The sequence below is a fragment of the Candidatus Nanosynbacter featherlites genome (assembly GCF_037013405.1).
Taxonomy (GTDB): domain Bacteria; phylum Patescibacteriota; class Saccharimonadia; order Saccharimonadales; family Saccharimonadaceae; genus Nanosynbacter; species Nanosynbacter featherlites_B.
Genome location: NZ_CP146064.1, coordinates 1 through 57,671, shown reverse-complemented (window position 1 = coordinate 57,671; position 57,671 = coordinate 1). Strand labels below are relative to the sequence as shown.

Sequence of the window (57,671 nt, the reverse complement as noted above, 5' to 3'; positions counted from 1 at the left end):
CGCCGTCTTAGTGTGAATATCCACGTCGCTATTAAAATCGTTAATCAGCTGCTCATCGCCCGCCAGCACCGCCGCCAGTCGCAGCTCAAATTGTGAATAATCGGCACCAACAAACACCTTGCCCTGGCTCGGCACAAACGCCTGGCGAATTTTCCGGCCCAGTTCTGTGCGCACCGGGATATTCTGCAGGTTAGGATTTGTGCTACTCAGCCGCCCAGTGCTGGTGACGTCTTGATTAAATGTGGTGTGAATCCGCCCGTCCTCGGCCACCAACTTCGGCAGCGCTTCAATGTAGGTGCTGATCAATTTAGTCAGCTCCCGGTACCGCTCAATCAGCTCGATGATCGGGTGCTGTCCGCGCAGTTTATCTAGCTCCTTCTGTCCTGTCGAATAGCCGGTTTTACCTTTTTTGATACCAGTCGTCGGCAGCTGCAACTTGGTGAATAGCACCTCAGACAGCTGCACCGGACTAGCAGCATTGAACTCGCGCCCAGCCATCGCATACATTTGTTGTTCAAGCTGACTAACCTCCGACCTCAGCTCCTCACCCATCTGTTCAAGTAGCGCCGTATCCAGTTTCATGCCGCGCTTTTCCATCTGAAACAGCGGCCAAATCACTGGAAAATCAAACTCACGGAGCACCCGAGCAACTTGCTGATGCGCCGCCATATAGTCCTGTTGCTGGTGGTATATTTGGCGTAGTCGCGCCAGCTGCCGTGCTGGGAAATTATCCTCAGAAAAATCACCCGCCAGTGCCGCTAAACTGCGGTCGCGCCTCAGTGGATCGATCAAAAACGCCGCCTGACCAACATCCCAGACCTCATGAAACCGCACCGTCACACCGTGAGCATCCACCGCGTGATACAACCCCTTGATGTCCGCCGCAATCACCACGCCCTGTGCCAACAGCTGCCAAACCGACCAGCCAATTTCACTAATCTTCGCTCGCCACGCCACACCAGGCTTGGAATTAATATAGACCGTGTCCGGCTCTGATGGATCAATATAGATAATGTTTTCTGTTTCAAACAGCGGCTCAGCCGGCAAATTGTCAACACGCGGTAAATCCAGCTCCGCCGTCTCCACTGCCTCATCCACCGCCTGCATCGTCTTTGGCAGCCGCCCAATCAGCGAATGAAACTCCAGTTTCCGCAAAATCTCCGCCACTCTAGCAAAATCGCAGTCATTAACATCAGCCACCCCCCAGTCCAGTTCCACTGGCGCGTCCGTCCAAATCTCCGCCACTTGCTTGGTCAAATACGCCGACTCGCGGCCCGCTTCAAGCTTTATCCGTAGAGCGCCTGTTTGCTCATCCACATGCGCATACACGCCGTCCAGTGTGTCATATGCTTGCAATAATTTCACCGCCGTCTTTTCACCAACACCTGGCACGCCTGGCAAATTGTCGCTCGAATCACCCTTCAGCGCCTTCAAATCCAAAAACTGGTCCGTCCGAATACCATATTTTTGTTCAAAATACTCCGCCGTAAATTCCTCGATGTTCCTCAGGCCGTTTTTCATGGCGTAGACTTTGGTCAGCGGTGACACCAATTGCAGCGCATCCAAATCCGACGTCAGCAGACAGGTCTGCACGCCGCGCGCTTCCGCTTGCCTAGCAAACGCACCCATGATATCGTCCGCCTCATAATCATCCAGTTCATACAGCGGCCAGCCAAACGCGTCCAGCAGTTCCATCAAAATCGGAATTTGCTGATAAAAATCATCAGGCGCTGGCTTGCGACCTGCCTTGTATTCTGAGTATAATTCCCGCCTCTTACGGATATTGGTGCCGCGCTTGTCCCACGCCACCGCCACATAATCCGGCTCCAATTTCTTGATCAGCTCAATCGCCAAGCTCACAAATCCATACACCCCGCCCGTCGGCGTACCATCCGCCGTGCTCAGCCCCGGCATAGCATAATACCCTCGATAAAACACTGATTTTCCGTCGATAACTGCCAAACGTTTCATATACTCAGTATATCAAATTTGCTATACTAACAACATGATACAACCACACGCAAAAATCATCGCCCTGGTCGGTCTGGCTGGTAGCGGTAAAAGTTCGGCGGTCGAATATTTCACCAAAAAGGGCATTCCAAAAATTTACTTTGGTGGCGTCATCTACAAAGCCATGGAAGAGGCCGGCATTGAACCGACTTGGAATAATCAGCAAAAATTCCGTGAGGAAATTCGCTGGCGCGAAGGCAAAGATTTCGTGGTCAAGCGAGTCGTCAAATCCGCGCATGACTTGATTGACGCTGGCCAAAAGCTCATTGTCCTGGACGGTTTGTACACCTGGAGCGAATACAAAATCCTCAAGCACGAATTCCCTGGCCAAATGTCTGTCATCGCCGTTGTCACGCCAAAACACCTGCGCTATCAACGTATGGCCAAACGCCCCGAACGACCGATGCAGCCGCGCGAAGTTGACCAACGTGATTGGTCGGAAATTGAAAACTTAGAAAAAGGCGGACCAATTGCCATTGCCGACTATTTTGTGATGAACGACCGCGGGCTGGACGAGCTATACGCGCAGCTAGAGGCCGTCACTCACCACGAACATTTTTGCAAGGCGCCTGAGCAGTGCTAGATCACAACGCATCAAAAAAGCCAGACGAACATCCGCCTGGCTTTTTTCTTTTTTATTATCGCTTGCTCATTTAGCTCAAATATTCATACAATTTTTTAGCATCTTTGTGCTTCCTCAGCTTCGCCAAAGCCTTCGCTTCAATCTGGCGAATTCGTTCACGTGTCACAGCGAACTCTTGACCAACTTCTTCCAACGTGTGGCTTTTACCATTGTCCAACCCAAAGCGCATACGGACAATTTTCTGCTCACGATCACTCAAGCTCGACAGTACATCATTGACCTGCTCTTTGAGCAATTGATTGGTCGCTGACTCTTCTGGTGATACCGTATCTTCATCTTCGATGAAATCGCCCAACACCGAATCTTCTTCATCACCATCACGACCGACACCCGCGTCCAAGCTTGAAATGTCTTGCTTGATTTTCATCACATATTCAATCTTTTCTGGCTCCATATCCAGCTCTTTAGACAGCTCTTCAATAGTCGGTTCACGGTTCAACTCTTGCGTCATCCGTCGCTGAGTGCGCAACAATTTGTTGATGGTTTCCACCATGTGCACCGGGATACGAATGGTTCGTGCCTGGTCAGCAATCGCTCGAGTAATCGCCTGGCGAATCCACCAGGTGGCATAGGTTGAGAACTTAAAGCCTTTGTCTGGATCGAACTTCTCAACCGCGCGAAGCAGGCCAGTATTACCTTCCTGAATCAAGTCTAGAAAATCCAACCCACGGCCCGAATACCGCTTGGCAATTGACACCACCAACCGCATGTTCGCCTCAGCCATCTTATCTTTAGCCCTTTTATCACCCTGAATCACACGGTGTGCCAATTCCATCTCTTCTTCAGCATTGAGCAGCGGAATTTTACCAATCTCACGCAAATACAACCTGACCGAGTCATCAGAGATATCATCCAGGTATTGCCCAGCATTCAGAGCGTCAAGGTCTTCGGTTTCCTCGTCATCATCAACATCATCGATGGTCGGCTCATCGAATTCCGTCTCATCAGTTGCTAATGGCCTGTTTTTTATTGGATCGTCGGTCACGCTTTCTCCTTAATTAGTGCGTTCAGCTGATGTCGCAGATCGTGAGCCAACGACTCATTGTTTGCAGTTTCAGCATCACGCAAATTACTCATTAATTGTTGTATTTTGTTTTCACGGTGTTTGGATATTACATGTTTGACCAATCGTGCCATCTCACCTGGTAAATCGTCTTTATCCCAGTCGGCATAACGAGTGTCGAATTTCAACTGTACTATCTTTACATACTCTTCAATATTTTTCAAGGTTTCGGGCATCGGATCCAGTGCTGCATTGGGGTTTTGGGTGAGATACTTCAACAGTTCTCGAGTATTTACATTGTCCGTAATTTCTTCTGGCACCGACGCCAGCCAACGCCTCACTCCCGGCTCTTGCACTGCAAGCCCTAGTAGCATATCGAGCGTCTCATCTGATGGTTTTTGTGGTGCTGTTTTCTTAACTTTTGGGTGGCGGAGAACCGTTTTGTTTGTTGTGATGCCAGACATCTTTGCTGTAAGAGCCTCTATACTTGCCCCTGTTTTCTCAGCCACCATCTGCAAATAATGCTCTTGTTCTACTGGATCATGCAAGCTGCGAATCAAGTTCAGCGATGCAGTTGAAAAGCGTCGTTTTCCCTCAGCAATCCTGACATTTTCTCGCTGCGAGTATTGTTGTATCACCCACGCTACGGCAGGTACAGCGTTAGTGATAGCCAGTTCCCATTGCTTCACGCCATGTAGTTTGATCAATTCATCCGGATCCTTACTACCCTCTGGTAAGCTAACAACTTCCAGCTCCACACCAATGGTTTGTGATAGTTTGATAGCCCGTTCAGTCGCATTTAAACCCGCTCTATCACCATCAAACGCTAATTTAATTCTACTAGCCAGCCTACTCAAGGCCTTGAGGTGCTGTTCAGTGATAGCTGTTCCAGCCGTGGCGACAACCTGCCGCACCCCTGCCTGATGACTACTCACTACATCCAAATTACCCTCAACGATTACCACTTCGTCTGATTTTCGAATCGCCTCTTTAGCCTGAGACAAACCAAAGATGTGCCGTGATTTATCAAACAGAAGTGTTTGCGGCGTGTTCAAATATTTTGGGGCATTTGCCTCATCATGAATGATCCGGCCAGTAAACCCAACTACTCTGCCAGTCGCATCCATAAGTGCCACCACCATCCGACCACGGTACAAATCACCACCAAATCTATTCGTTAAACCAGCATCGGCTAATTCTTGTTTTGAAAAGCCCCGCTTGGTGAGTGCCGTTACCAACGATGAACCGTCATCTGGCGCAAACCCAACCATAAAATCCTGAATCGTTTGTCGAGTCAGACCACGTTTTTTGACGACGTACTCCAGGGCTTTGGGTGTACGCAGTAGTGATTGTTGGAAGAATTTTGCCGCTAGCTCCAATGCTTCAGCCGCTCGTGCTCGCCGCTTGGCAGTTCTCCCATCACCGCGAGAGAACAAACTCAAATCCACACCCGCCTTACGCGCCAAATGTTCCAACGCCTGGCGAAAATCCATCCCCTCCACCAGCATCACAAATGAAAATACATCACCGCCCTTGCCTGACGAAAAATCATGCCAAATCTGCTTTTCTGGACTAACCATAAAACTTGGCGTTCGCTCGTCGGTAAACGGACTAAGTCCCTTCATGTTACGACCTGCCCGCTTCAGCTGAACATACTCACCAATCACGTCCTCAATATTCAGTCGTGCCCGCACTTCTTCTTTGGCATCTTGCATGTCTTTATTATATCACCCTTTACCTCTGTTCGTGTTTATGCTTAAATAGTACTATGTATCCAAATGATCCATATTCTCAACCACCAACACCATCTGGTATTGATTATCTCAATCAAATCGCTGCTCCACCAGAGCCAGCTGGATTTGATAAGAAAACCAAAATCATCATTATCATCATTGCACTGGTTGGTGTGCTCAGTCTTGGCTTCATTTGGGCGGCCAGTCAGTCAGGTTCTGGTCCAACGGTTTCTAACGCCATCATGAGGGTTGCCCGCCTACAAACAGTCACTGAACTACAGAAAAAGCGTCTAAAAAATAGCACGGTCACTGACATTAACAGCTCCCTTGATGCAATATTAACCACCGCCGTCAATAAGGCAACACCAATCGCTCAGTCAGAAAAACTGGATATTAACAAAGCTCTCAAGGTGCCGGACTTTGAGGTAAAGCTCAATGAAAAGCTAGATGATGCCTTTTTAAACGACCAGCTCGATGCTGTCTACACCAGGGAGATGGCCTATCAACTTGAGCTGCTTAGTTCAGAATTATCCAGCTTGTCAAAAAAAGCCAAAAAATCTGACGTCAAAGAATTCTTAGAAAAAACACAGTCAGACATCACTTCCATCAAGAAGCGTCTCGAGAGCTCTCCGGTGTAATACCGCTAACCAACTGCCAGCTCAGCCGCGCCAAATCAAAAATTTCTTCATCACTCAACTGCCCCGAACAGATGATGGTGTTCCAGTGCTTTTTGTTCAAATGATAGCCCGGTAGTACCGTTTCGTATTTTTCCCGCAAATTCTGCGCCAGCAATGGGTCACATTTCAAACTCACCCTGAGTGGCTTTGAGCCTTCCGCCACCAATGCCACCATTTTCCCTGCACCATCATTACTCTTGCCAAATTTATATACCGCGATATCCTCACCAAACGGATAGTCCAGCCACACACCTGGCAAACTCAGGATAAACTCTTCAAATTGTTTATGGGTCATGGTTTCACCTTCTTTAAATAATACTTAAGTTCCATGATACTGCCGCGAATATCCTCCAGCGCCCGATGATCCTCTGGCTTGGCAAATTTCTTACCATATTTACCCTCAAACACCACTTTCCAAGCGCTGACATCCAACATCCGATAATGTAGTCTTTTTGACAACATTGACCACCACTGATCAATAAACCGCCGATCCTGGTGGATTGAATTACCACCAAGCAAAATCCGTGGCTCATCTGCAAAATGCTCATCGCAAAATGCCAACAACTCACGCTCCACCTCGGCTAGCGGCTTACCAGACATATTTTGCTCCTCCAAACCGCGCCGCGCTGCTGGATGCTGGTCCCAAAAGCTAGCATTTCGGTCCAGTAGCTTACCCAACTTCTCCGGATCATGTCGCACCACACCCTCATAGGTCGCAATTTCCGTAAAATCCCAATCCGTAGCGATTGCCGCCACTTCCAAAATCTCATCACGCACTGGATCTAGTCCAGTCATCTCCAGGTCAATCCATAAAATTTTTTTTGGCTTAAAAGTTACTTTCATATCTTTATTATACTACTTTTTTAGAGTCGTAATAGTCACGAGAAAACTGCTCTGGCACCTGCTGCAGCAACCGTTCAACAGCGTCATTAAATTTTGCTACACTACCAAGCTCCAGACGATTTTCTCTTTCAGTCAGAAAAACACCAGATGCGTTGCCGTCAGAGGGAACAAAATTTGTCCGATTGACTAACTCATAGTATAATTCAGCAGCGCTCATGTCTTCACAACCATATGGCAGCATCCGGTAGGACCTCAGATTTTCTACATAGCGTTCAGCTAATTCGTCGCTGACCTCTAAAGCCTTATCTAGTTGCAACGTTTGCATGAAATAATCGTCTCTTGGATCGCCATAAGTATCATCTGGCAGCTGAACGCTTTTAATACTTACATCGTCAATTCCTTGAACTTGCATATCTGAAAGAAGGCGCACAGCCTTGAGGGCTAATTTGTTACCAATACGATAGCTATTATCAGGATCGTGCTCAAATACCGTTGGCCTGATAACGTGCTCGGCAGTATCCAACACTGCTTGAGTACTGGCCAACAGCCTCCAAGTGTCACCGTCCTTGTGTATAAGCACTTGATTGATTGTAAAATCATGCTGCCTCATAAACTCAGCGGTAGAATGCACAGGCTCCGCACCATAGCCATTCATTGCATCACGCGGCGAAAAGCGCATTGAAAGATTGCTCGCTACCGCCCAAATCTCATCTGGATCATAATCGCCGCTAGCAATAACTTCTTCTAAAATTACCAAATCGACATCGCGAGGAGGTGGTAACTGACGGTCACTGTGTACTAATGCCTCCAAAACCTGGCGAGCCGCCCCGCCCTTTACACCAATAAATGACGGTAGTTCATCTAAATCAAAACCCAAATTAGCCCGCTCAATAGCATCGGCAGGCAACTCATATTCATATATTTCATTGCAGCGAGCTTCCGGGTTACCGAGTTGCTCACAATCACAGTCTTTTAATTGAAGGCTCTCCCCTCCTAAATCCGCATAATGTTCACCACTATCAAGCATTTGCAGAACACGAGGCTGATGCATCTTAGCCTCTATATCGCTCGGGTTCGGGCTTACTTTTTCCACGTACAATATTTTAGCATAAATCATTTAAAAAGTCAAATAAATACGATCGGCGCCACTTCCAAAATCTCATCACGCACTGGATCTAGTCCAGTCATCTCCAGGTCGATCCATAATATTTTTTGTCTTACTCATACTACCTATTATACACTCGTTATCTATTTACCTGACCATAAAAAGCTTCTTGCTGTTCGCTCGTTAATACCTCTTGCACCACAGCCCAAACCTTAGCCTCCGCTTCATGGACATTGTGACTATTTACCGCAGACCCGTCTAGGACCTGACGCAATTGACCCTTAGTAATAACTCGCTGATGTTGTAAATCAAACAATACTCTTACTTGTTTATTGGCCCTGTTTTTCATCGTGTCCACTATCAGCGCGATTTGTTTATCTGTCGTAGCGGGGATTTTTTGCTGCTGTTCTGGACCGATCACTAGTGAGCCAACTTTCGGCTGCGCCACATGAACCAAATCGCCATTCGGAGCCACCCGGTCACCAAGGAACTCAGGCACGGCACTGTCGCTCAGGGCTTGCGTGATTTGATCCTTCGTCACCGGCAAAATTGTATTGAGCGTATGTCGACGACCATCATGCGCGTCATACCACCACGGAAAGGCTACTACCAACTTCAGCGCCTCCATCCCCATACGCCGCGCTAAACTATACGAACTAATTTCGTACTCAGAAATACCACGTTCGCCAGTATGAACATTTCTGTATTGGTTAACTGTTGTTCGACCAATACGTCGACTACCAACCTTGGCATACAACAACTCTTGAAATCCCCGCAGCAGGGCCACTGATATATTATGTTTTTCTTCACTGTTCAGTTCACCCATATCGACGTCATATGGATTAACCTCCAGACGCCGACATATTTTGTTAAATTGATAGTGAATATTATCTGCCTTATTTGGGTCAATACCATTTGCCAGATAAGCACGACCATCAGTGTGATGACCGTTGTAGATCTCTCTGGTTTTCAAAAAAGCATCGTATTCGGCAAAAAAGTCATCTGTTGTATCGGGGCTGACAAATTCCTGGAATAGTTCCTTTGGTTGGTGCCAGGCAGCAAAGCCACCACCAGAGATAGAAGCCGCCATCGCTGACAGCGCCAACACTTCACGCAAGCTTCCTCCACGTTTAATCATTTCTGCTAATGCTCGAGATAATTCTGGTGACAATGGTAGATTATCCATAAATTCACCAATTTTTGTAATCTGCCCTTCTTCATCAATCGCCTCCAATGTTTCCAACAAATCGTACGACTCTTGAATAACTTTTTTACTAGCAACAGGATGCATCAAGTACCGGTTCAAGTCTTCAAAATCACCGTTCAAATTGATAGCCGACAAGACGTTACGCACGATATTGGTGTGATATATCTCCGGTGGGATGTGCTGTTCACGGGACTTGATGTCGTAAAATCCTTTCAGCTCCTCTGGTAGATAAATCTTGCCGTAAGAAATTGGCCGCGCCAGCACAAACTTTGCACCGTCAATATCACGGCCACCACGCCCCGCCTGTTGCATCAACTCTGCCTGGGTACACAATCGAGGTGGCAATCCTTCCGCACCCTCTTCGCCGATTTCTTTACTCTTCGTCAGTCCATTTGACAACACCAAATCGACCTCAGGGATGGTGATGCCAGACTGTCCAGCCGAGGTCGAAACGATGACAAACGACTCGTCTTCTGCTGGTTTGGCAGTAAAAATCTCTCGGCGCGCAGCCTCTGATATGCCAGAGTGTAATTTAAAAAATCGTATCCTCTTAGGTTGATGGCGGGTGTGACGTTTGATTGACGCAATAGTTTCCTCAATACTTCTCACCCCTTCAACAAAGACCAGTGCTTTTTTCGAGTCCTTACCATATTCAAGATACGCTTCAGATACGGTCCCCACGTTATCTTCTGTAATGTCGATATCATACGGCCGACCCTCGATGGTTACGACTGGCAATGCTGATCCATTAATATCTTCGTACATCGCCTGAGAAACTTCCGTGTCAGGCGTCGCACTGGAAAAAGCCATATGCCATTTGTCGGTATTCTCTATCGATTTTGCCGCCAGGGCCGTAGCAAATTCCATCTCCAAATTGGCTTCATGTATTTCATCAACCAACACCAGCGTTTTCTCACCATGCCAATCACGAGAAAATTGTTCCAATTTCTTTGTAAACGTTGCTGCCGTCATGAAACAAAGTCTAGTATCTGGCATTGCTTCCGTGGCGCGTCCATGAATTTTTCCTACCAAATGATCAGGATATTGTTTGCCCAGCTGTTCACGTAAATTCTGCTCGACATATTCAGTAACATTATCAACAATCACCCGTCGCGGCATCAACACCACAACACGATCAAACCGCTCCAGTGCATACTGAGCGGTTTGTGTCGTTTTACCACTACCCGTCGGTCCACATAACCAAGATATTTTGTTCTCTGAGAGTGTATCTAATATCTCTGCTTTGTGCTTATACGCAGGCAATGTTTTGTCACCAAGATCGTAGTTAGCAAAAGGAGTTTCCGGTAACTTCCCGTGCTGTTTTCGCAATTCTTCGAGGCGCTGTCTTCTCTGCTCGGGAGACTCGCCATAGTTATATGGCGACCGTCGAGGACCTTCAATATTCTGACTTAACAAATGGCTACTACTCGGTTCTTTCGACCTATGTAAATAACCCGCCCTCCGGACTCCATCTTTCACACTACACTCTCCTTTATACTCACATTGTAGATAGGAGAGCGCAAAATGGCAAACGTAAGCGTTTTAGTCTTTTTTCTTGTCTAATTTATCAAGTTTCAAAAAATGGACAATTGCATAGACTACAAAGGCAACCGCCAGCAAGGTGATCAATGAGCTGATAAATGCTCCGTACAAAAATTCACCCCGACGTCCAGCGATCTCAACAGTAAATGATGCTGCCTGGAGACCTTGTTGCGAACCAACGATCAACTGTACAAGCGGGTCGATGAATGCTGTCACCAACTTTTTCACGGTATCACCAGCCGCAGTACCGATCGCCAAACCGACAGCTAGACCAACGACACCCTGCTCACGAATAAACATCATAAAGCCGCCGCCATGGCTTTTTACCACGCCTGCTTTTTCTTTTAACGCCGCTACGCTTGGTTTTTTAATAATTGACTTCTTGGTCGTCGTTTTTTTGACTGCCGCTTTCTTGGCTACTTTTTTCTCCGCCATAAAACTCCTTTACGTTAAGTAACACCTTGATTGTACCATATTTAATGTAGAGCGACTTATAGCCTCTCTGGCGCTACAATACCCAAAACAGTCAACCCTGCTTTCAAGATATCAGCGTACACCGCCACCAGACCAACGCGGTGCGCTTCTTTGTCGCTGCCGACGACTTGGTTTTTCTCGTAGTAACGATTGAACTCCTGCGCCAGCTCAAACAGGTAGGCACAAACATGATGCGGTTCCAGACTTTCAGTAGCTCGGTTAACCGCCTCCGCGTATTCGCTCATTTTCCTGACCAGCAGCCGATCTTCATCAAACAATTCTGTCGGGAAAGCAACTGTCTGCTCAGACTTTGCCAAAATACCCCGCGCCCGAGCGTGCGCGTATTGCAGATAACTACCGGTGTTACCTGTTAGACTCACCGCATCATTGATATCAAACACCACGTCGCTACCAATTTTCACTTTCAGGAATTGATAGCGCAGCGCACCTGCCACCACCGCGTCGGTTGGTTCGCCGCCAGCTTGGGTGATAGCTTTCTTGAACTCGTTGAATAACCAATCGATAGTAATGACGTCACCAGTACGCGAGCTCATCTTGCCGGTTGTTAGCTTGACGAGGCCAGTCGCATAATTAAACAATTTACCCTTCAATTCTGGAATTGCGAGTTCGCTAGCGGCAATCACCCCGCGGAAATACGCCGCCTGCTCTTCGCCATTGACCGTAATTGACAAGTCCAAGTTTGGATAATCTTGATGCTTCAGCTGAATCAACCCCATATCGTGCGCGCCGTACAACCCGTTGCCGTGCGAACCGATAAATACATTATCAAACGCACCATACTGACTACCTTTGAAGATATACGCACCATCGGACTTGGTAAAGAACTCTGGGGTTTTTGCTTTGATCAAGGTCTTACCTGGCACTTCAGTCTCGCTCTCAACATAACGCCGCTCAATCGGCACATTGCCCAGCCGCGCCACATTGACATCAATTTCATCAAAGCTCCAGGCTTTACAAATCTCGTACACTTGCTTGTACAGCGGATCATCCAGCACAAATGACTGCTTGGCTAGCTCATCAATCTCTACTCGTGCCTCTGGTGATTCTTTAGCTGCCCGTGCGCCTTCAACATACATACGGCTCATAAATTCATTGCGCTTGTCAGCTGGAATAGCCTCTAATTTACCGACATCGCCGTCAATTTCGCGAAGAATCGCCCACATACTCTTACCGACATGCGTGCCGACGTCGCCGTGGTAACTCACCCGATGTACCGCCGCGCCGTCCACCGCCAGCAAATTTGCCATAGTGTCCGCCAAAATCGCATTCAAAGCGTGACCAATATGCATAGCTTTGAATGGATTTGGACAATTAGTTTCAATAACGACCGTTTGGCCTGAACGATTGGTGGCCGGTCGCACTTTCAATGACTCCAGCACTGCTTGGTCGCTTAACGTCACGTTGATAAAGCCTGGTCCAGCCACGCTCACCTCGCCCAACTCCTCATGACCACGCAACTCTTCTGCGATCGCCTCGGCAATCTCACGTGGATTTTTACCCAAGGGCTTCGCTAGCTGCAGCGCCACATTCGTCGCAAAGTCACCAAACTTTGGATCAGGACGCGTCAACTGCACCGTCGTTTCAATATTAAATAGCTTTGCAATAACTTCTTGAATTGTGTGTTCCATCACCACCAGTATACCACCAGATCAACTAGTCTTCCACTATGTCCAAGTCCAACGCCGTGGCGGAGATTAAACTCGATCCCCGGACATGACGCAAAATATACGACAACGTTGATAAATCATCCTGTGTAGGCAACGCTTGTGGTTGCTGTGATAACGCTTGCTCTTCAGCTATTAATTTCCTTTTTTGTTTCATTCTTTATATGTTATGATAGTATCATATTATTTTTAATTTGTCAATGAGATGTGTTCGGTAAGTTAATTTATTCTTTAGGCAAGTGACGATCACCCTTACTGACTATTCCCTTAAATACACTACCCTTCGCCAAAATCTTCTTCAGCTTATTCCGCATAGCCTTTCTCGTCTCTGGACTAGCCTCTGCATAAGAATGTTGAATTGTACTAAGCCAGTTGTCCCTACTATCACCAATATTAATTTTTAGTCCATGATCCTTTAATACAGCCGCAGATGGTCCACCAGAAAAATCCTCCGCCTTATCGCTTGAGATAGATATCGGTAGAATCTCAACACCGGCCTCTAGGGCAATATGTGCCGCCGCAGAACCAAGCTTACGATGCTCCACTGATTCGTGGTCTGAAAACCCTGCCATAACTAATATCTCACCATCTTTAACTCGCTCAACAGCCTCCTTATAATCATCTTCAGAAAAAGGGGCTGGTTTTTTATTTTTCCTATCCATCCATGTATACGGTACAGGGATAAAGTTTTCTCTTCCCGTTAAAACATATTGTATAGGCTCCGGATTAAATCCACCCACACCTTCTTTTATCCAATCACCGTTGGTTGAAGCTATCCCGATACTAGTCTTACCCACCAAAGAGGCTAAATAGCTAGCAGTAGGCACATCAAGCCCAGACTCATGTGATGTAATCACCACAAGTCCCCTGTTCTTCTCCTTAGCTCTTTCTACTGCTTCAATTAGATTATCTTCACCAGATATATCAACATTGCCGCGACCATGCATTACACCCATCAAAGCCCTCAGACCCAAAGACAAACGAATATCCGCTTTTGGCAATCCTAACTCTTCACTAGCGGCTTTCATTTTTTTCACTGCAGGGTGCCTAGATAAAAACGTTTTTTCAGATGGTTCCATACTTTTATTATATCATATAAAACCCTATAATGTCAATAGGTAAGTGTTTAAGCTTATCTTGAAACCCGTCCGCTAATACTACTTGGCTCTATCTGGAAGCAGCTGCTCTAATGAGTCCATCAAAGAGCGGGTGTGGCCGAAATGGACGAGATTTAAACTCTGGGTGAGCTTGTGTAGCAACGAAATAGTTGCAGTGCGGCGATTCCACAAATTCAACCAATCTACCATCTGGCGAGGTGCCCGAAACAACCAAACCACCTTGTTCAATCGCCTGAACAAAATCCTGATTCACCTCATATCGGTGGCGGTGTCGCTCTGTCACCTCTGTCGTACCATACGTCTTTGCCACGAGTGAGCCTTCTTTCAGCACTGCCGGATAATCACCAAGGCGCATCGTGCCACCAGTCGACTCTTTACCTGCCTGCCCATCCATTAGATAAATCACGTTCGTGCCCTGACCTGCACCAAATTCTTCACTGTTAGCACTGTCCACGCCACCTCGACGCGCCGCGGCAATCACCGCTGTTTGCATACCCAAACAAATACCCAAATATGGTTTATTGTGCTCCAGACAATACGTCGCCGCTGCAATTTTTCCTTCAACACCGCGTGAGCCAAATCCGCCCGGCACCAACACAGCATCAACCTCAGCAAAATCGTCATCACTGGCAGTCTCTGAATTTATCCACCGTATATTGACTTCACAATTCTCCGCCCAGGCTGCCGATTTGAGCGCTTCAGTCACCGACAAATACGTATCGGTATTGTCAATATATTTTGCCACCAGACCAACGGTTACTTCACGAGCGTAATCAGTCGTGTCACGCGTGGCGAGATTTTCCCAGCGAGTCAAATCAGGCTCCATTGTTACTCCAGTAAATTCACTCAACATTGGTCCCAAGTCACGCGCAACCGTCAACGGCACTTCATACACAGTATTGACATTTGGCATCATGATGATACCTTCAGGACGTACGCCAGATGAGATAGCGATTTTTTCGCCAACACTACGCGGCGGTTTATCATGACCCTCGGTCCGCACCGCCACGACGTCTGGCATGATCCCAAAGCTACGAAGCTCCGCCATGGCATTTTGTGCAGGCTTTGTTTTGTACTCCTGACTCGCTTCCAAAAACGGCACATACACCACATGAACAAAGAGGCAATTATTCCTGCCTACTTCTTGTGAAAAATCACGAATTGCTTCAATAAAGCTCAGACCTTCGTAGTCCCCGACCGTACCGCCAATTTCCACAATGTGAACATCGCCCTCAGCTGCTTCGTGAATAGATTTTTTAATAGCATTGGTCAAATGTGGCACTAGCTGCACTGTTTGCCCACCAAATTTACCAGCTCGTTCATCAGCGATGAGATCACGCAATAGTCGACCTGACAGGGTAGTATTTTTCTGCGTCAACTCCAAATCCAAAAAGCGTTCATAGTGTCCTAGGTCCAAATCAGTCTCGGCACCATCTTTGGTTACAAAGCATTCACCGTGTTCTTTCGGATTTAATAATCCAGCGTCAACATTCAAGTATGGATCACACTTTTGTACGGACACTGACAAGCCTTTGGCTTGCAACACCGCACCAATACTTGCCGCCGTGATTCCCTTACCAACACCAGACAGCACTCCACCAGTTACAAAAATATACTTCTTCGTCATCACTTCTCCAACCTATCAAAAGAGGCGCCGAATCGACACCTCTGTTGTTTTATTCACAACCGTCACACACTGTCAAACTTGCGGGATCGAGCGGTGCTGCAATGCCACCAGATTTTTTTGCCTGGTCGTCGGCTGCCTGCTGGACTGCTTTCATCGCTGCGTCGATAGCACTTAATTTTTCTTCCAATGTCATGTCGTCAGAAATAATTTGACTTGCGTTCATGTTCCTGTCTTTCTATATATTTAGTATCTGCTTATGCTTATAATACGCTATATGTAGCGGCTATGCAATATAGTGCAGCCAATTTCCTGTTGTAGTTTTTTCATCAAGATTGCCGATTGGCATGATGTAAATTTGCCTATGTTCGACGCGTGGCATAAAGTCACCCAGCTTGTTAGCATAAGCCTCCAAGGCCGCTGCTTCCTCTTCCTCCGGTAGCTCTTGTACTATTGTCGTCAAAAATACAGCACTCTTTTGATCGTTCCAAACCACAAATTCGACAACACCACTGCGGTAAGCATTGACGGCGTGACGAGATTGTCGGTCAGAAATCCAAATAATGTTGTCATTTTTATAACGTACAAAGTGGAGCGGCGTCACTAGCGGTGTTCTGTCACGATTAACGGTAGCCAAAGCGCCAACTTCCACGGTGTCTAAAATGTCTGTTGTAATTTTGTCCATAGTAGTTATTTCGTGGTATTTACTTCATAGCTAGTGTTAGTGCTCTCAAAGAAATTGACGAGTTCCAGGGTATCGTTTGCGGTAGCCATCCACTTGGCTGGGTTGGCCACGTTGTATTCAGGCTCAAAGCCAAGCTCGACCAAGCGGCGGTCGGTCATGTGCATGACGTATTGATTGACATAATCAGCGTTCAAGCCAAGGATTCCCTTTGGCAACATGTCCTTGTTGTACTCTTTTTCTAGCTCAACCGCCTGCAGGATGAGGTTGCGAATTTCCTCGGCAAATTCCTGTGTTTGCAGTTCTGGGTTTTCGTCCAAAATGGTGAGTAGCAAGTTGATACCAAAGGTCAAGTGCAGATTCTCATCCTTGGTGATCCAGTCCAGTAGCGTACCGACATTACGCAGCAAGTTGCGCTGACGGAAGCTCATACCAACCATAAAGCCCGAGTAGAACCAAATACCTTCCAGTACGATGTTATACGCCACCAGTGAGCGAACAAAGTTTTTCTTACCCTCCAAGGTATAGATGTCGAGATTTGGATCAAGCATGACATCCAGGTGCTTGTTCTGGAAGTTCGCCTTGTCAGCCAGCGATTTTTTGCCAAAGCCCGCCGCGTAAATCTCCTCGCGATCAAACGGAAAGGTCTCGATGATGTATTCAAAGGTCATAAAGTGATTGGCCTCTTCCCACATCTGCTTTGACAGATACAGTTGCGCTTCAGCAGCATTAACATATGGGTAAATGCCAAAGGCTAACGACTTGTTGATCAATAGCTCGTTCGGATTGAGGTAGCTAATGACGGTTTTGAGCGCGTGCTTTTCTTCGTCACTAAGTTTTTCAAAATCCATCAAGTCTTGTGCTAGCTGAACTTCATTAGGAAACCAAGTGTTAGCCACCGCTTGGTTGTATAGATCGTATGCCCATGGGTAACGAATTGGGTGTAAACTCAGTCCGTCGCGCAGCCCCGAGCCTAAAATTCCACCTTTTGGATGTGTATAGTCTGACATGATAACCCCCTTTATTTATTAATTTTCGCAAAGCCAAAGCCACGCGCCTTGCCTGCACCTGTTCTAATCTTTTGCTCAGCAATTTTTTCCACCGAAACCGTGGTTTGTTCTGATTGGTGACGTGGTTTAACGTGTAGATAGTAGGTCGTTTTCAAACCACGACGCCACGCTTCAGAATAAATTTCCACATATTCATCAATATCGCGCGTTTCCAAGTACATATTGCGGCTAATCGCCTGATCGACCCATTTTTGTGCTCGTGCCGCCACTTCAATGAACGCATATGGGCTTAATTGGAAACTGGTTTTATAGACATCTTTTAGCTTCTGCGGAATAGCATCAATGTGTTGAATGTCACCTTGGTTAGCAAATACCTCTTCCTTGATGTCATCCCACAAATTGAGCGCCTTAAGGTCGCGCACCAGGTTATTATTTACCTCCAAAAACTTACCATTCAACGTTGAGCGGCTAAAAATTTGTGCAAACTGCGGATCGATGCCTGGCGTGGTACCGGCAATGTGGCCAATGTTCGCCGTCGGCGCGATAGCCATCAGTGTCGCATTGCGCATACCCTTTTTCACTTTCACTCGCAGTGAATCCCAATCAAGGCTCGATTTGTGGTCAATCTTCACCTTTACCTTGCGGTCGGTAGACAGCGTCTCCAGGGTGTCAATCGGCAAAATACCCTTACTCCAACCGCTGCCCTTGTAGGTAGGATAGCTGCCCAGCTCCTGTGCCAAGTCTGCTGATTGGTCGATGGCGTGATAGCTGATGAACTCGGTCAGTGTATCAATCAAGCTATACGACTCCTTAGACTCATAGCAGTAACCAAGTTTTTCGAGCACATCAGTAAAGCCCATTATCCCCAAACCAATTGCCCGCGTTTGGTTGTTTGAGTGCATAGCTTCCGGAATCGGCGTCTGGGTGATATCTACCAAGTTGTCCAGTTGGCGTACCGCTGCTCGCGATGCTTCTTTGAGTCGATCCCAATCCCACGTCTTATCTTTGTTCAAAAAGGCTGATAAGTTGATACTCACCAGGTTACAGGTAGCAATGTTGTCTTTGTCCTGCGGTAAGGTAATTTCCGTACAGAGGTTAGACAGGTGAATCGTACCCGTGTTATTGTTCAATGCTCGCACATTGATAGTGTCTTTCCAGGTGAGCCATGGGTGGCTGGTAGCCTGTAGACTGGTCAAAATCTGTTTGAATTGCTGGCGAGCTGATGTCTTTTCAAAGACGCGCATTTTACCAGCCTCGGCTAGTTTAATGTACTCTTTGTAGCGCGCGGAAAATCCTTCACCGTACAGTTCTGGTAGATCTGGCGTATCTGCTGGGTCAAACAAGTACCAATCTTGGTCTTTTTGTACCCGCTTCATAAATTCGTCAGAGATAAACACCGCAGTGTTAGCAAAACGCGTTCGCATGTATGGGTCACCGGAGTTAGAACGCAGGTCGATAAACTCCCTAAAATCAATATGCCAGTTTTCCATATATACTGCCGCTGCACCCATCTTTTTACCCTTACGGGAGACGGCAAATAGCGCCGTATCGATCATCTTGATAAATGGAATTGGTCCAGTACTTACCGTATTGGTTGTCTTGACTGGACTGCCAGATGCCCGCAATTTAGTAAAGCCGATACCGATACCACCAGTACCCTTGGCGATCCACATCGTGTCACGCACCGCCTTGGCGATTGATTCCATATCATCATCAACGTTCAGCAAGAAACAGTTACTGAGCTGCGGGAATGAACCACCGGCATTGACGCGGGTTGAACCACCTGGCACATACTCCAGGCTACTCATGTGATTGTAAAAATCGATTGCTGCAGCCGTCGGATCTTTTTCATTGTAGCTCAGTCCCATAGCGATACGCATGTGAGTAAATTGTGGTGGTTCAATTGGCTCACTACCATGTTTACGCAGGGCGTAGCGGTTACGGTTAGTGATGACACCGAGGTACTTACTGAGGTCGTCTTTAGCAGGATCAAGCGCTTCACCAAGCTTTTTCAAATCAAACCTACCGTCAGTCATCCGCTGGTCCAGTAGCCCAACCTTTACTGCATCCTTCACGAACTGAGGAAATTTCTTTGCGTGCAATTTCTTTAGCTCATCAGCGGTTTCATAATCATCTAGGGTGTTTTTATAAATATTTTTTAACAACAGCCGTGCCGCGATCTTGTCATAATCTGGATCGTCTTTAACATTCTGCAAGGTTGTCTGGATGACCGCTTGGTCGAGCTGCTCAGTCGTAATGCCGTCAAACAATGTCAGCTGCAGTTCAGTAGCCACCTGCACGACCTTGGATACTTGATCAGGCAACCCCTCTGCCGCCTTCAGCAACGCTATGTTGATTTTATTTGCATCAAACGGCTCTTTCGTCCCGTCTCGTTTGACGACATGAATGACACTCATTATACCTCCCTTAAACTATATTTGTCATAGAGACACAAGAAAAATACCAACAGCACCTCCCCTGTGGTATCAGCTTTTCTCACCTCTTGGTTTTTGTTTATCTACCCGCTATAGATATAGCGTATATACACCATGATAAACACTAAATGTAGGGTTTGCAATAGGTTTTGTTAATTTTACAATGACGATCGAAGATAACCCTATTTGCACTTGGCGGAAGGACGGGGATTCGAACCCCGGAGACCCCGTAAAGAGTCTACACACTTTCCAGGCGTGTCAGTTCAACCACTCCTGCATCCTTCCGTCTTGATTTAGTATACAAAACTTTACGGGAAATAACCAACTACCGCAGTAACAATATAAAAATGGGCTGATGATGTACATTTTACATAACTATTATGGTTGCATATCCTCCCGTACTGCATATAATAAATATAGTATGGATACACCAGTTGCACCGTGTATAAGACTCACAAACATTACAAAGTGTTTTGGTATCGGCGATGCGGAACACTATGCTCTTGACGACGTGAATTTGACCGTCGAGAAGGGCGAATTTATCGCCATCATGGGGCCAAGTGGTTGTGGTAAGACCACTCTCTTAAACATCATCGGATTGCTAGATCAAGCAACAGATGGTGAATATTTCCTCAACGGCGATTCAGTGGACAATCTCGGCTCAAAACGATTAGCCCGAATCCGTTCAGATGACATCGGTTTTGTGTTTCAGAATTTTAATCTGATTCCTCGCTTGAGCGTCCTAGAAAACGTGTCTCTCCCGCTAACATACAAAGGCATGAGTAAGATTAAACGCTTACAGGAAGCCAGCCGAATCTTAAAGAACTTTCACTTAGGCGAACGCGAATATTACATGCCACACCAATTGTCAGGTGGACAGGTTCAGCGTGTAGCGATTGCTCGTGCGCTCGTTAACAGCCCGTCAATCATCCTGGCGGACGAGCCGACTGGTAACCTAGACAGTAAGGCCAGCCATATCATCATGGAAGAGTTGGCCGACATTCACCGCCGTGGCAATACCATCATCATGGTAACCCACAACCCTGAGTTGACCTCGTACGCCAGCCGCGTCATCACCATGCTTGACGGCAGGATCGATACAGATGAACAGCTACAGAAATCAGCACCATTTAGGAAAAACCTGGAAATTATTGACGAAGAAAAAGAAGCAAAACCATCAGATAAGCCCAAGAAATCTGAGAAAAAAGCTACTGAACCTACCGAAAAGCCTAACAAAGAGGAAGTAAAGCCAGCCAAACATCCTGAAAAAGAAGAGGCTAAGCTTGCCGAGAAACCAAAAAAAGAAGATGATAAACCCGCTGAAAAGTCTGACAAAAAATCTTCAACCAAATCCACAAAGAAGACACAAACTTCCAAAAAGGAGACGACCAAGTGAGGTTTTTATTTAAAAATCACATAGAAAACGCCATGCAATCCCTCCGTGCCAGCCGCGGTCGGACAACATTGACGGTTACCGGCATTACTATTGGTATCATGGGCATCACTATGATCATGTCCCTGTCTGTTAGTGTCAATAAATTGATCAACCAACAGTTTTCAACCACCAAAGACAGTGTGGCATTGATACGGTCTGGTCTGGGTGGTAATATCGAGCGGTCGTTGTCTCAAGCGCAAAATATCACACCTCTCCCGACCCTGACCGAATACGATGTACAGGACGTTGCTCGCATCACTCCAAACAGCGCTCCGATGTCAGTTATTCACAACTCCATCACTACTGCCAACTCACGCATCGATGCGCACAAAACCGCCATCATTGGTACCACTGAAAAAATCAAAGATCTGGCAGAGTTAGAACTACGCGATGGTCAATTTGTTGGGCAAGCCAACGGTGTGGTTATTGGTCATCAATTGTCAATTGATCTGTTTGGTACCGAATATTCACTTGGTAATGTCCTGCGTATTCAGGATAAGCCGTTTACGGTCATGGGCGTTTTAAAACCAGTCAAACAACCTCTCACCTATCTAGGCGTTAACTTCAACAACTCAGCCATCGTTTCACTTGATGTCAGCAAGAAGCTGACACAAAATATCGCACAAATTCAGCAAATTGCCATCAAAACTGACGGCGACTCATCTCTTGAGAAAGCAATTTCTGACATCACAGCAAAGCTCAATCAAAATCACCACGATGCTAATGACTACCATATCATCACAGGTAAAGATATTACTGCAACTAGTGACGCTATGTTGTTGTCACTGTCCGCAATCATGATCGCTGTGTCAATCATCTCCCTGTTTGTCGGCGGAATCAGCATCATGAATATCATGTTAGTAAATGTTGCCGAACGACAGCGTGAAGTTGGTATCCGTAAAGCAATTGGTGCAACCAACCGACACATCATCCATCAATTCTTGATCGAATCAGTCATCATTGGTTTAGCTGGTGGTGTTATGGGGTATATCTTTGGCTTAATCGGTGCGTATACCGTCAGCACCTTCCTACCAGTTTCACCAATCTTGAGCTGGCAGCCTGCTGTCGTCAGTATTGGCGCTGCCATGCTGGTCGGTGTCGTCTTTGGTATTTATCCAGCCGTACGCGCTGCCAACCGCAACACTATTGAAGCGATGCGTAACTAAGTAACTCGGACTTGATTTAGCTTAATTCTTTCTTCAGACGTTCTACCAGTTTTACTGGTGCTGGATCAACACCGTTCAGGATTGCTGTATAAATACTTGCGGCGTCACCAAGCGCCAAGCCCCACAATAGTTGTTTAAGCAAGGTCTCGCCTTGCAGTTCCACCGACACAGCGTGTGGACGCATACCACTCAACAGTCGATCGCTCAGTTCCATGCGCTCACGAATACGCGGATGTTCCAAATGACTCATCAAATCAAAAATCACAAATGGCTTTTCGACCGGATGAGATGACCAGCCGATAAACTCATTGTGGTTAAATTCAGGGTATTGATTACAAAAAGCTATATTTTTTGCCGATTCATTCCAGCTGATTTTCCACTTATATGCCAACGGCCATGTTAATTCACCAGCATAAATCACCGGGGTTTTGCCAGCCGACTTGAGTGCCAACTGTTTAGCAATGTTTTGCTCGGTTGGCACTTCTGGTGCCCAAGCTTTTACCTGACCAGATAACCATTCGCCGCTTTCTTCCAATTTTTGATACAAATCACTATCGATAATCAAAAAATGTTGTAATATCTTCAACAATCCTCGCAGATGGTAGACTGTTGACATACGTGGTTGCGCACCAGCTGGTATTTTTATCCTCTTTATGCCATCAACCACTGCCTTTTCAAACAGGGATCCACCTGTGGTAATTGCCGCCAGCTGACAATTGTTGGCACGCGCTTGATCATAGCAACTGAGGGTCTCTTCTGTATTACCGGAATGACTGATAGCGATAACTAGGGTATTATCATTCACAAAACCTGGTAGATCATAGCCTTTTGTTACCACCAGAGGAATATGTAGCCAGCCCCTCGTTAACGCAATTACCATTTCTGCTGCCAGCGCCGAACCACCCATACCAGCAATCACCACCGTATTGATACTTCCCGGGACATAATCATTCCCTTCGATAACTACTTCAAACGAAGTCTGTGTTGATAACTGCAACAAACCAGACAGGGTGTCGGCTGGATCTTTTCGCCGAATCATCATAGGATCATCAAGCATCTTGTCATACCACCTTTCTTCATGCTAAAGTATAACATATATAAGCATAATCATTAATAATACGGGGTGGGGACATGCAAAACCAATCAGTTACCGATGATCAAGAGCTTGCCAAGGTTTTGGCAGGTGTAACACAACAAACAGATGATAATTTGAGCTTTGAAGAGACGGGGACAACTCCGCAGTCAGACGACGCTCAGGTAGTCGCGCCGCCGCCAGATAATTCAATTCCAGTGGCAACAGATGATCTGATGGTCGCGCCGCCGCCAGCAGTGCCTATTTCCGTCGATACTACGACCCCTGTAGCCCCGGTAAGTGACTCAAACCTAGACTCCATCAAGCAACAAGCACTACTAGAGCTTCGTCCCCTGGTTGATAAGTTAAACATCTCCCCGGAAGAAAAGTTTGACACTTATTTGTTGTTGCTACGCTCAACAGATGACAGCGCCTTGATCGCTCCAGCACATGCAGCAGCTGGTGCCATCGCCGACGAATCCCGCCGCGCTCAAGCCCTACTGGATGTGATCAAAGAGATAGATTATCTGTCAAATCCACAAAAATAGTCATTCCAATTCATTAAAATAGGGCCTACTACCGGCCCTATTTTGTTTGATGTAACCTACTACATCATCCCCATACCTGGCATACCGCCAGGCGCAGCTGGAGCTTCTGGCTCTGGCACGTCGACGACCAGTGCGCCCATGGTTGCTGCAGTTGAAGCGATAGATACCGCGTTCTGCACTGCTTCTTTGGTGACGCGTGCTGGGTCGATGACGCCAGCTTTTTTGACATCCACCAATTCATTCTCAGGCTTCATGACGTTAACGCCAAATCCGGCCTTGCCCGCTTCGACCTGCGCCAGGAGTGCGTCGGCGTTCAAGCCAGCGTTACGCATAATCTGCAGGAACGGCTGCTTCAAGGCGTCTTTCAGAATCTGCCGGCCAGCCGCGATGCTGTCCGCGCCGCTCACCTTCAGGCCGCCAGCCAAATTAACCAAGGTGACACCACCGCCGGCGACAATTCCTTCAGCCAAGGCCGCCTTGGTCGCTGCTACTGCGTCATCTACCCGGAACTTCTTTTCGTCAATCTCCGTCTCGGTCGCGCCGCCAACTTTGATGACGGCCACCTTGCCGCTCAAGGCAGCTGCTCGCTTGTCGAATTGTTCTTTTTCGTATTCGCTGGAAGCATTGTCGGACAGTGCCTTAATCTGAGCAATCTGCTCCTGTACTGCTGATGGCTTACCCGCGCCCTCAACGATGGTGGTTTCATCTTTACCGACAATCACTTTGCGCGCCGAACCTAGGACCTCCAAGCCAGCATTCTCAAACGTCAAACCGTGATCTTCAGAAATCACCGTTGCGCCAGTCAGTACTGCGATATCGCGCAAAATCTCCTTGCGGCGGTCGCCAAAGCTTGGCGCCTTGACCGCCACGGTATTAAATACACCCTTAAGCTTGTTCAGCACCAAAATGCTCAGCGCCTCGCCTTCGACTTCATCAGCGATCAGCACCACGTCCTTCTTGCCGCTTTGTGCCAATTTCTCCAACATTGGCAGGAATTCCTGCACGCTAGAAATTTTCTTATCGGTGATCAAAATCGCTGGCTTTTCATAAACCGCCTCTTGCCGACCGGTGTCGGTAACGAAGAACGGGCTTACCCAACCCTTGTCTAGACTAAAGCCTTCAACAACCTCAGCCTCCAACTCCAAACCTTGGCCAGCCTCGACCGTCACCACGCCATCTTTGCCAACTTTCTCGATGACACCAGCGATCAATTTACCAATTTCCGCGTCACCCGCCGAAATAGTCGCCACTTCCGCCACGCGCTCAGATTTACCCTCAATTGGCTCAGCTAATTTATTCAGCTCTTTGACGATTTCTGCACCAGCCTGCTCGATGCCTTTGCGTAGCTCCATCGGGTTGTGGCCCGCTGCGATCAACCGGTTGGCCTCCTTCAAGATCGAATAGGTCAGCACCGTCACGGTCGTGGTACCGTCGCCAGCCTGCTTATTCAAGTTCTTGGCCGCCTGCTTGATCAAATCAGCGCCAACTTTGTAGCCCAGCGTCTCATCGTCGTTCTCTGGCAGCTCGATGCCTTCTGCCACTGTTACGCCGTCGTGCGTCACCGTCGGCCCGCCAAACCCCTTGGCGATCACCACATTGCGGCCCTTTGGCCCGTAGGTTACCTTAACTGCGTTATACAGTGCCTCGGCACCGCCCAACACGCGAGCGCGCGCATCGTCATCGTAAAATACTTTTTTTGCCATAACGTAAACTCCCCTTTTCTCAAACAACCGTTGCTAAAATATCTTCCTCGCGGACGATCAAATATTCCGTGCCGTCAATTTTCAAGTCCGTAGTCGAATATTCCTTATAAACAATTTTGTCGCCCACCTTCACATTCTTGACATCGCCGCCGACCGCTTTAACCTCAGCAACCACTGGCTTCTCCTTCGAGCTATCCGGCAAATACAGTCCGCTAGCCGTCTGCGTCTTCGCCTCCTCGCGCACCGCTACCACGCGGTCACCGAGAGGCTCAATAGGTACACTCATAATATCCTCCATTTCGTTAACAATACATCTTATTGTATCGCACCACGTTAGCACTCGTCAAGGGTGAGTGCTAATTCACTCAATACCCTTCCCTAAAAATAGCCCTCCCGCCTTGATATTGTTATAATACCTATATGAAGCTATTCAAATCTCTCATCTCGTGTCTATTGGTGCGAATTATGCGTAAATTTTTCCACAATAATCCACACATTCGCCTGGTCGCCGTTGTCGGAAGCGTCGGCAAGACAACCACCAAATCAACCATCGTCGACGTTCTCAAACACAACAAAAAAGTTCGAACCAACAGGGGTAATTTCAATGCTGAATTTAGTGCACCCCTGGAGATGCTTGGTATTGATGGCCCGAAAAATCCTCGATCCATCACTGATTGGCTATCAACCATCTACCGCGCCTATCGCTCAGCTCGCCAACTTCACGACATCAACGTCATCGTTCAAGAATTTGGCATCGACCACCCCGGTGAAATGACCGCCTTTGGTCGCTACGCTCACCCTGATATTCTCGTCGTCACAGCCATATCTCCTGAGCACATGGAGTTTTTCGGCAATCTCAAAACAGTAGCCCAAGAAGAATTTGCCCTATCTAGCCACAGCATCGTTACCCTGTATAACCGTGATGATATCAACTCTGGATTCATCGCTTTTGCCAATTCTGAACGCAATCTTTCTTACAGTACTGAGCCAGATGCTGACTATTACATCACCGCTCATCAGTTCAATCACAGCCAAGGATACACCTGTACTCTCACCCACGGCGAACAAACCTCTCGTGAGTTTATCATGCCTGTTGTTGCCAAACATCAGCTACGCATTGCTGCTGGAGCCGCCGCTGTTGCGTTGGAGTTCAACCTTGATGTTGAAAGTGTCATCACCGCTCTAGAGAACTTCACTCCCGTGTCGGGGCGAATGAACCTCCTAAGCGGCATTAATAACTCAACGATCATCGATGATTCGTACAATTCCAGCCCGCTCGCTGCCAAATCAGCCCTCGAAACACTCTATCAGCTGCCTGGTAAAGCCAAAATCGCCGTCTTGGGAGATATGAACGAGCTTGGTGACACAACAGCGTCTGAACACCGTGCACTCGGTACCCTATGCGACCCAGCGCAACTATCGCACGTTATCACTATCGGATCCAATGCAGCTACGTTCTTGGCGCCAGCCGCCCAAGACAACGGTTGTACTGTTACATCGTTTGATACAGCCATCGATGCTGTAGAATTATTACAATCCCTGGCTCATCAAGATACCGTCTTACTATTCAAAGGATCTCAAGGTGGTGTCTACCTCGAAGAAGCTATCAAACCACTCCTCAAAAGTTCGAAAGATACCGAAAAACTTGTCCGCCAATCCAAAGAATGGCTTAACAAAAAACAAGCTTTTTTCGGCAAGTCATTGAGTTAGTTATTCTGCTTTTTCCTGCCCTAAAATCTCGCGCACTACCTGACTATCATTCCATGGTAGTCGCTGCCCATTCACAATTCGGTATTTTTCGTGCCCCATCCCAGTGATCAGCACCATATCACCCTTTTGCGCAGAGCCAAGTGCTCGCTCAATCGCCTGTCGTCGGTCAGGAATTTCTGTTGTCTTGGCGTCACCGTGCGCCCGTTCAATTCCTTCATAGATCATTCGCCTGATTTGATCAGGATCTTCATTGTAGCTTTCCTCGTCGGTTAGGAATATCCTGTCGGTGTTTTTGGCAGCAATTTCGCCCATGGTTGGTCGTTTACTCTTGTCGCGATCCCCACAAGCCCCAAACACCAAAATCACTCGACCCTTTGCGATCTTACGAGCGGCCGTTAATAATTTATCCAATGCATCAGGGGTGTGTGCATAGTCCACGATTACATCATACCCAACACCCTCGACCGCTCGCTCAAACCTACCAGGAACCGCCTCGACGTTAGCCACACCTTCTTGGATATCTTGTAATTTCACACCCAACAAATACGCTAACGTCACCGCCGCCGTCATGTTGTGCACATTAAACTCGCCCGGCAGCGCTGTCGCCAGCTCCAAATGCGTTTGGTGATCCAAAACCACATCAGCTTCAGTACCCTTGCGGTACAGCTTGACTCGCTGAATCTGTGCCTCTGCTTCCGGATGTTTACCGTAGGTCATTTTTTGTTCACCGGCAACAAATTGATCAAAATAGTCATACCATTCATCATCACGGTTCAAAATGATATATCGCGGTTCCAGCGCAAACAACTTACTCTTAGCCGCTGCATAATTCTCCATGGTCTTGTGATAGTCCAAATGGTCCTGTGTCAAATTGGTCATCACCGCTGCCTCAATCGGCACTCCGTCAAGTTTATGCTGATCAAGCGCGTGCGACGTGATTTCCAACACGACATAGTCCACATCGGCCTTTTTTGCATCACGAAAGAACTGCTGCATCCTGCCAGTCGAAGCCACTGTTGCATTCAAATCATTGACTTGAGCCTTCCCTGCCACCTCGATCAACGCTGTCGTGAACATCGCTGTCTTAAATTTAGCTTCCTTCAAGATCTCATTGATGTAGCAGGCGGTCGTTGTCTTTCCATTAGTGCCAGTTACTGCGATAACTCGCAAATTTTTTGACGGGTTGCCATACCGCGCGCTCAATAGTCGTACTCTGACTCGGCGATATCCATTTTCCACACCATGCAAAGCACTGGCGGGCAAAATACTTCTGGCTGCTTTGACAAGAATCTGTTTCATATATCCATGATAACATTTTTTGCGCGCCGATTCACACTTCCAGACAACAGAGGCGACTATGTGATATACTATGCCATAGTTATGAGGATTTTGGGAATTGAATCAAGCTGTGATGAAACAGCTGCTGCCGTCATTGAAGACGGTCACATGCTACTATCAAACGTCGTTAACTCACAAATCGACATCCATGCTGCGTATGGTGGAGTAGTACCAGAGGTAGCCGCTCGTTCACACCTGGAAGTCATCAGCCCAGTCATCAACAAAGCTCTGTCTGATGCTGCCTGTACTTGGGACGATATCGACGCCATCGCCGTCACCTACGCGCCCGGCCTCATCGGCTCGCTACTCATCGGTACTCTCGCCGCCCGCACTCTCGCTATTATCCATCACAAACCGTTGTACAAAATACATCATGTAGAGGCTCACGTGTATGCTAATTTCATCAATCAGCAGTCTGACAATTTATCTTTAACTCTGCCAAAAAGCCAACCCGTCTTCCCTCTCCTCGCCCTCATCGTCTCCGGTGGACACTCACAACTCGTCCTTTTCCAAAACCACGGTGACTACCAGCTCATTGGCCAAACTCAAGATGACGCTGTTGGTGAAGCATTTGATAAGGTTGCCAAGATTATCGGCCTGCCCTACCCTGGTGGCCCGGCTATCGCCAAAGCAGCTGAGCTCGGTGATCCGCAGACCTTTCATCTACCCATCGCCAAACTCGCTGGTGAGTATAACTTCTCCTTTTCTGGCCTCAAAACAGCCGTTCTGAGAACCGTACAGCGGGAAGTTGGTAAAGACTTTACCTTCCCATCACACGAGCTCCCTGCCCTGGTGACCGACGAATTACAACACAACATGGCTGCCAGCTTCCAGTACACCGCCATCAAAACTTTGGTTGATAAAACCAAGAAAGCCTATGACAATTTTCAGCCTGCTTCTGTCGTTATTGCTGGTGGCGTCGCTGCCAACCAAGAACTACGTCGCCAACTGCGCCACGCCCTGCCCATCAACATTGAATACGCGCCCATCCAGCTCTGCACCGACAATGCCGCCATGATTGCCACACTCGGCTATTTCCGCACCCAATTCGACTCACCTGCTGACCCATATGACTTTGAAGTTCAACCAAGTCTATCCATGCTCGACGCGGCGTAAGCCATGACGCCAAAATCCCAGTTCTATGGTATACTATAACCAGAAATAAACACGGGAGAATACACACATAAACTCGTTTGGGTACTTTTTCGTGTGAAAAGTACTCGATGGTTTGTGTGTGTTATTTTTCCCGTGAAATATATAGGAATCAGATCATATGCAATTAGCCAAACAATACATTCCAAATGACTACGAACCAGATATCTATGCCCTGTGGGAGACGAGTAATTCTTTTGCGCCCACAGGTGAAGGTAAGCCGTACAGTATCGTCATGCCACCACCAAACGCCAACGGCAACCTACATATCGGACACGCGCTTGATATGAATCTGAAGGATATCTTGATTCGCTATCATAGGCTCAAGGGCGATGATGCAGTGTTTATCCCCGGTGCCGACCATGCTGGCTTTGAAACATGGGTAGTCTACGAAAAAGAGCTAGCAAAGCAGGGTAAAAGTCGCTTTGATTTTTCGCGAGAACAATTGTACAGCCAAGTATGGAACTTTGTCCAAGAAAAGCGTGGCAATATGGAATTACAGCTACGCGCCTTGGGCACTAGCGCCTCCTGGAAGCACCTTACATTCACTCTAGACGACAAGGTGATACAGACGGTGTACGATACCTTCAAACAGATGTGGGAAGATGATCTGATCTACCGCGGCGAACGAATCGTTAACTACTGTACTGCTCATCAAACCAGTTTTGCTGACATCGAAGTCGAGCACAAAACAGAGAAGGGGACGTTATGGAAAATAGCTTACCCAACCCTGGACAAAATTGGTGAAATCGTAGTTGCCACCACCCGTCCTGAGACCATGCTTGGTGACGTAGCGGTAGCTGTTCACCCTGATGACGAGCGCTACAAAAAGCTCATTGGCACCCGTATTCTCCTGCCAATCATCGACCGCGAAATCCCCATCATCGCCGACGAATACGTTGACATGAGTTACGGTACCGGAGCCGTCAAAATAACTCCAGCGCATGATCCAAACGACTTTGAGATGGCAGAACGCCATGGTCTACCAGTCAAAAGCATCATCAGTCATGATGGCAAATTAATCAATGTGCCGCCACAATTCTTAGGCCTGGATCCGCAAGAAGCAAGACGCCGCATTCTAGCAGCCCTAGAAGCCATGGAGCTACGTCGCGGTGAGTCAGACATTGAACACGCTGTCGGTCATTGTTACAAATGTGGCACCGTCATCGAACCAATGGTGAAAGAGCAGTGGTTCATCAAGATGCAACCACTAGCCAAGCCAGCCATCGAGGCGCTAGAGAAGGGGGAGATTACCTTCCATCCAGCCTCAAAGCGCAAAGAGCTCATCGCCTACCTGGAGCAACTTAAGGATTGGAATATCTCTCGACAAATCCCATGGGGCATCCCAATCCCAGCGTTTGTCAATGAGACCGACTCAAACGACTGGATCTTCGACACCCGAGTGACCGAAAAGCGTATTGTTGTAAATGGAACAACATATATCAGAGAAGAAGATACCTTTGATACCTGGTTTTCATCTGGGCAGTGGCCATACATCGTCACCGATTACCTCAATGGCGGGGAACTAGCCAAATACTTCCCAACCAGCTTGATGGAGACCGGTATGGATATCATGCGAGCATGGGTATCACGCATGATTATGCTCAGCCTGTACCGCACCGGCAAACTACCATTCAAGGACGTTTATCTGCACGGTATGGTCAACGACGAGCATAATCAAAAAATGTCCAAATCCAAGGGTAATGTCATCAATCCGATGGAACTAGTCTCAGAATTTGGCTCAGACGCCACCCGTATGGGTATCATCGCCGGCCGCGCACCAGCCCAACATCAAGCCTTCAACAGAGGTGCGGTCATCGCTGCTCGCAACTTTTGCAACAAGCTGTGGAACATCGCTCGCTTTGTTGAAGCACAAATTGGCGACAATCACGTCATCGTACCACTACAGCCGCAAACCCCAGCTGATCATTGGATTATTCGCCAGCTGAATGACGCCGCCAACAACATCGCCGTTCGCTTGGAACAATACCGCTTTTCTGAGGCCGCCGAAACGGTCTACCACGCCATCTGGGACGACGTCGCCGATTGGTATATCGAATCATCAAAAACCGCCATCAACCGCCCATTATTGTCGTGGGTGCTGGCAACCAGCCTGAGGATTACTCATCCATTCGCACCATTCGTCACTGAGACAATTTGGCAGACGCTCAACTATACCGACGGCATCCTGATGCGCGACTCTTGGCCAACACCTGAACAATACGACGAAATTGAGGCTGAACAATTTGAACGAATCAAAGAATTAGTCTCCGAAGGTCGCTGGGTGATCACAGAATTACCGGGCAATAAAAAATACCGCTTATTGTACGGCAACGACAGCTTGGTCAAAGAAAACGCCGACACTATCAAGCACCTTATGCGCCTTGCCTCAATTGAACACACTGATCAACCACGTGGCCTCAGGCTAGCCGCAGCGAACAGGGAGGTGTGGCTGGATATCGATGATGAAACGCTCTACCAGCACCAAACTGAGCTAGAAATGCGCCTCGCAGACGCTAGAAAACGCCTCGAGGGGCTTGAAGCACGTATCAACAATCCATCCTACGCTGAAAAAGCGCCAGCCCACTTAGTGGAGGAAACTCGCCAGCACATTACAGAGCAGCAAGCGCTCATCCAACGACTCATCACCGAGTTGGAAGTCATCAAGTTTAACTAAAAACAAATCTTACCGATACACAAGCGTTGCCCATCAAACTCAGGGCCGCCATTACCCTGGGCACGCTTGACTTTCATGTATTTTCGGTCATCATTTCGTGGCGTCGAACGTGGGTTTGCTGATCCATCATGAATGATGCTACTCAGTGATGTGTGTTCCGGGTGTGTATGGGCCGACGAGCCAATCCTCGTCGTTTTCATGCCGTCGTCACCAGTCGACCCCTGAAAATCAACTGCACTAAATACTGATACCACCGCCTTATCCACGTGGGTGTCGTGCATCAGTACACCACAAGCAGTAGTCAGGCTCACAAATATGGTAAACTGTGTAATAATCTGTTGTAATATATTCATTTATCTCTCTGTTTATGTTTTATTACCGCGCACTGAGCGCTGTTAAACCTGATTATCATATTAGCATAAGTTTTATTTTATGTCAAGTATATTTCGCGTTGATGGCAAATAAAAAACACCCACTTGAGGTGTTTATATATCATTCTGGCGGAAGGGGAGGGATTCGAACCCTCGGTACGTTTTACCGCACGCCGGTTTTCAAGACCGGTACCTTCAACCACTCGGTCACCCTTCCAGAAATCTGTTCACATTATACCATACTCCTGTTCACAAATAAAAATTCCCAACCCGTAAGTTGAGAATTTCATATCAGTTTCTGGCGGAGGAGGGGAGATTCGAACTCCCGCTACAGATCTCTCCGTACTAACGATTTAGCAAACCGTCCCCTTCAGCCACTTGGGTACTCCTCCAAATGTAGACCATGAAACCTGGTTATATTGTACCACACCTGTACAAAATACCATAGCGTTGACTTTTTTCTACCAACCAAGGATAATATAACTATTATGAAGAAGATTGTAACCGTTGGCGCAAGCATCATCATAACGACCGTGTTAGCATTAACCATCACTAGTCTACCGGCTCTGGCACTTGGTGAGGGTGGTTTTGCAGAAGGTGTAGAGGCAGCTCGCGGCAATGGCGTGCCAACCAACCTGTGGAATGGTGACAGCTCTCTGGTGCGTCGGGTTATTAACTTCATGCTGATCGGTATCGCTGTGGTCAGCGTGGTAATGCTTATCTTTGGTGGTTTTCGCTACGTCATATCCGGTGGACGAAAAGAATCAGTTACTGCCGCCAAAAACACCATCTTATATGCCGTGATTGGTCTATTGATTGCTCTTTTTGCCTATGCCATCATCAAGTTCGTCATTAACTTCGCCGTCAGCGGCGGTTCTACCGACGTCTAGCCTACACATTATGCTCATGGTATACTAAAACCATGGAAGCAGAACCAACCAAAACAACAACTCATGACCTGTCTGAACCGTTTTCTTGGCACGCCCCAGAGACCAGAGGTCCAGCGCGTGGTCTAGGCTGGTATCTATCATTTGCCGTGGTCATCATGGCACTCATGGCACTGTCTGTTTTTTGGATAAAAAGCTGGACATTCACGGTGTTAATACCCATCATGGCGGTGGCGTTACTATCTCTATCCACCAAAACCCCTCGCATGATCAACTACGCCATTAGTCCTAAAGGTGTCTATGTGGCGGACAAATTGTATGATTTTAGTGAATTCAAAGCCTTTGGTGTTATTGAATATCAAGGTCAATTCTCAGTGTTACTACTTCCCGTTAAACGGTTTTCACCAGGGTTAACCATTTACTTTTCAGAAGCAGAAGGGGAGACAATTGTTGATATGTTAGGCACACGCCTCCCCATGCAAGAGATAAAACCAGACGCTTTGGAAAAACTCATCCGAATCATTAAGCTTTAGCTTGCTCTTAGCTTTTGATATGTGTTAGAATGTAAAGGTTCGATGTTCATGATGTGAGCAGAGAAGGTACCTTATATTTTTGTTATGGCCAATCGGTTTTGCCGAAAGGCTGTATGCACCCGTAGCTCAGCTGGATAGAGCGTTGGCTTGCGGAGCCAAAGGTCGTACGTTCGAATCGTGCCGGGTGTACCAATAAGCATTATCAAAACAACTCTTCCCTAACGAAGAGTTGTTTTTTTATAATAAATCACTCACGCGAATTATTCTTCTGTCGGCTCCTCTTCAGGAGACAGCTCAGGCACTAACTTAACTGTGTTCTCAAAATGATTTACCTTAATGGAGTCTGCAGTATCAGCAGCAAGAAGTGCGCCTGGCGTAGAAATACCGTATTCTCCCATTGCTGTATAGAACTGAACAATGTCAACTGGTGGTATTTGTTCATCCGTTCTTTCTTCAACTACTTCTTGAGCTTCTTCAATTGCTGTTTCTTGAGCTGCTGCTCCTCCTAAGCCCCTAATAACCTCCTCGGCAACTTTAATATATTCAGGCAACTTTTTATAGTCTATACCATAGTTAAAATCAATATTATCATCTCCTTTTTACGATATTTCAATATCATTGTATCATAATTCTTCTGAGGTAGTACAAAACCCTCACCGTGGCGAGGGTTTAATAAATATTCCATGGCGGAGAGAGAGGGATTCGAACCCTCGAAGCCTTGCCGGCTTACCGCTTTTCGAGAGCGGCCAGTTCAACCACTCCTGCACCTCTCCGTGATTGACTTTTTCATTATACCAGAGGGTAGGTTATACTTACCATTAGTTATGCTCAAAATTATCACAATCGGCAAGAAAAATAATTCATGGGTCATAGATGGCCTAGAATACTACCAGAAGCGCCTGAGAGCCCCGTGGAATGTCGAATGGGTATTGTTGGCTAATTCTTCGCTGGAAGGCCCCAGAGCGCGTCAGGAAGAGTCTGAACGGATACTCAAGCAAATCAAACCAGACCATTTTGTCATTTTACTGGACGAAAGAGGCAACAATCTGTCGTCTCCGGAGTTATCAGCTCTCCTGGAAGAGTGCTTCGCCCACAGTCGGTCAGTGGTCATCATCATTGGCGGGGCATTTGGTGTTTCTTCGGAACTACGCGAGCGGGCTGATGTCGTTTGGTCTCTGTCAAAACTGGTGTTTCCGCATCAACTTGTGCGTCTACTCCTGACAGAACAACTTTATCGCGCACAGGAAATTGCCAAAGGTAGCGCATATCACCACGTCTAATCAACCGTAGATTTTTGTGAGTCGTGCCGCGTTAGAACTATGATCGTCACAGAGGTAGCACCCGCCTGACGTAAACAGTGAGCAGCTTCTCGCACCGTGGCACCAGTAGTAAAGATATCATCAACCAGGTAGTAATGCTTGGATGGATCAATATTACCCGCCACTCGGAAAAATTCTTTCGCTTGCAGTCTTCGTTGTTTGGCTGATTTGGTAAAATGCTGCGTCACGTTGTTGCGCCGCTGGATAATCTGTTTAACAGGGATATTCCTGACTCGTCCCAGCTGACGACAGATGAGCTTCATATGATCATACCCTCTGATGCGTGTATTGCGTGGCGTCGTCGGGATGGGGACTAGTACGCTGTTAGCCGGCAGCTGCGGCAACAATTCGTCGGCGATTGCAACCAAGTCGTTAATCACAGCCCGTTTGCGCTCAAACTTGAGTGCATCAATTGCCTGCAAAACCGCACCCCGCCTGAGCAGCAAACAATAAATCTGCCCAACAGGGAAGTGATGTCTACCACAATAGTTACCATGTTTGGGACGCCGATCACATAAAACGCATGTGGTATAGCTCATTTGTGTGATGTATTTTTTACATTTTGGGCAAATAGTTTGGCCAGTTTTCCCACACCCATAACAGTAGTGGGGAGCGATAACTGACAATAACTCATCAAACATTGTATTTTTTACGTTTTTCGCCTTTCACTGTTGATTATAACGCACATAACCGTTATACTAATAGAGAACATTGTCAATTGAGCCAAATAGAGTGGAGGAACAACTATGGCCCGGAAACAGGACGATAATTTATTTACCGACGACGATTTAACTGCTGCATTTTTGGATGAAGCTGATTTGTCAGCTCCAGCACAAGCACCAGTAGCACCAACCATTGCTGCCAACGAAGACAACTGGGAAGAGGACGCTGATGACCTAATGGGTCAGTTGGCGGTTGACGTTTTTGAGACCGAAGGAGAATTGGTCATCAAAGCGCGCACCGCTGGTGTTGACCGCAACGACTTGGATGTCAGTATCTCTGACGGCATCTTGACCATCTCTGGTACCTTGTCTAGTGGTGACGAGACTGAAGTTAACAACTGGCACATTCAAGAATGTTACTGGGGCGAATTTAGGCGCACCCTGGCTCTTCCAGTTGCAGTCAAGGAAGAGGGCGTGAAAGCAGAGCTAAAAGACGGCGTATTGACAATTACCTTTGAAAAAGTAAAACAAGAAAAAGCTAAGAAGATTCAAGTTCTGTAATCAATCACTGATCTCTACTAAAAACACCAGTCGTAATGACTGGTGTTTTTTGAGATGTAACTAGGTGATTAGTTACCGGTAACCTTATTGACCACAAAGTTAACGATAGCGTAGGCAAAGATAGCAATCAACAGACCGATCAAGGAGTACATAATGGTATTCTTAGCAGACGTCACCTTAGCACTGTCACCGTTTGATGTGGTGTATTTGAAACCACCAAGGATCAACATAAACACAGATACGATAGCAATCGCCATCAATGCAAAGTTAATTGACTTTGAGATGATGTCGTCAACGTTAGCACTAGCACCAGTATTGGCGTTTTGAACCTTGTTCAAACCTTCTCGAACCTGCGCAAATGCATTGTCGCCAGAAGCCAAAAATACGACACCCATAACCAGCACAGGAAGGGCAAACGCGCCAGCTATTTTAATAATGGTTTTTTTCATGAATTTCGTTTCCTTTCCTTGGGAAATTGATTGTTATTTTACTTCATTATACCATATTTTACGGTCTGTCTATACTGTGTTGGGCTCTATTTACCAATTATGCGAAGAAATACGTAATCAACGATAGCATACGCAAGAGCAGAGATGATCACGCCAATGATGGCGTACATGATAGTGTTCTTAGCAGAGCTTAGCTTAGCACTGTCGCCATTGGAGGTGCTGTATTTCAACCCACCAATGATAACCATCACAACTGATACAATACCAGAGATAATCAGCAGATATCTGATGACTGTTTTGATGACCGGGTCAACTGATTCACTACTGTTAGCACAGACAATGTTATTTGGATCGGTACTACACGCGTCATAAATACCAACCGCTGAAGCAGTTTGTGACAGCAAAAAACCACCGACTATGGCGAGAGCCAGAGTAGCGGTAATAGTTACGATTTTTTTCATTAGTTAAACCTCCCTGCGACATAATTTGTAATAACAAAAGCGCACCATACCACCAGCAAACCAACCACCGAATAGATGATACCGTTTTTAGCTTTCGAGACTTTGCCTGGATCACCAGCGGATACACTATACATGATGCCATAGATGATGATGGAAATGATAGCTACGACCGCTGAGATAGCAAACACCAGGTTCGCTATACTTTGTAATGCCACCTTATCATCTTTACGATCAGGAATTCCTACGTCACTTGGGGAACCTAGTTGGCTAACAATTTGAACGATAAACTTTTCCATAGTTACAATAATGCTCCTGATACCCAGTTTACTACACCTACTGAGGCGATAGCTATAACTAAGCCAATAATGGCATTAAAAACTGTTTTTCGTCCACGAACCGCTCGATCTGGTGATCCTGAGCTGGTGATGAACAGAAAACCACCGTATATAATGTATCCTGCTGCAATATAACCCGTGATTTGGAATAAATCTTCAATAAGGTTTAAGGCAATTTGCCAGATGTATGGGCCAAAACCACCAGCCTCACTCGGACTCTTTAAATCACACGAATTACCAGATGTTAAGTTATAAAACCAAGGTTTTAGAGTTATAACACGACCACGTTCATCACAAGCACCAGCTAAGGCAGGTTGTGTGCTGACAAATGCCATACCAAAGCTACCTATAAACACCAAAGTAACTGCTATAATTGCCCGTTTGATCATGAGAATACTCCTCCTGGAATTAAGAATTGAGTCAGCGTGACAAAGAAGGCGTATAGCAGCAACCCTATCACAACATTGATCCAGATCTCGCGAGCTTTTTTGATATTTTCTGGCTTATCTCCAGATGATGAAAATAATATGCCACCATAAACTACCGCACCAACAGCTGTGACACCTACACCCATGGTTAAAATTTTTACCGCCTGTTTAACGATATCAAAGATAGCCTCTTTACCGCTTTTACCGCCACATTCTATGGTTGAAGTATCGACGCCAGCACATTTCTTCGCACCCTCCTCCTCAGCAAATACCGGAGCTGAAACAGTAAAACCGACTAGTAGGGCTACAGCAATGATGGTTTTTGTAAAGAAATTTCTGTTTATCATTGAATTGTTCTACCAATATTAGGTTGATATGTGACTAATTGTAAGATATTGTCACGCAAAATGCAAACAACATTTCACCTGATGGCTCTTGAATATTAGGGAAGTCTTTGGTATTATCGAGCTAGTTGACATGCGCTCGTAGTGAAGTTGGTCCATCACGCCTCCCTGTCACGGAGGAGATCGCCGGTTCGAATCCGGTCGGGCGCGCCACAGACACCCAAGCAACAGGGTGTTTTTATTTTGCTGATCTATAGTCTTGTATTTTCATATACTTTGTGTTATAATCACGCCATATCGATTGTAGATATAGTGTGTAACTAACCTGGTAGTAAACCAGAGAAAGAATCCCAAGCGTTATGAAAGAGTATAACCCAAGCGATTCACAAGAAACATCAGTATATGAAATAAACCGCCGAGGGGTCCTGGGTCTTTTTGTGACCAGTGCTGGAGCGATGGCTTTAACAGCCTGCGGTAGTAAGAAAGAAACTACATCAGAACAAACATCAGGACAACTGCCTGAGCATGCAGAGAACAGTCCTTCACCAGAAGTGTCTCCAACTCCTGAAGGGATGCGTACACTGGACCTAGATCCTTCAACAGAGGTAGAGCTTTGCGAATCGTATGTAGACACAAGATTCCCTGAAGAAGAGGCTAAGAAATTAACCATTCCCGTTAGTGCTTTCGAAAGCCCCGACGAATTAATGCGACACCTGAGTACTATAATTGAAACAACAGTTAACGTAGTTGCTGATAAAAAAGATCAGGAAAATCCACCGTCATCTGAATATAGTAGGGTATATGACGAAAAAAGGTTCAGTTATTTGGCACAGAAAGATCGTTCTGCAAACAGCACACCTCCTACTTTCGGATCAACACTAACCCCATATATCCTCAATCGCATAAAAGGAGTTTTTGAAACTCCAGGCAATGACGCACGTGGAAAATCACAACCAATTAAGTACGGGAATGGTTTCAAGAGTCTCTTGGAAAATCTTATAGATGCACAAGAAGCATTACGGATCGATTACAGCACTCACCTTGAAAATGATGAGAATGGTCTTCACAGGACGGCCTATACGAACCCAATAGACCCAGAAATGATATTGGGGCCTGTCACTATTGCAGGAATGGAACATGGTGAGCCAAAATACGATGGTGATACTATTTCTATGACTTTCTCATTCCGACCAGATAATGGCGCCCAGCATTCTGAGAAAATTACTGATTTCCTTGCTAATAATAGCGTTGGTACGATGCCTGTGGAATGGGTACTAACAGCTGGAGTTGGCGGTATGCAGGGTAATGTTACATTTAAGAAAATCGGCCCTGGTACTGTTGTTATTAGCGAGCTAGAGTTTAGTCGTAAAGAAAATGTTCCGTATTCAAAATTGCGTGAAGAAGGTAAAGCGTAAGCCGACTTTCTAAGCATTTGCGCTTTTGAGACATATACACTACAATTTGTAGTGTATATGTTTTTTCTGAAAGGGCATCAAAACATGAGTAAAAAGCGAGGGTTGATAGTACTCTCCACACTAGTAGTGGCACTTATATCAGCGGTGTTACTTGCTCCGCAGGCAGAAGCTGCAAAAAGTTTGAAGTTAAAGCAAAAAGTTGAATCAACACTACTTTACGCTAATTTAATGAAGCGTGGCACCAACGATTGGACATGTATGACCGATTTCGAGGGGATGCGGTATAGAAACACGACAAGCACCGACTCTAACTGGGCGCCATCTAACGGTGATAATGAGGAGCGTGCAAATACCTTTGTGGGAAAAAATACTAAAGGCGGTATTAAATCCTACTCAGGCGTCGACCCCATCACAAAACAAATCGGTGGAGATCTCAGCTGTGCTAGCCTCCTAAAAGCGGGGATTGATATTTGGGAGGGCTCTTCTAAATATGCTGACTTCTACCGGCATATGGGTGGTAAATTTTTTATTGATCAAACCAAAGCTGGCTGGGTATTTCGAAATTGGGAAAGATGTAAAAAGTATGAATGGAATTCCTGGGGTCGTTTTACACAAAATGTTAACGACTTACGGAGTGTATCAAAACCAAATTATTTTACTTCATACACTGTTTACTATTCTAGTAGTAATTTAGCTCCTGACGAAAATCCTCCGGGTGGTTGTGCACCAAAAAAGGGTGGCGCGGCCATTAAAGAACGTTTCAAAGACGGTATCAAAAATGCCACCGGCAGCCTACCTTCTATAGCTTCAGGCAGCGCCGAACAATGGTATATGTATTCAAAAACATTTACTAGTTCTGCTAGCGGTTGTTCTGCTAGCGGTGATAAATCTCTCAAGGAAATCCCTAAAGAAAATCCAGATAGCTCGGGGTATTATTACTACAAAATTCCATTTACCAGTACAGGTGGCAAAACCGCCGACATGATTTATAAGACTTCCAAGGGTAATGAAAAAGTCTGGTTGGCAGCAACCGACGACACTGAGGGAGGATTAGTCGAAGTAAGCTGTAGCGATATCGGTTCTTGGCTCCAAAACAACAGGGGTGCTTTTGATAAGTTTGCCAAATATGCGTCTGAACATAAAGATGAACAGAAGGAACTTTCCGTAGGGGATACTCCGGAGCAAAGCGCTGACGCTACAGCACAGTCGACCGAGGGGGCAGGAGAAGAAAAAGAGGAAAAAACGTGTACTAGTGAACTAACGGGTATCGGGTGGTTTATCTGCCCAGTTATTGACAAACTGGCTGACTTTGCCGACTCGGTCTGGGGGATGTTAGAAGAATATTTAGTTACAAGTCCCTTGCAGGCAACAGGAAATACATATGATGCTTGGAAAACTATGCGAGACCTTGCTAATGTCTTGTTAGCACTGGTATTTATCTTGATTATTATCTCACAAGTATCAAATGTCGGTATCTCTAACTACGGCATCAAGAAAATGCTACCTCGTTTCATCATCGCTGCGGTTGCAGTGAATATATCCTACTTTGTCATCCAAGTCATCGTTGATACCGCAAACATCCTTGGTAGTACTCTGCTAGGAATCATTACAGCTCCGATACAAAATATGAGTTACAAAGATGTTGGTTGGGGCGCCTTATTGACAGCAATTTTAGCAGGTGGCGGCACGGCGGCTGGAGCGACACTAATTGGTGGAACAATTGCTGCCTCAGTTTTCGGGATTGGAACCCTGTTTATGTTTGTGCTTATGGCAATCGTTCCAGGTGTGATCGGCATCGTCTCAGGGTTGTTAGCATTGGTATTTCGATCAGCAGTGATACCGGTGCTGGCAATCTTAGCTCCATTGGCATTTGCAGCTTGGATTTTACCAAACACCCAAAGTGTCTTTGACAAGTGGAAAAAAGTCTTCACCGGTATGGTCTTCCTCTATCCTTTGGCGGCAATATACTACGGCGGATTAAAATTATTAGCCTTTACTGCCCTTGCTGACAAAACCGGCGGAGTGGTACAACAACTGATGGCTTTGGCACTTTTATTTGCTGGTACTTTCGTCATCCTTGGTATGGCACTGAAATCCAATGCTATCATCGGCAACCTGATGGGGCGGGCAAATGGACTATTGAACAAGGCATCAGCACCAGCGCTTAATGCAGGAAGTAAGTTTGCTAAACGTCGAGCAGGTATGAAACGTCGTGAATTTATGGCGAAAGATTTTAGCAAGAGTAAGGCTCCTAGACGTGTCTGGAGTGGTGGTCTGCAACGGGGCTTTAGAAAGATAAACCAACGTTCACTCGACCGAGAAACCCGAGCAGCTCTGGCAGAACAAAGCGAACAGCAGCGCTACCGAGAAGGGCTGGCTGAAGCTTCTGGAAGTGAACTGGATAAGCGGCTTGGGTTTGCGGCAGCTACTACTGGTGGTCAAGAGTATATTCATAAACTATCTCAAGAAGCTGCAGCCAAAAAATTGCGGTTTGAATATAACGGTAATTTAGCTAAAGCTCTACGGTCAGATGACAAATACGTTCAAGCAGCAGCAGCAGAAGAATTATCCAACTCGGGCGCCTGGGGCGCAGGACAATTACGTAAATATCTAGAAAGCGGCGGAGCAATTACCAGTATCGAGATGGGGAAGGCCCTCGGCAATGTAAAGAAGTACGATGCTGGAGTAGCCGCAGCCGGTGTTGCAGGGTTTGATGCAATAGGTGAAGGGAATAAAAGCTATAGTGTTACTAGTGATGAGTTGGCAGCCATGACAAGCAAGTCTGTGGGCGGCTTATCCACCGAAACACTTGCTACTCAAAGTGCAAGCGCTCTTACTGATGCCATAAACGAAGGTGGATTAACAGTAGAAAAAGCAAAGAAAGTCGCAAATAATTCACGAAATCTCAGTCAAGCTAGTGCCGAATCTGCTGATATCTTTGAATCTATGGCCTTAAAAATGTCAACGTCTAAAATGAAAAAGTTATCAACATCAATACCCGCAGAATCATTATCCGTACCACCATTGCAGCAAAATCAAGCTCCACAGGGCGTGGCACAGCCAACACCTTCTCAGGCACCAAGCATGACTCCTGATCGCTACTACGCCATCAAAGAGCAGGCACGAGGAGTAGAAGCTCCAAAGCCAGATTCATTGTCTTCAGGTGGTCAAACACAAGCTCCAGCTCCACAGGTTAACGTTACTGTGCAGGTAGACAGATCCTCTGATCCGACGAGTGCTACCAGTATTCCACCGAGCTATATTGACCAGGGTGGCACCAGTGGCACTGGACGGTCACAGCACCGACGCAACCGACCGCCTACTGCGTTTGGCCGATAGATTCATATAGTTGACTTTTACGCTAAAAAATGCTACCATTTACAGTAATGGAGTGGTTGAAAATGCGAGTGCGTCCGCAAATACGTCGGTCGCAGTGGTTTGCCATACTGACTATTAGTATTTTTGTCGGGTTTTTTAGTGGTATACTCATCAACTCTACCTCAGTTTATGCCGCTGAGGCTCAGTGGAAAAGCGACTCACTGGTCGTTGATGGCAAAACCCTCAAACCAGTTAACGACACAGCTCGTAAAAAACTGCTTGGTCGCGACAGTAAAGACTGGGTCTATGAGGCTACCGAAGGCAATCAATCAACAGTGGTATTTTTCGCTGGAAATAGCAATCCACGAACTGCTACTACCGCGAAATACGCTAGATACACCATAAACGGCAGTACACCAACACAGTCAGGCGAACCAGAGAATATCGAGGTCAAACAGGACAGTAACCCTAGTGAGTCAGAATGTGACGTGAGAGGGGGAACGGGTTGGTTTATTTGCCCAATTTCTAACGGAATCGCCTCAGGAATTGATGAAGTGTACACGTGGATTTCCGACCTGATGACTACACCAGCGATAGACAGCTCCAACAATAGCTCTGGGGTAAAGGTCGCCTGGGACATCATGCGAAACATCGCCAATGCAGCGTTCATCGTCGCCTTTTTGATCGTTATTTATTCACAGCTAACCTCAGTTGGCATCAGTAACTATGGTATTAAAAAACTAGTTCCACGAGTGGTTATCGCCGCAATTTTAGTTAACCTGTCTTTCATCATATGTGCTGCGATGATCGATCTGTCAAATATCTTTGGTGTCGCCCTACAAGATATGTTTAACGAAATCCGTTCTCAAGTGTCGGCAAACGGCGCGTTTAATGGTGCTCCACTACCAACTTGGAGCGACTTGGTGGCCATGGTCCTGTCTGGTGGCGCAGCGACTGCAGGCGTATATGGCGCACTGGCAGCAACTGGCGGATCGTTAGCTTCAGCCGCTTACTGGCTACTGCCCATCATTGCCAGTATCTTATTGACTCTGACAGTTGTATTCATCATCTTGGCGGCACGACAAGCATTATTGATTATCTTAACGGTCATATCACCGCTGGCTTTCGTGTGCTATCTGTTACCAGGCACCGAGAAATTCTTTGAAAAATGGCGAAACTTAATGTTCACCCTGGTGATATTTTTCCCAGCATTTTCAGTGGTATTTGGTGGCGCGCAGCTGGCAGGATTAATCATCCTACAAAACGCCAATTCATGGATTATGGTGATTTTAGGACTGGCAGTGCAAGTTTCAGCCCTAGCCATCGCACCACTGGTGTTCAAGCTGAGCGGCGGTGTGCTGGGTCGAGTAGCTGGTATCGTTAATAATAAAAACCGTGGTGTTATCGACCGGACTAAAAACTGGTCACGTGACCGCAGTCAATTGGCGGCTCATAAAAATTCATTGGGCAGAGCTGACGACGAACTAAGTAAATTCAGCGGCATCCGCAAAATGGGGCGCTGGGCTAATTACCGCTCGCGTAAATTCAAAACTCGTTCAGAAGCCTACCAAAAACGGGCTGACGCAGCCTATAAGCTTTCCCGCGCCAACCAAATTGCTGATATTGAGTCACGGGCTGCTGCTGACCAATTATCACTAGCTGATGTCACAACCGCAAACGCTTATGAGGAGATGAAAGTTGAAGGTACACCGACACCAGCCAACCTGAAAAAGAGAGCTGCCCGCCGCTATGAAACACTACAGGAAGAAACTCAACGAGAAGCGCGTAGTATTGCGATTCAAGGACTGCGAAAAAACAGTATTCAGCGCGTTAATGACTACATCTTAGCAAACGATCTAGCCAACCAGGAGGAGTTGCGAGCCCAAGCAGGTTCAGTGGAAAATATGTACTTTGGTAACGACCGTGGTTCACAGCGTGTGTGGTCAACGGCACGTAGCACCATCACTAAGGCTAATAAGGAATCGATTGAGAACGCTATGACTATTCTCAATGCCATGAACGTCAGCAATGATGATATGGTGGAATTGGCCAATGGTGTTAGTCGACGCGGCTTGACGGTTACTGATGATATCCGCTATGCAGCGATTCACCACGTGTTAGGTGGTAAAGATGCCGTGGCCATCCAAAGCTTGCTGCAAAAAACCGACTTCGGTGCGCTTAATGACGACTTTGCACAAGAATACGGTGACGCGCTGCTGTCCAACTCTGCTAAACCAGCTTGGTTAGGTGGTGCAGCTGCAGCGGCTATTAAGGCCAACAATGTTAATATGAACGGCCCAGACTACATGAGGAAACTTATGCTCGATAACCTTAACATCGGTGGTTTGTCGACCGAAGCAATTGTCGGTTCAGACTTGGCTTACCTAAAGCCACTAAAGGAAGCGTTGAGCGACCAAAGCTTTGTCTCGCAAATCAATGAAGCTGGTCTGGATACGTTGCGCAAGAACCTTGTTTTGGCACAAACCGATCCTCGGTTTAGTAGTCGAATTGGTAAAACTGGTAATACAATTCGAGAGATATCTCTTTCTCTAGGGATTAAGCCTGAGGATTTAACTAGTTAAGCTATCTTTGCTATACTAGTAGCATATGGCTGTGTATAGAGTGCCCCAGGATGTGGAAGCAGAAGACAAGCTGCTTGGGCCATTCAGTTTTAAGCAATTTGTGTTTCTCATCATCGCGGTGGGCTTTTTTGGTATAGCGTGGGCGCTAGGAGTCGCCTTGTTACCATTAGCAATCATTCCTTTGCCATTTGGGGTGTTTTTCACCGTATTAGCGTTGCCACTACGTAAGGAACAGCCGATGGAAATATATATTGCGGCAGTGATATCATTTTTCTTAAAACCGCGCGTGCGGCTCTGGGAGCCAGACGGAGTAGAGACGCTGATAGAAGTGGTAGCACCAAAAACTAAGGAAGAGAACCTGAGTAAGAACTATGATCAACGAGAGATCCAGCGACGATTATCATATCTGGCAAACATCGTTGACACGCATGGCTGGTCAGTCCGCGGCGTCGGCAACCCGGAAGCAACGGGTAATTTAGATACCGCCAGTTCACTACAGGCTGATTTCTATAATACCGCCGTTCAGGCAGAGGAAGACATTTTAGATCGGGGTAACACTACTTCACGACAAATTGCTGATATGATCGCCGAGACAGACCAACAGCGGCGAGAACAGTTGATACAGCGCATGCAAAAACCTCAAACACCAACAACACAACAGCCGACTCAGTCAGCAGTTTTCATGGCAGCTCAAGAGGAAGATATACCAAAACTAACCGTCAACCCGTACCCTCACATGCGTCAAGGTGTCCTGTCTCCGGCAGGGGAACGACCTACCGTCACGCCACCAACCGACCAAAATCAACCTATACAACAACCTGTTGACCCTGGTATAATAGATTTGGCAAATAATCATTCCGATCTTTCCATAGCGACCCTACAAAAAGAAGCAGATCGGATACATAAACGCTCAGAGGAAACAGCTGAGGAGGAAGTGGTGATTTCACTACGCTAGGTGGGAAATGCAACCAGATAATCAACAACCATATCAGTTACCACCCAACCCGACGACACCGCCGGTCGTTTCTGGACAGCCTAGTCAGCCATTACCGCCACAACAGCCACAACCTGGTCAGCCAGCGTTGCCAATGCAGCCTGGTATAACTCAGCCAGGTCAGCCAGCTCCAAATCCACAGAATCCACCAGCTCCTAAAGACAAAAAGAGCGCCATCAGTACACAAAATACGTTATTATTTTCAGAAATGCGTGAAAACATGATCATCATGAGTGACGGCAGTTTTCGAGCAGTGATAGAATGTCAATCCATCAACTTTGATTTGATGAGTACTCGTGAGCGAGAGGCTATCGAATTTAGCTATCAAAACCTACTCAACTCGCTCTATTTTCCAGTTCAAATCCTAGTACGATCACAGCGTGTTGATATCGGTCCATACCTTGATCGATTGTCACGTATTCGACGCTCTCAAGACAATATGTTACTTAATGTGTTGATGGATGACTATATGAACTTCATAGAAGTGCTGTCGCAAGAGGCAAACATTATGGATAAGCGATTTTTCATCGTGGTGCCATATTTCCCCGGCGGCGATGTTAATGCCATGAAACAGCAGGCAAAGGGTCTGTTTGACAGTTTCTTTAGTGGTAAGAAGGAAACGTTGATTACCAGGATTGATCAGCCGATGTACGAAAAAGCAAAAGATGAGATCAAAAACCGCATCGATACGGTGATGAATGGTTTGTTTGCCATGGGCGTGAAGAGTTTGCAACTCAACACCAGGCAGCTTGGAGAATTGTTCTATATTTCCTACAATCCTGACACTGCAGCACGTCAGCCATTAGTCCGCAACCCAAATGATCTGACGACGACTTACATCCGTAAGGGAAATGGTGAATCGCCATATGGAGGAGATTTTTAATGGCTAAGAAAAAACTAGATGCCATCGATATCGCCGCTCAACAGCGTGCTCGCGAACAAGCTGAGGTCGAGCAGGCTTTCTTGACTGGCGTGAGAACTCTGCGAGATTTTATCGCCCCAAGTAGTGTGGAAATTCAAGCAAGTTATTTCCGACTGGGTGCCAAATATGGCCGTACTATTTACGTCTATGGTTATCCTCGTGAAATTTACACCGGCTGGTTGAGTTCGGTGATTAATATCGACGAGGTGTTGGATATCAGCATGTTTATCTACCCGGTCGACACTCAGGTGGTGCTGAACAATTTGCGTAAAAAAGTGACTCAGTTGGAAGCTAGTATGAATATCAACGCAGAGAAGGGGCGTGTGCGTGACCCGGCCATGGAAGCTGCCTTGCAGGACGCCGAAGAACTGCGTAACCAGCTACAGATTGGGTCAGAAAAATTCTTCCGTTACGGACTATATGTGACGATTTATGCCGATAGCCTTGATGAGCTGAACTTTATTCAACACAAAATTGAAACTATCTTTGGTCAGCAGCTGATCTTTAGTAAAGTGGCGTCAAATCAGCAAGAACAGGGACTGAACAGCACCATTCCTCAGTTGATGGATCAATTACAAATCCGCCGCAACATGAACACTGGTGCTATTTCCACCAGCTTCCCATTCACCTCTGCTGACCTAACCGACGGTAAGGGTGTGTTGTACGGCATCAATATGCATAACAATGGTTTGGTGATCTTTGACCGATTTTCTCTAGAAAATGCCAACATGGTGGTGTTTGCAAAGTCTGGTGCTGGTAAGTCGTTTACAGTGAAACTGGAAGCACTGCGTAGTATGATGACTGGCGCTGACATTGTCATCATCGACCCGGAAAATGAATACCAAAAGCTATGTGATGCCGTGGGCGGTAGTCATATACGCTTGAGTTTGAATAGTGACACGCGCATCAATCCATTTGATCTACCGCGAGTGATTGACACCGAAGAAGCAGACGACGCGTTACGTGCTAATTTGGTGACGCTGCACGGTTTATTGCGTCAAATGTTGGGTGGTTCAGTAGCTGGTTCTATCGGACTAACCGCGGCAGAGGAAGCAGATATCGACCAGGCACTGATCGACACCTATGCTCGTGTTGGTATCACGTCGGACCCATTAACCCACAATTCAACACCGCCAACCATTCATGATTTGTATGATACATTACTACACATGGGCGGCACTGGTCCACAGTTAGCACAGCGTCTGCGTAAATTTACTTCAGGTACCTTTGCTGGTATTTTCAGTCAGCAGAGTAATATCGATATCAATAACGCCATGGTAGTCTTTAACATCCGAGATCTGGAAGATGAACTACGCCCAACGGCTATGTATATTGTATTGAATCACATCTGGAATATCACTCGAACCGACCAGAAAAAGCGTATGTTGATCGTTGACGAGGCATGGCAATTGATGAAATATGAAGACTCAGCTAGCTTCTTGTTTAGCCTAGCTAAGCGAGCCCGAAAATATCAACTAGGACTCACTACCATCACTCAGGACGTCGAGGACTTTGTGGGCAGTAAAATGGGCCGCGCTATCGTTGCCAACTCATCCATGCAGCTCCTTCTCAAGCAATCATCCAGTGCCGTTGATGTGCTTTCTAGTGTGTTTAAGCTAACCGAGGAAGAGCAGAAACGCTTAGCGAATTTCCCCGTTGGACAGGGGCTGTTCTTTGCTGGACAAAACCACGTGCACATCCAGATTCAAGCCAGTGATACCGAGTATGATCTGATTAATACTTCACCTGTAAAACAACAGCTTCCGTCTGAAACACCAATTGGTGGGTATGGAGCAGTATAATTATGCCACGAATTGATTATACGACTGATCCAGATGTTGATGAACGGCTCAATCCGGCCTCTGAACAAACGTCTAAATATCTGAACTCCATGGAGAATAATGCCGCCAATGATAATTTTTATGATGGCGACAAGAAAGATGATGGACTAAACGCTGCGGACAGCGTTAATAATCAAGAACAGCTATACTCTCGGTCTCCTTTGGGTAAGTCCGGCAACAAAAAGCGCGGCAACCTTTTGGCAAATATGACTCGCAAAAAATGGGGTGCCACAGCCGGTATCGGTGGAGGGTTGTTTGGCCTGATGATGTTATTTTTCACAATTTTGCCATATAAGCTTGATGCCATGGTCTCCACCATCACCGACCAGCTCAGCTCTGTGCCACAGCACGCCATCAACCAACGACTCGAGTATATCACCACACGCTGGGTCGCCATGAAAATGATGCAAACCGCATATCCTGGCGATGCCAATCTCGTGTTTTGTGCTGGCGGTGGTGTTTTGTGTCACCTGGGAGCTACAAAATATAGCACGTGGTTTGAAGAACAGCTTGATGCTAAATTTGAAAAAGAAGGAAGAAACGTTAAGGCTGTCTTTAATGCAAGTGGTAGAAACACCCTGGGTGGTAAAGCGACCTCATTTACCATGCATCTTGAGTCAAAAGATATGAACTCTGTCCTGCAAGGGGTAGAAAAGGAATTATCTCACAAAGATATGCGTCGTCATATAAAAAAGATGACACGTAAGGTTCACGGACGTAACTATTTCATGCGCTATCTATCTAAACGTGTATTGTATCGAAAATACGGTGTGAAAAAGTTTAACATCATACCAGAAAAAGCTGGTCAAAAATATGCTGACTTTAAGGCTAAAATTAAGCTAAATATGAATACACGTATCACCGCTAAAATGTCGCCTCGTTTTGCAGCGTATTTAGGATGTTTGGATGGTACTGACGCTAAAAAATGCCAAGACACGTTAGATAAATTAAATAACGACCTCGATAGTAAGATTAGCGAAGCAGAAAAAGAAGCTGAAAAAGCGACAGGTGACAATAAGACAAAAGCCGATGAAAAGGTGAAAAAAATTAAAGGGCAAAAAGAAGCTCTTAATAATATTGATTCTCTGTCCAAAGCAGCACCAGACACACCGCTAGGTAAAATCATCAGTAAGCAACTGTTTAAGAAAATAGCGGCTGCAAACGCCATCATTGGAGCAATTGATTTGGTTGCAAAGATTGTTGGAGCAGTTAATGAAAAGGTTATTGAAATTGTCGGAGCTGACCAAAAGAAGCAGCTGTATACCGCGTTCACTTATGATGAAGAAGCTAGCCCAGTCTTGACGCGAGACCAAATTCGGGCGGGAACAATTGATAATATTCAACATGTTGAGTTAGCAACCTCGCTATTTGACGGCGCCGAAGCAGCACCAATATTTCAGGCAACATTTGGCGGCAATAACACCGCAGCATCATTATTATACCCAATAGCCTACGCTGAGGACGGTGGTATTCGCACCAAGTGCGAGGTTGGTGGTGAAGAAAAGGTGGTTGCCTTAGATCCCGGTGAGCTTGTCTGTCCAGAAAAAAAGATTGTCAAAGACTACACTACCTTTACGAAATATCCTGTCTGGCAAGTGTTGGCCGGGATAGCTGAAGCCTGGAATAGTACGTTCGGCGCGATCATTGACTTTGTTGGTGATACGGTCGGTAAGGTATTTAGCTGGTTCTTTAGTTATTTACAGGAATTGCCAGGATTGAAGCAGCTGGTTGAACTCTCTGAAGGCTTGATCGAAAAAGCCATGGGTTGGGCAGTGAGTTTGCTGTTCGGTATACCAGAGGTGGGGGTTGACGCGCCGGGTAACAATAACTTTGAAGCTCTACACGGCGGACTGACAACAACTATGCAAAGTAGTACTGAAGCTGGACAAGCTGGCGCCGATTCAGGCTCCAAACAGCCAGACGGCATCGGTGGGGCACGCCTCACCAACCAGCAAGTCAGTGTGCTCGCAAAACAGATCGAGCAAGAGCGTGACGAAGAATTCCGCGAACAACCACTCATGGCGAAGTTATTTGACCCAACACTTAAGCGTTCGGTGGCTGGACAGTTACTAGCCGTTATGCCAACTTCCGGTTTTTCAACCATGCGATTAATCGCACGCGCACCGGTCGCCCTAGCGTCTGCCATCACGCCAACTAACACGCATGCCGCCAAATATGACCAAGCAGCCGTCATGCGAGCTTTCGGTGTAACTTGGCATGGTTTTACTGACAAAGCAGTGTATAAAGCCGACCCAAGTCAGTACACCGATGCTGTCTGTTCAACCAAAGCCAAAGAGCGTGAAGCGAGTTATGGGATTCATGAAGGCGACTTAGTCCCGACGTACAGTGTGGCCGATCCATGTGCCTTGGAATTAACCGTAGCTGGCAACCTGGCCTTGATGGCGGACGACAAAGAAGGTAAATATTATCCAAAAGAAATTGATGATCCATCAGCCAACACTGGGGCACAACAGCCAAGCAGCGGACCAGTCGGCGACGCTATCGGTCCACCGGAATTAGAAGAAGCACAGACTTTTGGAAATGAACCTGCGTCGTGGGGTGGACACAGAAACGGTGAGATTCCACTGTCAGCCATGAGTGAGTTGAAAACTGCACCAGGACATTACATGCATCCAAAGGCCGCTCAAGCTTTCGATGCTATGAATGAAGCCTATGCTCAAGAACATGGTGGTCAACACATGACAATTACCGAATCATACCGTACATTAGCAACACAACAAGATTACTTCTCAAGCGGTATAACACAAGCAACTCCAGGAACATCAAAACATGGACATGGACTAGCCCTAGATATTAATATAGGTGGTTCAGGTTTTAATACGCCAATTTATCTGTGGCTAGCATCAAATGCCTCAAAATACGGCTTTGTCAACCCACCATGGGCAAGAGACCGTAACAATCCTGGCTGGTATAAAGATGAGCCGTGGCACTGGGACTACGCAAGGAGAGTACAATGAAACGAGTAACTATCGGTCTATTGCTAGCTTTAGTGAGCTGTGTCATATTTTTGACCGCCGACTCCTCAGCAGCGCCAGAAAAAGATAAAGAAAAGAAGAAGGATCAACCGGCCGGTATTCCTTACCAAGACTATATTTTAAATGACATCAATATCAACAATCCAAACGGTCAAATCTGCTCAACCCAAAATACTGCGACTGGTGAACTTTCTGGTGAAAACGTAGAAAAAGTTCTTAAGTTTTTTACCGGCAAGGGTCTAACGTTAGTACAAGCAGCAGCGGTGGCTGGTAACCTCCAGCAGGAATCTCGCATCGATCCGAGCGCCCTCAACAGTATTGGTGCATACGGTATCGCGCAGTGGCTGGGTGGGCGCCGCACTAATCTAGAAAAAAAGCCAAATTACAGTACCATCGAAGGGCAGCTAGAATACCTCTGGGAGGAGCTGAATGGGGCAGAAAATGCTGGTCTGAAAGTACTACTTAAACACACTGACAAATCGGGTAGCAGTGTCAGTGCTTTGGCGGTTGAGTTTGGTGAAACATTTGAGCGCTATGGTGCAGGCGAAGAAGGTAACCGTGCCCAGTATGCCTCTGAGATTTTCAACAGCTATAAGGGTAAAATCCAAGACGGCGATCCGTCAAAAATCGCGGCAAGCGCCGGTGGTGATTCGAGTGGTGCACAAATTAGTTCAGCATCAGCAACTGGTTGTAGTGGTAATGGGTCTAGTGTCGCCGGGCAGAGCATCGTCGATACAGCCAAGCAGTTGGCGTGGAATCCAAATACTGACAAAGGGGCTAATAACCAGACGGCTAAAGCTGAATATATCGATGCAGTCAAAAAGAATAACCCAAGTGTCGTCGGTAGTTCAGACACTGACTGCGGTAGATTTGTAGCGACGGTGCTGCGTACTTCTGGTGCAGACAAAGATTACCAGCCAATTGGCACCACTGATCAGTATACTTACGTAAAATCTCATCCAGAAAAATTCAAAATCATCGATCGTCCATCTGCTTCAGACTTGCAGCCAGGTGATATCCTCCTCCACCCAAGCCATGGTGGCTACGGACATACTTTAATTTACACTGGTGACGTCGGTGGAGGTTACGTCGCCGCTAATGCCTCCCTTGGAGATACAGTACCGATATTCATCAAGCAAGGATCTGTTGACTATCAACTCACTCAACCAGGTAATATCTTGGTTCGCGTCATTCAATCAAACAAAACCTAGAAAGGAAATATCATGCAGCCAGTCATCACAAAGCAAAAAATTATTGGCGGTGCAGTGATTATCGGCGCGCTGATTGTTGCGCTTATCTCATATTATGTATTTCAAACAGTCACGCACGATACTACATTACTGGCGACCTTTGCTCCAGAGACTGTTAAAATGTCGTACGACTCAGTGAAAAATCAGGTCATCAAGTCTGACAAGCCCGTAGCGGTTAAAAGCGGTAAACATACTTTTAGTTTTAGCGCTGACGGCTATGACACATATACCGTTGAGCTTGATCTAGAAAAAGGGAAGGAGCGAAAATTATTATTCGCCCTGACGCCAAAAACCGACAAGGCAAAAAATGAACTGAAACAGAAAAAATACGCCAAGGTATTAGATGGTCTAGGTAGTCGAGAAGTGAATAGGGTGGGTAAAGAGATCGATAAAGCCAATCCAATCTTACAACATTTGCCGTTTGAAGATAGAGACTACCGAGTATTTTCTTGCCAGCCGTACCGCACGGATATCAAGAAATCGCATAAAATTGGCATCTGTATCACCATGGCTGGACGTAATGGCGAAGCTCTCCTGAGTCAAATATTAGAGAAATTAGCTAAACTTGGCGCGACGCCAGATAACTACGATATGAAGGTAAATAATTACATCATACCGACCAAGAAAGAAAAAGAGAGTCGAGCCGCTGTACCATGTGGCGACGGACGACCATCATGGTGTTATAAGTTCCGTGATTATTAACCTAACTTTTTAGTGGCATAATGATGTGGATATAATCACGTTTTTTCGCCGTAGATTGGATGATACAAGGAGAGAGTTTACCACTGAAAGCAAACGACACTTCATCTCCGTCGGTGACATTTAACGCCTCAGTCAAGTACCGAGAATTGAGCGTAATCTGACCATCAGCGGAAATCTTAGCGGTAGCTTCTGAGGTATTTTCACCAAGTTCTGAGGCAATGGAGTGGATGGAGATGATATTATTTTCAGCCGAAGCATTGATAGTAACGCCGCCGCCTGACTCTCGAGCGAACAGACTGGCAACTTTGGTGATGCGGCTGAGGTCGGCGCGCGAAACGATGATTTCCGTTTGTGACTGTTGAGGAATCAGCTGGCGATAATCTGGAAATTTTCCATCAATTAGGCGGCTAATAATTTCCAGTTCTGGCGTTTGGAAACAAACTTGGTCATCGCCAAATAATATCACGATGGTTTCCGTGGCGTCACTCAAACTACGAATCACTTCCTGCAGGGCAGACGTTGGGATGATGGCTGAAACTTCGCCGTCCGCTTTCATTAGTTTTCGTTCAGCGAGCCGGTAGCCGTCGGTTGCCGCCAAATATAACTCGTCTTCAAAAGTATGCCAATATACCCCAGTCAGTACCGCCCGGGCCATATCAGAGCTAGCCGCCAAAATAGTTTGCGACACCGCTTTTTTCAGATCATCAGTGGCGATTTCGTAGCGCACTGCTGTATCTTCATTGATGGTTGGTAACTCTGGAAATTCATCAGCAATGACACCATTGATGACTGACTTAAATTTGCCAGAGGTGATGTGCAGGTGATCGTCTTTGGTCTCCAGGTCGATAGTGCCGCTTGGCAGGGTTGAGATAAATTCTGAGATCAATCGTGCCGGGATAGTGATCGAACCCGGTGATTGTATTTTTGCGCCAATGTACTGAGTGGAAGCAATTTCCAAATTGGTAGCTGCAATCAACAATCTCCCTCCGTCGGTGCGAAGTAAAATATTATTCAAAATAGGAAGTTCGACACGACCAGAAGCCACCCTTCCGATATTACTGAGTGCTTTTGCGAAATTTTCTTGTGTGACTGAAAGCTTCATAGTGACTATTATATAACCTTTCTTATTTTTTATCTGGTGTTAGTAATAATAGGTGCTGTGGAAACTGAGTAAAACAAGTGTTCAGACAGAGGTAAGTGGGCGAAAAAACCTGTGGATAGCTTTGTGGATCAACTTGGTACAAGGCAGTGGATAAGGCTGAGTTAACCCACAGTCGTACGGAGCCCGCCAGACTTTGCCACAAGCTTAGTCGCAGACTGCAGATAGAATTCCATAGGTCGTGCACAGGTTTTCCACTAATTTTGCACATATAGTTTATCCTTGACGTCATTGATTTGTTCGCGCACTAGCTGGTTGGTTAAACTTTCTTTGGTGATTTTTTCAACAGAGTGCATGGCTGTGGTGTGGTCTTTACGGCCAAGTTCTTGAGCGATTTTTGGAAAACTCATTTTCAATTCACTACGCAACAGATACATGGCAATTTGTCGTGGCTGGACGATGAACTTATCACGCCTGGCTGAACACATGTCTTTTGGATCGAGATTAAAATAGCGCGCCGTCCGATCGATAATCTGCTTAGCGGTAATGTGTTGCGGGCGAACGCGTTTCATGTCGCCCAAGACGCTCTCGGCTGCCGCCACATCTGGCACAAAGCCTTGCATGTCAGCATAGGCCAGGAGGCGATTGAGTGCACCCTCAAGCTCACGAATATTTGTTTTGAAATTAGCTGCCAGATATTCAACAACTCCTGATTCTAGCTCAGTACCGCTGAGGCTAGCCTTTGCTTTGACGATGGCACACCGCGTTTCATAGTCAGGCATTTGAATATCGATTGCCATACCCCATTCAAAACGGCTGCGTAGTCGGTCAGTGAGGGTAGGGATACTTTTGGGCGGCTTATCAGAGCTGATGATAATTTGTTTGTTGTTTTGATGGAGGTCATTGAAGGTGTGAAAAAATTCATCCTGGGTTTTTTCTTTGCCGGCAATAAACTGCATATCATCAACAATTAGCACGTCAACATTGCGATATTTATCAGAAAAACCCTTTTTCTTGAAACGAATATAATCCAAGAATTCGTTTACAAAGGCTTCAGTTGTCGTGTATAGCACCCGGGCTGACGGCTGTTGTTTGATAATTTCATTGCCAACTGCTTGCATGAGGTGGGTTTTACCAAGACCTGAACCGCCATATAAATAGAGTGGATTGTATTTGAGGCCAGGGTGTGAGGCGACCGCTTGGCAGGCAGCATAAGCCAGGTCGTTGCTTGAGCCAACGATAAAGTTATCAAACGTATAGCGCGGATTGAGATTGCTATTGTTTTTTTGCGTTGGGGCGATGATGCGACGTTCTGTCGGGCGAACAGTCTCTTCTGGCTGATCCCGGTTGACGGTTTTTTTTCGTGAACCAGAACCAATCCTATATCGCACCACACCTTCAAAACCGTTTGATTTTAAAGCTTCTTGAATATCGGTATGAAACTTTTTCTCTAGCTGTGCCTCTACGAAAATATTTGGCACAATGATAACTGCCTCTTTGTCAGAAACTAGTTCTAATTTTGTTTTTGTGAACCATGCAGAGAATGAAGAAGACGGAATGGTCAATTCTAACTGACCCAATACTCCCTGCCAGATTGCTTGTTCTTTCAT

The 57,671-nt window shown here is 46.5% G+C and carries 51 protein-coding genes, 6 tRNA genes and 1 pseudogene (1 of these 58 running past the window's edge); 23 read left to right on the top strand and 35 right to left on the bottom strand.

Annotated elements, in window-relative coordinates; genetic code table 11:
• Positions 1 to 1,971: the 5' portion of a DNA polymerase I gene (locus V4210_RS00285; protein ID WP_338520874.1), read on the bottom strand. It extends 564 nt beyond the left edge of the window; the window shows 1,971 of its 2,535 coding nt (coding positions 1–1,971); it begins with the start codon at positions 1,969 to 1,971; its stop codon lies beyond the left edge, outside the window.
• Positions 1,972 to 2,005: 34 nt separating this feature from the next.
• On the opposite strand from V4210_RS00285, the gene V4210_RS00280 reads away from it, so the two are divergent.
• The gene (locus V4210_RS00280) at positions 2,006 to 2,593 is read left to right on the top strand and encodes an AAA family ATPase (protein ID WP_338520873.1); all 588 of its coding nucleotides are present in this window, start codon (positions 2,006 to 2,008) and stop codon (positions 2,591 to 2,593) included.
• 70 nt (positions 2,594 to 2,663) lie between these two features.
• On the opposite strand, the gene rpoD is transcribed toward V4210_RS00280, so the two are convergent.
• Positions 2,664 to 3,638, bottom strand: coding sequence for an RNA polymerase sigma factor RpoD (gene rpoD / locus V4210_RS00275; RefSeq protein WP_338520872.1), 975 nt, complete (start codon positions 3,636 to 3,638; stop codon positions 2,664 to 2,666).
• Complete coding sequence (gene dnaG / locus V4210_RS00270) at positions 3,635 to 5,371, bottom strand: DNA primase (protein WP_338520871.1); 1,737 nt, start codon at positions 5,369 to 5,371, stop codon at positions 3,635 to 3,637. Before dnaG ends, rpoD begins: the two co-directional genes overlap by 4 nt.
• A gap of 53 nt (positions 5,372 to 5,424) precedes the next feature.
• On the opposite strand from dnaG, the gene V4210_RS00265 reads away from it, so the two are divergent.
• Positions 5,425 to 6,027: a hypothetical protein gene (locus V4210_RS00265; protein ID WP_338520870.1), complete on the top strand. Its 603-nt coding sequence runs from the start codon at positions 5,425 to 5,427 to the stop codon at positions 6,025 to 6,027.
• Here the strand turns inward: V4210_RS00265 and V4210_RS00260 are convergent.
• From V4210_RS00260 to V4210_RS00195, 15 genes are all read right to left on the bottom strand, one after another.
• Complete coding sequence (locus tag V4210_RS00260; RefSeq protein WP_338520869.1) at positions 5,996 to 6,361, bottom strand: MmcQ/YjbR family DNA-binding protein; 366 nt, start codon at positions 6,359 to 6,361, stop codon at positions 5,996 to 5,998. The genes V4210_RS00265 and V4210_RS00260 overlap by 32 nt on opposite strands.
• Complete coding sequence (gene orn / locus V4210_RS00255; RefSeq protein ID WP_338520868.1) at positions 6,358 to 6,909, bottom strand: oligoribonuclease; 552 nt, start codon at positions 6,907 to 6,909, stop codon at positions 6,358 to 6,360. Before orn ends, V4210_RS00260 begins: the two co-directional genes overlap by 4 nt.
• Before the next feature lie 7 nt (positions 6,910 to 6,916).
• Positions 6,917 to 8,002 carry a hypothetical protein gene (locus tag V4210_RS00250; protein ID WP_338520867.1) on the bottom strand — a complete coding sequence of 362 codons (1,086 nt, stop codon included), beginning with the start codon at positions 8,000 to 8,002 and terminating at the stop codon, positions 6,917 to 6,919.
• 32 nt (positions 8,003 to 8,034) lie between these two features.
• The gene (locus V4210_RS04335) at positions 8,035 to 8,097 is read right to left on the bottom strand and encodes a hypothetical protein (protein WP_411912132.1); all 63 of its coding nucleotides are present in this window, start codon (positions 8,095 to 8,097) and stop codon (positions 8,035 to 8,037) included.
• A gap of 56 nt (positions 8,098 to 8,153) precedes the next feature.
• Positions 8,154 to 10,700: a helicase-related protein gene (locus V4210_RS00245; RefSeq protein WP_338520866.1), complete on the bottom strand. Its 2,547-nt coding sequence runs from the start codon at positions 10,698 to 10,700 to the stop codon at positions 8,154 to 8,156.
• A 63-nt stretch (positions 10,701 to 10,763) separates the two neighbouring features.
• Positions 10,764 to 11,198 carry an MscL family protein gene (locus V4210_RS00240; RefSeq protein WP_338520865.1) on the bottom strand — a complete coding sequence of 145 codons (435 nt, stop codon included), beginning with the start codon at positions 11,196 to 11,198 and terminating at the stop codon, positions 10,764 to 10,766.
• Between the two features lie 56 nt (positions 11,199 to 11,254).
• On the bottom strand, positions 11,255 to 12,886 hold the full coding sequence (gene argS / locus V4210_RS00235; RefSeq protein WP_338520864.1) for an arginine--tRNA ligase: 1,632 nt from the start codon (positions 12,884 to 12,886) through the stop codon (positions 11,255 to 11,257).
• Positions 12,887 to 12,911: 25 nt separating this feature from the next.
• Positions 12,912 to 13,079 (bottom strand): hypothetical protein, encoded by a 168-nt coding sequence (locus V4210_RS00230; protein ID WP_338520863.1) that lies wholly within the window; start codon positions 13,077 to 13,079, stop codon positions 12,912 to 12,914.
• Positions 13,080 to 13,146: 67 nt separating this feature from the next.
• Entirely contained in the window at positions 13,147 to 14,001 is an 855-nt protein-coding gene (locus V4210_RS00225) for a hypothetical protein (protein WP_338520862.1), read from the bottom strand.
• 88 nt (positions 14,002 to 14,089) lie between these two features.
• Positions 14,090 to 15,667, bottom strand: coding sequence for a CTP synthase (locus V4210_RS00220; RefSeq protein WP_338520861.1), 1,578 nt, complete (start codon positions 15,665 to 15,667; stop codon positions 14,090 to 14,092).
• Positions 15,668 to 15,716: 49 nt separating this feature from the next.
• Positions 15,717 to 15,890, bottom strand: a complete 174-nt coding sequence (locus V4210_RS00215; RefSeq protein WP_174843563.1) for a hypothetical protein — start codon at positions 15,888 to 15,890, stop codon at positions 15,717 to 15,719.
• A 60-nt stretch (positions 15,891 to 15,950) separates the two neighbouring features.
• Positions 15,951 to 16,349 carry a pyridoxamine 5'-phosphate oxidase family protein gene (locus V4210_RS00210; RefSeq protein WP_338520860.1) on the bottom strand — a complete coding sequence of 133 codons (399 nt, stop codon included), beginning with the start codon at positions 16,347 to 16,349 and terminating at the stop codon, positions 15,951 to 15,953.
• 5 nt (positions 16,350 to 16,354) lie between these two features.
• Entirely contained in the window at positions 16,355 to 17,356 is a 1,002-nt protein-coding gene (locus tag V4210_RS00205; protein ID WP_338520859.1) for a ribonucleotide-diphosphate reductase subunit beta, read from the bottom strand.
• Positions 17,357 to 17,367: 11 nt separating this feature from the next.
• On the bottom strand, positions 17,368 to 19,773 hold the full coding sequence (locus V4210_RS00200; protein WP_338520858.1) for a ribonucleoside-diphosphate reductase subunit alpha: 2,406 nt from the start codon (positions 19,771 to 19,773) through the stop codon (positions 17,368 to 17,370).
• Positions 19,774 to 19,984: 211 nt separating this feature from the next.
• Positions 19,985 to 20,076, bottom strand: a tRNA-Ser gene (locus tag V4210_RS00195).
• Between the two features lie 136 nt (positions 20,077 to 20,212).
• Here V4210_RS00195 and V4210_RS00190 point away from each other — a divergent pair.
• Together V4210_RS00190 and V4210_RS00185 are read left to right on the top strand one after the other, a co-directional pair.
• Positions 20,213 to 20,896 (top strand): annotated as a pseudogene (locus V4210_RS00190) (ABC transporter ATP-binding protein); the annotation flags it as partial.
• Between the two features lie 287 nt (positions 20,897 to 21,183).
• A complete protein-coding gene (locus tag V4210_RS00185) occupies positions 21,184 to 22,392 on the top strand; it encodes an ABC transporter permease (RefSeq protein ID WP_338520856.1) in 1,209 nt (402 codons plus the stop codon).
• Positions 22,393 to 22,408: 16 nt separating this feature from the next.
• Here V4210_RS00185 and V4210_RS00180 read toward each other — a convergent pair whose 3' ends face one another.
• Positions 22,409 to 23,449, bottom strand: coding sequence for a bifunctional phosphoglucose/phosphomannose isomerase (locus V4210_RS00180; RefSeq protein WP_338520855.1), 1,041 nt, complete (start codon positions 23,447 to 23,449; stop codon positions 22,409 to 22,411).
• Between the two features lie 74 nt (positions 23,450 to 23,523).
• On the opposite strand from V4210_RS00180, the gene V4210_RS00175 reads away from it, so the two are divergent.
• A complete protein-coding gene (locus tag V4210_RS00175) occupies positions 23,524 to 24,012 on the top strand; it encodes a hypothetical protein (RefSeq protein ID WP_338520854.1) in 489 nt (162 codons plus the stop codon).
• A gap of 59 nt (positions 24,013 to 24,071) precedes the next feature.
• Here V4210_RS00175 and groL read toward each other — a convergent pair whose 3' ends face one another.
• A complete protein-coding gene (gene groL, locus V4210_RS00170; protein WP_338520853.1) occupies positions 24,072 to 25,715 on the bottom strand; it encodes a chaperonin GroEL in 1,644 nt (547 codons plus the stop codon).
• 19 nt (positions 25,716 to 25,734) lie between these two features.
• Entirely contained in the window at positions 25,735 to 26,001 is a 267-nt protein-coding gene (locus V4210_RS00165; protein WP_338520852.1) for a co-chaperone GroES, read from the bottom strand.
• Between the two features lie 134 nt (positions 26,002 to 26,135).
• Here V4210_RS00165 and V4210_RS00160 point away from each other — a divergent pair, with 134 nt between their 5' ends.
• The gene (locus tag V4210_RS00160; RefSeq protein WP_338520851.1) at positions 26,136 to 27,425 is read left to right on the top strand and encodes a UDP-N-acetylmuramoyl-tripeptide--D-alanyl-D-alanine ligase; all 1,290 of its coding nucleotides are present in this window, start codon (positions 26,136 to 26,138) and stop codon (positions 27,423 to 27,425) included.
• Here the strand turns inward: V4210_RS00160 and V4210_RS00155 are convergent, their stop codons facing one another.
• The gene (locus V4210_RS00155; RefSeq protein WP_338520850.1) at positions 27,426 to 28,724 is read right to left on the bottom strand and encodes a UDP-N-acetylmuramoyl-L-alanyl-D-glutamate--2,6-diaminopimelate ligase; all 1,299 of its coding nucleotides are present in this window, start codon (positions 28,722 to 28,724) and stop codon (positions 27,426 to 27,428) included.
• An 81-nt stretch (positions 28,725 to 28,805) separates the two neighbouring features.
• On the opposite strand from V4210_RS00155, the gene tsaD reads away from it, so the two are divergent.
• Together tsaD and V4210_RS00145 are read left to right on the top strand one after the other, a co-directional pair.
• On the top strand, positions 28,806 to 29,879 hold the full coding sequence (tsaD, locus tag V4210_RS00150) for a tRNA (adenosine(37)-N6)-threonylcarbamoyltransferase complex transferase subunit TsaD (RefSeq protein ID WP_338520849.1): 1,074 nt from the start codon (positions 28,806 to 28,808) through the stop codon (positions 29,877 to 29,879).
• Between the two features lie 157 nt (positions 29,880 to 30,036).
• Positions 30,037 to 32,592: a valine--tRNA ligase gene (locus tag V4210_RS00145; RefSeq protein ID WP_338520848.1), complete on the top strand. Its 2,556-nt coding sequence runs from the start codon at positions 30,037 to 30,039 to the stop codon at positions 32,590 to 32,592.
• Here V4210_RS00145 and V4210_RS00140 read toward each other — a convergent pair.
• The 3 genes from V4210_RS00140 to V4210_RS00130 all read right to left on the bottom strand — a co-directional run bounded on the left by V4210_RS00140 (position 32,589) and on the right by V4210_RS00130 (position 33,355).
• Positions 32,589 to 32,945, bottom strand: a complete 357-nt coding sequence (locus V4210_RS00140; RefSeq protein WP_138078314.1) for a hypothetical protein — start codon at positions 32,943 to 32,945, stop codon at positions 32,589 to 32,591. The two genes, V4210_RS00145 and V4210_RS00140, sit on opposite strands and share 4 nt — an antisense overlap.
• Positions 32,946 to 33,090: 145 nt before the next feature.
• A tRNA-Ser gene (locus V4210_RS00135) sits at positions 33,091 to 33,180 on the bottom strand.
• Between the two features lie 82 nt (positions 33,181 to 33,262).
• Positions 33,263 to 33,355, bottom strand: a tRNA-Ser gene (locus V4210_RS00130).
• A 96-nt stretch (positions 33,356 to 33,451) separates the two neighbouring features.
• On the opposite strand from V4210_RS00130, the gene V4210_RS00125 reads away from it, so the two are divergent.
• From V4210_RS00125 to V4210_RS00115, 3 genes are all read left to right on the top strand, one after another.
• On the top strand, positions 33,452 to 33,853 hold the full coding sequence (locus V4210_RS00125) for a hypothetical protein (protein WP_338520847.1): 402 nt from the start codon (positions 33,452 to 33,454) through the stop codon (positions 33,851 to 33,853).
• A 32-nt stretch (positions 33,854 to 33,885) separates the two neighbouring features.
• Complete coding sequence (locus V4210_RS00120; RefSeq protein ID WP_338520846.1) at positions 33,886 to 34,383, top strand: hypothetical protein; 498 nt, start codon at positions 33,886 to 33,888, stop codon at positions 34,381 to 34,383.
• A gap of 115 nt (positions 34,384 to 34,498) precedes the next feature.
• A tRNA-Arg gene (locus V4210_RS00115) sits at positions 34,499 to 34,575 on the top strand.
• A gap of 68 nt (positions 34,576 to 34,643) precedes the next feature.
• On the opposite strand, the gene V4210_RS00110 is transcribed toward V4210_RS00115, so the two are convergent.
• Positions 34,644 to 34,934, bottom strand: a complete 291-nt coding sequence (locus V4210_RS00110; RefSeq protein ID WP_338520845.1) for a hypothetical protein — start codon at positions 34,932 to 34,934, stop codon at positions 34,644 to 34,646.
• 133 nt (positions 34,935 to 35,067) lie between these two features.
• A tRNA-Ser gene (locus tag V4210_RS00105) sits at positions 35,068 to 35,156 on the bottom strand.
• Positions 35,157 to 35,207: 51 nt separating this feature from the next.
• Between V4210_RS00105 and V4210_RS00100 the strand changes: the two genes are divergently transcribed.
• Positions 35,208 to 35,663, top strand: coding sequence for a 23S rRNA (pseudouridine(1915)-N(3))-methyltransferase RlmH (locus tag V4210_RS00100; protein WP_338520844.1), 456 nt, complete (start codon positions 35,208 to 35,210; stop codon positions 35,661 to 35,663).
• Here V4210_RS00100 and V4210_RS00095 read toward each other — a convergent pair.
• Positions 35,660 to 36,241, bottom strand: coding sequence for a ComF family protein (locus V4210_RS00095; protein WP_338520843.1), 582 nt, complete (start codon positions 36,239 to 36,241; stop codon positions 35,660 to 35,662). The two genes, V4210_RS00100 and V4210_RS00095, sit on opposite strands and share 4 nt — an antisense overlap.
• Positions 36,242 to 36,448: 207 nt before the next feature.
• Here V4210_RS00095 and V4210_RS00090 point away from each other — a divergent pair, with 207 nt between their 5' ends.
• Positions 36,449 to 36,925: an Hsp20/alpha crystallin family protein gene (locus V4210_RS00090; protein ID WP_138078302.1), complete on the top strand. Its 477-nt coding sequence runs from the start codon at positions 36,449 to 36,451 to the stop codon at positions 36,923 to 36,925.
• A 68-nt stretch (positions 36,926 to 36,993) separates the two neighbouring features.
• Here the strand turns inward: V4210_RS00090 and V4210_RS00085 are convergent, their stop codons facing one another.
• The 5 genes from V4210_RS00085 to V4210_RS00065 all read right to left on the bottom strand — a co-directional run bounded on the left by V4210_RS00085 (position 36,994) and on the right by V4210_RS00065 (position 38,945).
• Positions 36,994 to 37,374, bottom strand: a complete 381-nt coding sequence (locus V4210_RS00085) for a hypothetical protein (protein WP_338520842.1) — start codon at positions 37,372 to 37,374, stop codon at positions 36,994 to 36,996.
• A gap of 86 nt (positions 37,375 to 37,460) precedes the next feature.
• On the bottom strand, positions 37,461 to 37,835 hold the full coding sequence (locus V4210_RS00080; RefSeq protein ID WP_338520841.1) for a hypothetical protein: 375 nt from the start codon (positions 37,833 to 37,835) through the stop codon (positions 37,461 to 37,463).
• Entirely contained in the window at positions 37,835 to 38,131 is a 297-nt protein-coding gene (locus V4210_RS00075) for a pilin (RefSeq protein WP_138078296.1), read from the bottom strand. Before V4210_RS00075 ends, V4210_RS00080 begins: the two co-directional genes overlap by 1 nt.
• A gap of 2 nt (positions 38,132 to 38,133) precedes the next feature.
• Positions 38,134 to 38,559, bottom strand: a complete 426-nt coding sequence (locus V4210_RS00070; RefSeq protein WP_338520840.1) for a hypothetical protein — start codon at positions 38,557 to 38,559, stop codon at positions 38,134 to 38,136.
• Positions 38,556 to 38,945 (bottom strand): hypothetical protein, encoded by a 390-nt coding sequence (locus V4210_RS00065; RefSeq protein ID WP_338520839.1) that lies wholly within the window; start codon positions 38,943 to 38,945, stop codon positions 38,556 to 38,558. The genes V4210_RS00070 and V4210_RS00065 overlap by 4 nt, the downstream gene beginning before the upstream one ends.
• Positions 38,946 to 39,077: 132 nt before the next feature.
• Between V4210_RS00065 and V4210_RS00060 the strand changes: the two genes are divergently transcribed.
• The 10 genes from V4210_RS00060 to V4210_RS00015 all read left to right on the top strand — a co-directional run bounded on the left by V4210_RS00060 (position 39,078) and on the right by V4210_RS00015 (position 54,962).
• A tRNA-Asp gene (locus V4210_RS00060) sits at positions 39,078 to 39,155 on the top strand.
• Positions 39,156 to 39,301: 146 nt separating this feature from the next.
• Positions 39,302 to 40,357 (top strand): hypothetical protein, encoded by a 1,056-nt coding sequence (locus V4210_RS00055; RefSeq protein ID WP_338520838.1) that lies wholly within the window; start codon positions 39,302 to 39,304, stop codon positions 40,355 to 40,357.
• Positions 40,358 to 40,414: 57 nt separating this feature from the next.
• On the top strand, positions 40,415 to 43,696 hold the full coding sequence (locus tag V4210_RS00050; RefSeq protein ID WP_338520837.1) for a hypothetical protein: 3,282 nt from the start codon (positions 40,415 to 40,417) through the stop codon (positions 43,694 to 43,696).
• Positions 43,697 to 43,743: 47 nt separating this feature from the next.
• The gene (locus tag V4210_RS00045) at positions 43,744 to 46,257 is read left to right on the top strand and encodes a hypothetical protein (protein ID WP_338520836.1); all 2,514 of its coding nucleotides are present in this window, start codon (positions 43,744 to 43,746) and stop codon (positions 46,255 to 46,257) included.
• A gap of 25 nt (positions 46,258 to 46,282) precedes the next feature.
• Positions 46,283 to 47,212 carry a PrgI family protein gene (locus V4210_RS00040; protein WP_338520835.1) on the top strand — a complete coding sequence of 310 codons (930 nt, stop codon included), beginning with the start codon at positions 46,283 to 46,285 and terminating at the stop codon, positions 47,210 to 47,212.
• A 7-nt stretch (positions 47,213 to 47,219) separates the two neighbouring features.
• Positions 47,220 to 48,134 (top strand): hypothetical protein, encoded by a 915-nt coding sequence (locus V4210_RS00035; RefSeq protein WP_338520834.1) that lies wholly within the window; start codon positions 47,220 to 47,222, stop codon positions 48,132 to 48,134.
• The gene (locus tag V4210_RS00030; RefSeq protein WP_338520833.1) at positions 48,134 to 49,975 is read left to right on the top strand and encodes a VirB4-like conjugal transfer ATPase, CD1110 family; all 1,842 of its coding nucleotides are present in this window, start codon (positions 48,134 to 48,136) and stop codon (positions 49,973 to 49,975) included. Before V4210_RS00035 ends, V4210_RS00030 begins: the two co-directional genes overlap by 1 nt.
• A gap of 2 nt (positions 49,976 to 49,977) precedes the next feature.
• Positions 49,978 to 52,992, top strand: a complete 3,015-nt coding sequence (locus V4210_RS00025; RefSeq protein WP_338520832.1) for a M15 family metallopeptidase — start codon at positions 49,978 to 49,980, stop codon at positions 52,990 to 52,992.
• The gene (locus V4210_RS00020; protein WP_338520831.1) at positions 52,989 to 54,221 is read left to right on the top strand and encodes a phage tail tip lysozyme; all 1,233 of its coding nucleotides are present in this window, start codon (positions 52,989 to 52,991) and stop codon (positions 54,219 to 54,221) included. The genes V4210_RS00025 and V4210_RS00020 overlap by 4 nt, the downstream gene beginning before the upstream one ends.
• Positions 54,222 to 54,233: 12 nt before the next feature.
• Complete coding sequence (locus V4210_RS00015) at positions 54,234 to 54,962, top strand: hypothetical protein (RefSeq protein ID WP_338520830.1); 729 nt, start codon at positions 54,234 to 54,236, stop codon at positions 54,960 to 54,962.
• A gap of 1 nt (position 54,963) precedes the next feature.
• Here V4210_RS00015 and dnaN read toward each other — a convergent pair whose 3' ends face one another.
• Positions 54,964 to 56,064 carry a DNA polymerase III subunit beta gene (gene dnaN / locus V4210_RS00010; protein WP_338520829.1) on the bottom strand — a complete coding sequence of 367 codons (1,101 nt, stop codon included), beginning with the start codon at positions 56,062 to 56,064 and terminating at the stop codon, positions 54,964 to 54,966.
• Positions 56,065 to 56,318: 254 nt separating this feature from the next.
• Entirely contained in the window at positions 56,319 to 57,671 is a 1,353-nt protein-coding gene (dnaA, locus tag V4210_RS00005) for a chromosomal replication initiator protein DnaA (RefSeq protein WP_338520828.1), read from the bottom strand.

Coding starts and splice junctions, on each gene's coding strand:
- V4210_RS00015 (WP_338520830.1), top strand. CDS start 54,234: ATGCAGCCAGTCATCACAAAGCAAAAAATTATTGGCGGTGCAGTGATT.
- V4210_RS00045 (WP_338520836.1), top strand. CDS start 43,744: ATGGAGTGGTTGAAAATGCGAGTGCGTCCGCAAATACGTCGGTCGCAG.
- V4210_RS00265 (WP_338520870.1), top strand. CDS start 5,425: ATGTATCCAAATGATCCATATTCTCAACCACCAACACCATCTGGTATT.
- V4210_RS00155 (WP_338520850.1), bottom strand. CDS start 28,724: ATGAAACAGATTCTTGTCAAAGCAGCCAGAAGTATTTTGCCCGCCAGT.
- V4210_RS00095 (WP_338520843.1), bottom strand. CDS start 36,241: ATGAGCTATACCACATGCGTTTTATGTGATCGGCGTCCCAAACATGGT.
- dnaG (WP_338520871.1), bottom strand. CDS start 5,371: ATGCAAGATGCCAAAGAAGAAGTGCGGGCACGACTGAATATTGAGGAC.
- argS (WP_338520864.1), bottom strand. CDS start 12,886: ATGGAACACACAATTCAAGAAGTTATTGCAAAGCTATTTAATATTGAA.
- V4210_RS00020 (WP_338520831.1), top strand. CDS start 52,989: ATGAAACGAGTAACTATCGGTCTATTGCTAGCTTTAGTGAGCTGTGTC.
- V4210_RS00145 (WP_338520848.1), top strand. CDS start 30,037: ATGCAATTAGCCAAACAATACATTCCAAATGACTACGAACCAGATATC.
- V4210_RS00065 (WP_338520839.1), bottom strand. CDS start 38,945: ATGATAAACAGAAATTTCTTTACAAAAACCATCATTGCTGTAGCCCTA.
- V4210_RS00160 (WP_338520851.1), top strand. CDS start 26,136: ATGAAGCTATTCAAATCTCTCATCTCGTGTCTATTGGTGCGAATTATG.
- tsaD (WP_338520849.1), top strand. CDS start 28,806: ATGAGGATTTTGGGAATTGAATCAAGCTGTGATGAAACAGCTGCTGCC.
- V4210_RS00225 (WP_338520862.1), bottom strand. CDS start 14,001: ATGGAACCATCTGAAAAAACGTTTTTATCTAGGCACCCTGCAGTGAAA.
- V4210_RS00070 (WP_338520840.1), bottom strand. CDS start 38,559: ATGATCAAACGGGCAATTATAGCAGTTACTTTGGTGTTTATAGGTAGC.
- groL (WP_338520853.1), bottom strand. CDS start 25,715: ATGGCAAAAAAAGTATTTTACGATGACGATGCGCGCGCTCGCGTGTTG.
- V4210_RS00030 (WP_338520833.1), top strand. CDS start 48,134: ATGGCTAAGAAAAAACTAGATGCCATCGATATCGCCGCTCAACAGCGT.
- dnaN (WP_338520829.1), bottom strand. CDS start 56,064: ATGAAGCTTTCAGTCACACAAGAAAATTTCGCAAAAGCACTCAGTAAT.
- V4210_RS00050 (WP_338520837.1), top strand. CDS start 40,415: ATGTTTTTTCTGAAAGGGCATCAAAACATGAGTAAAAAGCGAGGGTTG.
- dnaA (WP_338520828.1), bottom strand. CDS start 57,671: ATGAAAGAACAAGCAATCTGGCAGGGAGTATTGGGTCAGTTAGAATTG.
- V4210_RS00240 (WP_338520865.1), bottom strand. CDS start 11,198: ATGGCGGAGAAAAAAGTAGCCAAGAAAGCGGCAGTCAAAAAAACGACG.
- V4210_RS00125 (WP_338520847.1), top strand. CDS start 33,452: ATGAAGAAGATTGTAACCGTTGGCGCAAGCATCATCATAACGACCGTG.
- V4210_RS00260 (WP_338520869.1), bottom strand. CDS start 6,361: ATGACCCATAAACAATTTGAAGAGTTTATCCTGAGTTTGCCAGGTGTG.
- V4210_RS00200 (WP_338520858.1), bottom strand. CDS start 19,773: ATGAGTGTCATTCATGTCGTCAAACGAGACGGGACGAAAGAGCCGTTT.
- V4210_RS00055 (WP_338520838.1), top strand. CDS start 39,302: ATGAAAGAGTATAACCCAAGCGATTCACAAGAAACATCAGTATATGAA.
- V4210_RS00180 (WP_338520855.1), bottom strand. CDS start 23,449: ATGCTTGATGATCCTATGATGATTCGGCGAAAAGATCCAGCCGACACC.
- V4210_RS00140 (WP_138078314.1), bottom strand. CDS start 32,945: ATGAATATATTACAACAGATTATTACACAGTTTACCATATTTGTGAGC.
- V4210_RS00120 (WP_338520846.1), top strand. CDS start 33,886: ATGGAAGCAGAACCAACCAAAACAACAACTCATGACCTGTCTGAACCG.
- V4210_RS00215 (WP_174843563.1), bottom strand. CDS start 15,890: ATGAACGCAAGTCAAATTATTTCTGACGACATGACATTGGAAGAAAAA.
- V4210_RS00090 (WP_138078302.1), top strand. CDS start 36,449: ATGGCCCGGAAACAGGACGATAATTTATTTACCGACGACGATTTAACT.
- V4210_RS00100 (WP_338520844.1), top strand. CDS start 35,208: ATGCTCAAAATTATCACAATCGGCAAGAAAAATAATTCATGGGTCATA.
- V4210_RS00075 (WP_138078296.1), bottom strand. CDS start 38,131: ATGGAAAAGTTTATCGTTCAAATTGTTAGCCAACTAGGTTCCCCAAGT.
- V4210_RS00080 (WP_338520841.1), bottom strand. CDS start 37,835: ATGAAAAAAATCGTAACTATTACCGCTACTCTGGCTCTCGCCATAGTC.
- V4210_RS00025 (WP_338520832.1), top strand. CDS start 49,978: ATGCCACGAATTGATTATACGACTGATCCAGATGTTGATGAACGGCTC.
- V4210_RS00230 (WP_338520863.1), bottom strand. CDS start 13,079: ATGAAACAAAAAAGGAAATTAATAGCTGAAGAGCAAGCGTTATCACAG.
- orn (WP_338520868.1), bottom strand. CDS start 6,909: ATGAAAGTAACTTTTAAGCCAAAAAAAATTTTATGGATTGACCTGGAG.
- V4210_RS00210 (WP_338520860.1), bottom strand. CDS start 16,349: ATGGACAAAATTACAACAGACATTTTAGACACCGTGGAAGTTGGCGCT.
- V4210_RS00085 (WP_338520842.1), bottom strand. CDS start 37,374: ATGAAAAAAACCATTATTAAAATAGCTGGCGCGTTTGCCCTTCCTGTG.
- V4210_RS00040 (WP_338520835.1), top strand. CDS start 46,283: ATGGCTGTGTATAGAGTGCCCCAGGATGTGGAAGCAGAAGACAAGCTG.
- V4210_RS00175 (WP_338520854.1), top strand. CDS start 23,524: ATGCAAAACCAATCAGTTACCGATGATCAAGAGCTTGCCAAGGTTTTG.
- V4210_RS00205 (WP_338520859.1), bottom strand. CDS start 17,356: ATGTCAGACTATACACATCCAAAAGGTGGAATTTTAGGCTCGGGGCTG.
- V4210_RS00280 (WP_338520873.1), top strand. CDS start 2,006: ATGATACAACCACACGCAAAAATCATCGCCCTGGTCGGTCTGGCTGGT.
- V4210_RS00220 (WP_338520861.1), bottom strand. CDS start 15,667: ATGACGAAGAAGTATATTTTTGTAACTGGTGGAGTGCTGTCTGGTGTT.
- V4210_RS00165 (WP_338520852.1), bottom strand. CDS start 26,001: ATGAGTGTACCTATTGAGCCTCTCGGTGACCGCGTGGTAGCGGTGCGC.
- V4210_RS00035 (WP_338520834.1), top strand. CDS start 47,220: ATGCAACCAGATAATCAACAACCATATCAGTTACCACCCAACCCGACG.